A 57,671-nucleotide genomic window follows, 5' to 3' on the forward strand; every position below is an offset into this window, starting at 1 on the left:
AGTATATTGTATACCGTTTAAGGCGAATCATAGTAGAGCAAAAAATACACGCTTGTAAAGTGTTTGGATTAAGTATGTGCGACTGTGTAACATGATCAGCCCTTGCCAGAGACTAGTGACAGTCGGTTATACTCAGCTGATGATGGCTAATTGACAGCCTTTTACGCCTTAAGTGAGCAAATTTTCTTTATTCGAGCGGAGAGTAAATATGAGCGGACAAATTGGCGGAACTAGTGCTTTAGCAGCACTGGCGCAGTTAAGTGATATGACCACGGGTGTTGGCCCGATAACGCAGCAAGAGTTTCAGCAACGGTTGGCAAAGGCCGTGCAATTAATGCAGCAGCAAAAACTGGACGCGATATTACTCACGGCAGGTACCAGCTTATATTATTTTACTGGTTTACGTTGGTACGCTAGTGAGCGTTTAGTGGCGGCGTTATTGCTGGCTAATGGCAGTTTGCAGTACATAATTCCTGAATTTGAGCGCGGTACAATAGCGCCGCAGTTGGTAATGGCCGGTGAACTGCATGGTTGGCAAGAACACGAAAGCCCGTATCAGCTTTGTATCAAGCTATTGCAAGGTAAAACCGCATTGGCGCTAGACGAAAGTGCCACGTTCTTTATTGCTGATGGTTTACTAAAAGCTGAACCGGCGTTGCAGTTGAGCAATGCGTCTAGTGTAACCTCGGCTTGTCGGCGCATTAAATCGACCGCTGAGCTGGCGCTAATGCAGCGCGCAATGGATATGACGCTTGCCGTGCATAAAGCGGTAGCCAGTATACTTTATGCGGGTATTAGCACTAAAGAGGTTGAAGCTTTTATTGATCAGGCACACCGCAAAGTAGGCGCAGTTGATGGCAATTATTTTTGTATCGTCTTGTTTGGTAGTGATACCTCGTATCCGCATGGTGTAGCAAACCCGAAAAATCTAGAGCATGGCGATATGGTGCTTATTGATACCGGCTGTAAACTCAATGGCTATTTGTCGGATATCACCCGCAGTTATGTATTTGGCCAGCCGACGGCAAAACAGCAAGCGGTGTGGCAGCACGAAAAAGCCGCCCAAGCCGCCGCCTTTGCTGCTGCACAGCTGGGTGTGGCTTGTCAGGAAGTTGACCGCGCGGCAAGGAAGTATTTACAGCAACAAGGTTACGGTCCCGAATACCAGTTGCCGGGTTTGCCGCATCGTACTGGCCACGGTATCGGCTTAGACATTCATGAATGGCCCTATTTAGTTGAAGGTAACGAGCAACCGTTGGCTGTTGGTATGTGTTTTAGTAATGAGCCAATGTTAGTGCTACCCGGTGAATTTGGTGTGCGTTTAGAAGACCATTTCTATATGACTGAGCAAGGCCCGCGTTGGTTTACTGAGCCGGCATTAGCTATTGATCAGCCATTTAGATAAAGGTTAACTGGGTTTGGCGTCTGTTAGTGTCTTTTAACATCAAGTTAATATAATGTTGGCCGATAACAAGGCAAAGCATAATAGGAGACGGTAATGGACGCTTTTATGCCCTTTGTACAACGTGTACCTGGTACGCCGGTTGAACCTGAGCCAAAACTGGTCGTACCGGTATTTAAAGAAGCTCGGCTAAGCCCTATTAAGCCCAATGAGCAAAAATACCTTATTTTACGCCGTAAAGCGCGAGCAGGTAATAAAGGTACTGAGCCCTATCCTGACGCACCCTATACCACCCCAGAAGACGAGCAACACGTAGACAGTGAAGGCCGATTAGATATTTTTGTCTGAATTTTTCTCTGGTTCAAGGCATAATAGCGGTCTTGTTTATTCTCGGTAGCTTGCGTGTTGATACTATTTTTACTAAATAATCTAAGGCCTTTAGCCTCTATGCTAAGTTGCTATGCGTAAGCAGGTCAGTTTAGCCTTTGCTCCTGATGGCACCTTAGCAAAGCATATTGCCGGTTTTAATGCCCGCGACGCTCAGCTTGAAATGGCTTTAGCAGTGGCCGACGTTATCGAAACGCCTGGCGCTTTAGTGGTTGAAGCGGGCACCGGCACCGGAAAAACCTACGCCTATTTAGTGCCAGCATTGTTAAGTAATAAAAAAGTAATACTGTCTACAGGTACCAAAAACCTACAAGAGCAATTGTATTTTCGTGACTTGCCAAAGGTAGCTAAAGCCTTAGCTAGTCCGCTGCAGCTGGCTTTGCTAAAAGGTCGTAGTAATTACCTGTGTTTATTTCGTTTAGAGCAGCATTACCATCATGTGCCTATGCCTGATGAGCAGCTGATCCAAGACTTATCGCTAATTAAAAAGTGGTCCGCCGAAACCCAAACCGGTGATATTGGCGAGCTAAGTTATATTGCTGAAGATTCTAAAGCACTGCCTTACGTTACCAGCACTACCGATAACTGCCTAGGCAAAGATTGCCCGGTGTACGAAGACTGTCACTTATTAAAAGCGCGAAAAAAAGCTCAAGCCGCTGACGTAGTTGTGGTAAACCATCATCTGTTTTTTGCCGATTTAGCCCTTAAAGATACCGGCTTTGGCGAGTTATTACCGCAGATGGACGTGGTTATTTTTGATGAGGCCCATCAGCTGCCCGATATTGCCAGTGATTATTTTGGTGACAATGTTTCCAGTCGTTTATTACTCGATATTTGCCGTGATATTGATTTAGCCTGTAAAAGTGAGTTACGTGATCACCCGCAACTTGCTAAAACAGCGGATAAATTAGCTCTGCTGATTAAAGACTGGCGCTTACAATTTTCGAGTGAGCCTAGCCGTGGCAATTGGCGCGAAGCCTATCAGCAAGCCAGTATGCAAACCGCGGTTAACCGGGTTAGCGAAGCTATAGATATGCTGTATTTGGTAGTTAAAAGTAGCTTAGGTCGCAGCGAACTGGTCGATAACGCCTTTGAACGGCTGGCGCTGGCTAAAATACGATTAATCAAGTTACTTGATATGCAGCAAAGTGGCGTAAGTTTATGGTTTGAAACCACGCGCTTACAAGTAAGTTTACATTTAACGCCGTTGAGTATTGCTGATAAATTTCGTGACATTGTGGCCGCCGAGCAGCGCAGTTGGATCTTTACCTCAGCTACCTTGTCGGTAAACAATGGCTTTGGCCACTACACGGCACAGATGGGTTTAAATACGGCACAAACCTTACTGCTAGAAAGTCCGTTTAACTACGCTGAACAAGCCTTATTGTGCGTGCCGCGCTATTTAAGTGAGCCGCACGAACAGACTATGACAGGGCAGCTACTGCAAATTGCGGTACGCTTAATTGAAGCTAATAATGGTCGCTGTTTCTTTTTATTTACTAGCCATCGTATGTTGCAGTTGGTGGCAAAACAATTACCAGACTTGGTACGTCAACCGGTGTTGGTGCAAGGCAGCACCGGTAAACGTTTATTGCTTGAGCAGTTTGTTACACTTGATAACGCAGTTTTATTGGGTACCGGCAGCTTTTGGGAAGGCGTAGATGTGCGTGGTGATACCCTAAGCTGCGTTATTATTGATAAACTGCCGTTTGCGTCACCGGATGAGCCGCTGTTGCAAGCGCGTAGTGAAGATTGTGCTATGCGTGGCGAAGACCCGTTCGCACAAGTGCAGCTGCCACAAGCGGTTATTACACTAAAACAGGGCGTAGGCCGCCTAATTCGTGATGTAACCGATCGTGGCGTAATGGTTATTTGTGATAATCGTTTAGTTACTAAGCCCTATGGCGAAGTGTTTTTAACCAGTTTGCCGCCAATGCGCCGCACTCGCTCGCTCGATGAAGCGGTCGCTTTTTTACTACAAAATAAACGGGACAATTAAGTGATGCACACAGGGTTAAAGTTACTGGCTTTAGACACGTCAACGGAAGCTTGCTCGGTAGCACTGCAACTTGGCAGCGAGATATTAACCCTTGATGAAGTCTGCCCACAGCAGCATAGCAAGCGCGTATTACCTATGGTGCAGCAATTGTTAAGTGAAGCTGGTGTTAGTTTGCAGCAGCTTGATGGTATTGTGTTCGGCCGTGGCCCTGGCAGTTTTACTGGCGTGCGTATTGGCGTGGGTGTAACTCAGGGGCTAGCCTTTGGTGCTAATTTACCGGTATATGGTGTGTCAACGTTAGCGGCCATGGCACAGGCAGCGTATAGATTACATAATGCCACGCAGGTTATTGCTGCTATTGATGCGCGGATGGCCGAAGTGTATATCGCCAGCTTTGCGTTAAAAGACGGTGTAATGGTGGCAACCAGTGATGAGTTAGCGCTAAAGCCGCAGCTAGCACGTGCGTTTAATGTAACGGGTAATGTGATGGCCGTCGGCACCGGTTGGCAAACTTATACTGAACAGTTACTAGCGTTACACGCGGCGACAATGAGCGATATTTTATATCCGTCAGCGCAAGATATGCTAATTCTAGCGCAGAACGCTTATAAAGCAGGGCAATTTGTTGATGCCGAACAGGCCGAGCCGGTGTATGTGCGAGATGAAGTTACTTGGCAAAAATTACCGGGTAGATAAAATACTTGGCTAATAAAGCATTCCGGTTATACTAACCACAGGTATGTTAGGTGATGATGCTATGACCCTAAATGTAAATCAGAGTTTGAATGCGACTAGCGTTGCCAGCGTTTTTGTTGGTAATGAGCCTCGTCGTGCGCCGCAGCGCAGCGAACAAACCACTGAATTACCTCAAGGTCGTGGCGTACGTGCCAGTTCAGACGTAGTTAACAAACTTGATGATGAACGACGTCAGCGTTTTAATTTTAATGACAATACCAGCCGCCGCGGTCAACAGGCGGTAGCCGCTTATCAAAGTTTGGCTAATGAACAGCGCCGTAGCGAAGTTCAATCTATGCTCGGCGTCAATCTTTACGCCTAAATAAATCCAATCGCTGTTTCTTAACGTAACCCTAACAATCATATATTGCTTTGGGGGCTGTTATGGCATCTACTTGTTTAATTACTGGCGCCAGTTCTGGTATCGGCCGTGCATTAGCATTGCATTATGCAGCTAATGGCTGGACGGTATATGCAGTTGCGCGTTCAAAAGATAAGCTAGCAGAGCTGGCTAAAACCGCTAATATTCGCCCGTTAGTGTTAGATCTTACCGATCATATCGCGATGAGTGGCGTAGCCCAGCAGTTAATTAATGCCGGTGTAGTATTGGATTTAGTGCTGCTAAATGCTGGAACCTGCGAATATGTTGACGCGAACAATTTAGACTTAGCGGCGTTTGAGCGCACTTTTGCTATTAATTTTCATGCGGTAGTGGCGGCAACAAAGTATTTTATGCCATTACTTAGTGCATCGTTAACGCCACAATTGGCCATTGTTAGTTCTATGGCGCACTTTTTTCCGTTTACTCAATCTCAAGCCTATGGTGCTAGTAAAGCAGCCGTAAGTTATTTTGCCGACAGTTTACGTGTTGATATTGCCGATAGTGGTATTAGCGTGTGTTTAATTGAACCCGGCTTTGTTGATACACCTTTAACGCAGAAAAATACCTTTGCAATGCCGTTTTTGGTGACACCTGAGCAAGCAGCTATACGAATTTATAATGGTTTAATTAGCGGTAAAAACCGTATTCGTTTTCCACGGCGTTTAAGTATTAGTTTAAAGCTGTTAGCTATGCTGCCCTATAATATGCGCATCAATATGGCAAAACGGCTGAAACAACAATGAGCCATGCATATGGTTTTAGCTGGCGCGCCTTTATTGGTTTTCAGGCTAGTTGGTTCGCTTTAATCTATTGGCAATATTTGGCGTTGTTGCCGGTTGCGTTATATGCCGCTTATGCCATTTGGCGTTTACCAACCAAAGGCCAGCTTGCCGTTATCGCGGTATTTGTTTTGGGTGTAGTCGTTGATAGCCTATTAGTTGCTAGCAATATAATACAGTTTGTTGGCAGTAATGGTTTGCCGCTGTGGTTTGTGCTGATTTGGCTGGTATTTGCTATTGCTGCGGTTGAATTTATGGCGGCAATGCTAAAGCCCATATGGCTAGCGGTGTTATTGGCGGGTGTTGGTGGCCCGTTGTCGTACTTTAGCGGTGCTAAATTAAGCCAGCATTTACTGCTGTTTCCACAAAATGAAATTTCATGGCTGGTGCTAATAGCCGTCTGGTCAGTTATTGGCGTTGTGCTTGGACAAACAAGGAGCTTATATGTACCGGTTAACTAGCGTTGGTTTATTATTTTTGCTGGGTATGTTGTCATTTTCAGCAGTGGCACTACCAGAGTTAAACACTGTGGGGCAGGGCTCGTATCGATATTTATTTTGGCAGCTATACGATGCCAGATTAGCAACACCAAACGGTGAATTTAGTGATTATAAAACCAGCAGCCCTTTATTGTTAGAGCTTGAGTACAAACGAAAAATAGCTAAAGACGATATTATCACAGCTACACTAGAGCAGTGGCAAAAACTAAATAATGTTGCTAAAAGCCAACAAGATAACTGGGTAGTGCAGCTTGGTAAATTGTGGCGCGACGTAGATAAAGGTGACAAGCTTTCTGCATTAATGCAACAAGATGGCAGTGTAGTGTTTTATTTCAATGGTGAAGAAACCGGCAAAGTAACTGACACTGAATTTGGCCCTGCATTTTTTGATATTTGGCTTAGCCCACAGAGCAGTGCGCCCAAACTACGCCGTCAATTAATAACGGCGCAGTAAGGTAGTACGGGTTTATTTAGTTTGCTGAATATACTGAATTAGCTTTTTGGCAATATCAGTATTGTCTTGAAAGCCGGTAAACTCGTCGCGCCATTTGCCGTAGGCTAATACCGCAACATCAGTAGCGGTATGGCCAGAGGTAGTCCAACCGGTGTAGGAATATTTAGCTACTAACTGGTTAGATAGTTTACGCAGCTCAGTTTCGTCTTGTTGTCTGGTGCTAAGTAACGTGGCTTGTTCGGTGTCAGTTAGCTCAATTGAGGTTAACTGTGTCCATAACTCCAGCGCGGCCTTATCTGAATCAGCGTGTTTTAATTGGCTGGCAATGCTGCGGCCAGTGGCTTTAACTTTTTTCACTACATCAGGTAGCCATAAATATTTACCTGCGGCGCCCAATGTCATACCGCCAGTTTCATGATCGGCAGTAATAACTAACAACGTATCAGGATGTGCATCCACATAAGCTTTGGCTACCGCAATGGCTTTAGCAAAATCGTCCATTTCTGCCATCGCGCAGGCAATATCATTGTCATGGCCACACCAATCAATTTGGCTGCCTTCTACCATTAGCACAAAACCTTTTTTCGCCGGTGTTAATAGCGCAAGTGCTTTTTCAGTTAAGGTAGCTAGCTGGCGAGGTTGCTCGGTATTTAATGCTGCCGGCAACGCCGTTTCTGCTAACAATGCCATTGCAGGCATCTTGGTTAAGCTATCCAGTTTTTGCCAGCTATCAGTGTATTGAAACCCCAACTGTTTAAGCTCGGTGATCAAATTTCTATCTTCCCGCACAAAGTAATCAGTACCGCCGCCTAACATAACGTCGGCTACCGGCAGGTCGTTTATACGATAATCGACATACATATCGGCAATTTCATTGTAATTGCGACGGCTTTTGTTATGGGCCAAAAATGCGGCTGGCGTAGCATGGTTTATTTGCGAGCTGGCGACAATGCCATTAGCTTTACCTTGGCGTTTCGCTAACTGCATCATAGTGCCAATTGGAATATGTTGGCGGTTAACCGATATCGCTCCATTGTAACTTTTTTCACCAGTAGCAAGCGCGGTAGCACCTGCAGCAGAGTCGGTTACATAGGTGTCATCATCAGGGTAGGTGCTGGCCATACCTCGCCATAGCTCGTCAAAAATGGTGTTTTCTACCGCTTTGGTGCTGGTGTCGTCATTATAATAGCGATAAGCCGATAGGTAAGTTGGCCCCATGCCATCACCTATCATATAAATAATATTCTTCGGTGCAGCTAGAGTGGCCGTAGGCACAAGTAGCAAACACAACGACAATAAATGTGGGCGCATAGAAATTACCTTATTAGAGCTTGATGTTCTTAATTGCTAGTGTACTTTATAGCGTAACTATGACAAAGCGATGTCGATAAAGCGCTACTTTAGTAAGCTTAATGCTCTATTTGGCATTTATTGCCGAGTAATAGTAAATTAGCGTGCAATGGAACTGAATTAAAACTAAATACTCGAATACAGAATTAATCTGCTTAGCGGCTGAGGGCAGCCGCTAATTGGCAGTATTAGTTATTAGTAAGGCTAGAAGTATGTCAATAATTATTAGAAAAAAGACAATGGTATTATCGTTATTATTTAGCTGCTTAACCAGTTTCCCCAGTTTAGCTTCAGTAAATGATAACGTTGAAGCGTTGACACTGTTTGCTAACTCTGAAGTACGCAGTAGTGAAAATAGACAGCGCAATCTATACCGACATCCTGCTGAAACGCTAGATTTTTTTGGCGTGCAACCACAGATGTCGGTGCTTGAAGTGTGGCCGGGCCACGGTTGGTATACTGAAATACTGGCGCCTTATCTTAAAGATAATGGCAAATTAACCCTAGCGCAGTTTCGCCACAATGATGGTAAATTTAAAAACGAACGCAGTATTTTTTGGGCGCGGGTTAGCCAACATTTGGCGCAACGTATTGCCAATGAAGCAAGCTTTTTTGGTGAACCAACCTTAATAGAATTAGATCCGCCGACATTTTATCCGCCGCAGCATGAACAGTTTGATATGGTGTTAACCTTTCGCAACGCACATATTTGGAATGACGATGGTAATTTGTCAACAACATTGGAAACCTTGTTTCAAGCGCTAAAACCAGGTGGTGTGCTGGGTATGGTGGAACATCGCGCAGCACGCTTATCGGACATTTCTAGCTCGGCAGTAGATGGCTATTTAGATGAGGCTTATGTAATTAAAGTGGCTGAATCTGCAGGTTTTACTTTGGTTGCCACTAGCGAGTTAAATGCAAACCTTAAGGACACGAAAAATTATCCTAAAGGTGTTTATGCCTTGCCACCAACCCTTGCTATGGGGCAGGATAATAAAGCAGCCTATCTGGCTATTGGCGAGAGTGATCGTATGACGCTTAAATTTGTTAAACCTACACGCTAATGCTGCTAATTGTGCAAAATTAATAATTGTGGGATGATTACCGGCTAGAGTAAATGCTCCAATATGCCACCGGGCTATCACCGGGCTATGAAAGTGCAGCTGCAGATTGCATGCCGAGTGTTTCATATATATACAATAATAACCTTAGATAAGAGGAGAAGACGGTGGATAGAGTGTGGTTAAAACGTTACCCGTCAGGTGTACCCGCAGAGATTAATGCCGATTATTTCCCGTCATTATTAGATATTTTCAGCCAAAGCATTGCGCAATATCCGAATAAAACTGCCTTTATTAATATGGGTAAAGGTATTAGTTATCAGGAGCTTGATAAGAAAAGCACCGCGTTTGCAGCCTATTTGCAAACTGAGCTAGGCCTAAAAAAAGGTGACGCCGTTGCCATAATGATGCCTAACCTGCTGCAATATCCTATTGTACTTATGGGGATACTGCGTGCCGGTTGTACCGTAGTTAACGTTAATCCGTTATACACAGCGCGCGAATTGGAGCATCAGCTTAGCGACTCTAAAGCTAAAACCATTATTATTGTCGAAAACTTTGCCCATACCTTAGCGGCTGTTGAAAATAAGCTGCACCTAGAACACGTTATTCTTACTAAGATGGGTGATTGCTTAGGTACGCTTAAAGGTACTGCTGTCAATTTAGTCGTTAAGTACATTAAAAAATTAGTACCTGCATATAAATTAGATAAGTTTGTGCGCTTTAATGACACCTTAGCAAAAGGTGCCACGCTCAGTTACAGCCAGCCCGTTATGCAGGGTAGCGATATTGCCTTTTTGCAATATACCGGCGGTACTACTGGTGTGTCTAAAGGCGCAATGCTAACCCATCGCAATATGGTGGGTAACTTAGAACAAGTTAGTGGTTGCTTAGACACCTTTTTAGAGAAAGGTCACGAGCACGTCGTAACCGCGTTGCCGCTGTACCATATCTTTGCTTTAACGGCTAACTTCTTCACATTCTTCAAATATGGTGGTACTAACCTTTTAATCACTAACCCACGTGATATGCCTGGTTTTGTTAAAGAGCTCAGCAAGTTTCCGTTTACAGCTATTACCGGGGTTAATACCTTATTTAATGGTTTATTAAATACCCCTGGTTTTAAAGATCTTAACTTCTCTACCCTTAGGTTGTCGTTAGGCGGTGGCATGGCAGTGCAACGCCCAGTAGCCGAGCGTTGGCAAAAAACTACCGGTACGCGTTTAGTTGAAGGTTATGGCTTAACAGAGTGTTGCCCTTTAGTTACGGTAAGCCCATACGATTTAGACTCATTTAACGGCAGTATTGGTTTGCCAGCACCATCAACGGATATTCGTTTAGTTGACGAAGCTGGTAATGATGTACCTGCAGGTGAAGCTGGTGAAATGTTAGTCAAGGGACCGCAAGTCATGCTTGGCTACCTAAACCGACCTGAAGAGACTGACAAAGTATTAAAAGACGGCTGGCTTTATACTGGCGATATTGCCCGTATGGACGAACAAGGCTTCTTCTATATTGTTGATCGTAAGAAAGATATGATTTTGGTATCGGGTTTTAACGTTTACCCGAACGAAATTGAAGAAGTGGTTGCAATGAATGAAAAGGTACTTGAAGTTGCCGCGGTTGGCGTACCTAACGAAGCAACTGGTGAAGCGGTTAAATTATTCATTGTGAAAAAGGATCAATCTTTAACCGAAAAAGAAATTATCCAACATTGTCGTGAACAATTAACGGGCTATAAAGTGCCGAAACTGGTAGAATTTCGCACCGAATTGCCTAAAACCAATGTCGGCAAAATTTTACGTCGCGAACTTCGCGGCTAACCGCTTGTACAACAAAAGCCGGCTTAGAAGCCGGCTTTTGTTTGTAAGATAGACAAGAAACAATACAGGTAACAGATGACAGGTTTAATTACTGACAACATCGCGTTGGCAACATATTGTCAGCAAGTCGCTAATAGCAAAGTATTAGCCATGGACACCGAGTTTATTCGTCAAAGTACACTCGCACCCAAATTAGGCCTTATTCAGTTATTTGATGGTCATACCTTGGCATTGGTTGACCCGCTAACCATTTCAGATTGGCAACCGCTGAAGCGGTTAATGTCAGATCAGGGCATCGTTAAGCTATTGCATTCATGTAGCGAAGATATCGAAGCGCTGGCTACTATTGGCGTGTACGACATTGCCCCGTTATTTGATACCCAGTTGGCTGCCGAACTTATTGGCTGGGGCACCAGCATGGGCTATGCGCGCTTGGTTGAGCAACTAAGCGGAGAAGTACTAGACAAAAGTGAATCGCGTACCGACTGGTTAGCACGGCCTTTAGCCGAAACCCAGTTAATTTATGCCGCCAACGATGTACACTTTTTATTTCCGTTGTACGAAAAGTTATTAAGTCATATGTCAGAGTTGCAGCATCAGTTATTGCTGCAAGAAGGCCAGCAGCTGATGCATCGGCGTGAACAACTGCTGCCGCTGGAATACAAATATTTAGAAATAAAAAATAGCTGGCTGTTAACACCAAGAGAGCTGTCGGTGTTACGCGAATTAGCCGGATGGCGTTACCGTTATGCCCAGCAGCGAGATTTAGCACTAGGCTTAATTTTAAAAGATATTCATTTAATCGAGTTAGCTAAACGCCGGCCGGCAACGGCAGAAAGCTTGCTTAACATTCCAGGTATGCCGCCACGTGATGTAAGACGCCACGCCAAGCTATTAGTTGATCTTATTGGCCAAGCTAAAGAGCAACCCATTATTACCTGCCCACAGCGCTTTTATCACGAAGCGCAGTTTCCTGGCTACAAAGAAACCGTTAACGAGCTAACTAAAGCGGTAAAGGTATCGGCCGACGAGCTGGGCATACCCAGTGGCTTTATGTCCGTAAAACGCCAGTTAAACGAATACCTAAACTGGTGCTGGCGCGTATCCGACACCGAACGTCAGCAGCTTCCTATGCCTGAATACCTTAAAGGCTGGCGCGCTGAGTATTTACTGCCATTCCTTCCACGGCCCGAACATATTATTAAGTAAGTTATATCAGCAAAAAAAGTAACAGCGCGTTAACCTGTCTAATTTTTAGATAGGTTAACGCGATTTTATCCTTAAATTATTTTTGATCCCATTACAAAATGCCCGCGTAACAATTCAGCAACTAATAACTGAAGGGTTACTAATAATGAAAATAATGACACACTTTGCTATACCGGCTGTTTTGTCTGTTTCACTTAGCGGCTGCTTTTTAGATAGCGACTCAAAGGATGAAACCTCGGCCACTCCCACGCCAACACCACCGGCTGTAGTAAACGCTAGCCTACAGGTGGTACATACTGCCCTTGATGCACCCAACGTAAATGTTAAAGCCAACGGTAATACCGTGATTGAAAACCTGATGTTTGCTCAAGCGTCGGATGTGCTGTCATTAGCTCCAGCAAAATACAGTGTTGCTGTTGATGCTATTTTACCGGGTGAGGGTAATACCGCTACGGTAATTGGCCCGTTAGACTTAGCTTTAGCAGAAGCTACACGTTACACCGTATTTGCTGTTGGTAGCGTAGCTGAGCAAACGTTAGAGCCATTAGTGGTAACTGGCTCGGTAAATGACGTAGCTGCAGGTAAAATTCGTTTACAGGTAGTGCATGCGGCAGCTACAGCACCCGAGGTCGATATTCATGTTACTGCACCTAATGCTGAGCTGGGTTCACCACTTGCTACTTTAATGTACAAAGACTCTACCGACTACGTTGAAGTAGACCCAGGGCAGTATCAGGTGCGTATTACACTACCAGGCACTAAGACTGTGGTATTTGATAGTGGTACTTTAGCGCTAACTACCGCCGGCACCGATCTGGTGGTTGCGGCTATCGATACCCGTTTCTCAGGTGCGTCACCAGTATCGTTATTGGCAATAGGCCAAGATGGCAGCGAAACAGATATTCTTGATGTTGGCGCCACCGCTTCAGTGCGCGTAGTACATAACGTATCTGACGCACCAGCGGTAGATGTAATTGTCAATGACACTATTACGCTAGTTGATGCGTTGCAGTTTCCTGATTTTACCGGTTACGTGGGTGTAGCGCCGGATACTTACAACGTAAAAGTTGCGGCCGATGCCGACAACAGTGTTGTTGTTATTGATGCTGATTTAACCCTAGAGCCGGGTGCGTTTTATAGCGTATTGGCTGTAGGTGCATTAGGTGAGAATAGCATTGAGCCTTTAGTGCTTGCCGACATGCCACGTCGTATTGCCACCGCAGCTCAGGTGCGTATTGTGCACGGTTCTACTTTGGCAGGTAATGTTGATATTTATGTTACAGCGACAGCAGATATCACTGCTGCGACACCTGCTTTTGCTGCCGTCCCCTTTAAAGCTGAAACAGGCTATGTTTCATTAGCCGCTGGCGACTATGTAGTAACAGTAACGCCAGCTGGCAGTAAAACTGCTGCTATAGGCCCGGTGGTGTTATCGCTTCAAGCTAATAGTATTTACACCGCAATTGCGCGTGATGGCGTAGGCTTAACCGCTGATGTTGGGTTAATTTTAATGGATGACTTTGTGCAGCCATAAGCAAGAACAACCTTATTTAGGGTGGGACAGATTTAACGAAATGAAAAAGGCTGCAGTGAAGCAGCCTTTTTGGTTATTTAATAACTAGCAGTAGTGTTGTTACAAACCCAGTTGCTGAGGCATGGCTGGGGCTTGGCTATGATCGGCTGGTGGGTTAGCTTTTAATTGCTCTAACGTATAGCTAATTGCGCGCTCTAATTGCACATCAATACCTTTATTTACAGCAATTGGGTCAAGCTCGACTTCAATGTCTGGCGCTACGCCTTCGTTTTCTACCCGCCATTCACCATCGGCAGTATAAAAGCGGAAAAACGGTACTACGTGAAAGCCGCCATCAATCATATTTGGGTTTGCAGAAATACCAATTAAGCCACCCCAAGTGCGGGTGCCAATGGTTTTGCCTAACTTTAAGTATTTAAATGCCCAAGGTAAGAAGTCGCCACCTGAACCGGCATCTTGGTCAATTAGCATAGTTTTCGGGCCATGAATAGCGCCACCTGGAGTGGTAAAGCCTAAGCCATCACGGTCTTTCCAACCTGATAAAAATGGCCGACTTAAAATGTCAGTAATATAGTTAGCTGCTTGGCCACCACCATTTTTACGCTCATCAATAATTAATGCCGGTTTATCTACCTGCGCAAAAAACATCCGGTTAAAAAAGTAAAAGCCACCATCAGCCGTGTTAGGTAAATACACATACGCCAGCTTACCGTTGGATTTCTTGTCAACTAACTGTCTATTTTGCTCTACCCAATGCCAAAGCCGTAATTGGCTTTCATTCGCCACCGGCTCAACCGTAATATTGCGGCTGTTTTTACCGTTGCTATTGTCGGCAAGGGTTAGTACTAGCTGCTTTTTGATAGTGTTCTCTAAGCGTTGGTAAATATTTTCACTGGCAAACAGCGGCTTACCGTTAATGGCGAGCAGGTACTCACCATCTTTAGCGGCAGCACCAGGTACCGCCAGTGGCGCTTTTAAAAACGGTGACCAGCGATCGCCCTGATACACGGTGCTTATTTGATAGCGATTATCATGGATGGTGAAGTCGGCACCGAGTAAACCCACGTTATTGCTTGGCTCTTGATGTATATCGCCGCCGCCAATGCGGTTATGGCCAACTTGCAGCTCGGCAATCATGGCTACTAGTACATCGTTTAAATCTTCACGGCGTTGCACGTGCTTTAACATAGGCTGATATTTTTCGTACATAGCCTGCCAATTAATGCCATGCATTTTGGCATCATAAAAATAGTTTTGCTGCATACGCCATGCATCATCAAAAATTTGTTGCCATTCTTGAACTGGATCAACAAAGCTTTTGACGTCCGCTAAACTTATATCTTTGGCTTTGGGCTTTTCAACGGCATCGGCAATTTTTAGGCTATTAGTATCTGAGATTAACAAGAGTTTTTTACCATCAGCACTCAAGCTAAAAGCGGATAATTTGTCTTGAATTTCGCTGCTGGTTTTTTCTTTAAAGTCAAAACGATACAAGCTGGCATTATTATCATCTCTGGCTTGAGGTAATTCGTTGCTGCTGCCCGGTTGGCTGCGCTGTAAATAAAATAACGCACCATCATTAGCAACCGCTAAGCTGTCGTAGTTACGCTCAGCAATAGGTAAGGCAACAATGCGATGGTTTAAACCGGCTACATCCAGTTTAACTGGCGTTACTTTTTTGCTGGGTTTAGCTTTATCGTCAGCGTCAGTATTGGTGTCGGCTTTAGGTTCATCGCCGCTGTTAACCAATAACGGTGACTTACCATTAGCGGCCAGTATGGCGACATAAATTGCTTTACGAATAGGGCGCTCTTGGGTAGATAAATCTAAGCCAACTTGAGACGGCCCGGTATTAACCGATGCGGTAAAGTATAAGTAATTGTCACTAAATGCGGGGTCATCCGCATGGCTTAAGCCATCAGTTAGCTGGACGTTTTTATTATTAGTAAAATCGAACAGTTTAATTTGGCTAAAGTAGTTTTCATTTGACACGGTGTAAGCCAAATAGCGGCTATCAGCGGAAAAGCTAACCTTAAATTCCGCACGGCGTAATGAGGTATCTAATTTTTGATTACTCTTTTTCTTGATGTCATAGGCATATAAATTTAAATGGTTATCTTGATAGACAATACGATTACCGTCGGGCGACCAACTGAGTAAGGTTAAATAGCCATCGTTATTTAAGGCATAGGTTGTTGCTTCACTCATGCCGTCTTGGTTTTGAATTAGCAGTTGATGCGTATTACCTTTATCTGACAGATAAGCCACTTGGCTGCCGTCTGGGCTCCACAAGCCAGAGAACTCACGAACGCCAGAGGTTTGCGTTAAATTACGGGTTGAACCATCTTCAACCGGTACGGTAAAAATATCGCCGCGTGCACTAACAATAACGCGTTGTCCCGTACTGGATAATTGCGCCGACGTTAAGTTTTGGCTAGCGTCTTTCCATTGCGCACGACGCTGTGCGGACTGCGTTTTAATATCGATATTAATTTGCTGGCTTTGGCCATTGTTTAAGTTTAATTGATATAAATAACCACCAGCGGCGTAAACAATAGCGTCACCATAGCCTGCTGCGGTTTCAATATCCCACTCTTGTAGCTGGGTTAACTGGCTAACTTTATTTGCTGTGTAGCTAAATAAATTAACCGCCTTATTATCACGGTCGGATAAAAAATATACGCTGTCATTAAGCCAAAACGGGTTAAATTCATTGGCATTGGGGTGTGGTATTTTTTCTAGGTTTTGTTTGGCTAAATCAATAATCCAGATTGGCGGTGTACTGCCGCCACGGTGTAAACGCCAACCGCTGGTGCCACTATAAGCCATGTTATTTGGCCGGTAGGCTAGCTTAGTGCCATCTTTAGACCATTTACCTTCAAAAGCGACAGCTGGCATAACTTTTTCTTCGTAGCCGCCGGTTATGGCAACTTCAAATAATTGATTACTACGGCTATTGGCCACTTCGCGGTTTGAGGCAAACAGTACTTTTTTGCCATCAGGGCTCCAGCCATTTACCGTATCAGCAGCCGGATGCCACGTTAAACGTTGCGCTGTGCCGCCTGAGGTCGGCATAACATAAACATCGGTATTGTTATCGTAACTTGCTGAAAATGCGATCCAGTTGCCATCGGGTGAAAAATGCGGAGCTAATTCATTGGCTGGATGACTAGTTAACTGCCGTGGGTTTTGCCCGTTGCGGTCGGCTAGCCAAATATCACCACCATAAACAAAGGTTAATTTATCAGCTGAAATATCGGGCTGGCGCAATAAGCGGCTACTTTCAGCGGCACAAACACCGGCAGAAGCCAAAATTGCCACCAAGCATAAATACCGTGATTTAAACATGTTAAGTCCTTATTTTATCGTTATTTTTTTGGAATATAAGTAGATGAAATTAACCGGCAATATAATTAATGGTATTGAGCATAGCAAAAAACCACCTCAATTGAGGTGGTTTTTTTAAGGCTTGAGAGTCAGACACAATTGCTAACTCTGGATCTGACCTTCAAGGCATTAACAAAATGGTTATTGAGATAACGTAAGTCAAGCCCGCATCCAAAGGTTTTGTTTATTTGTGTTTGAAGTTCGCACTTATCGTTAAGGAGGCCATGTTAGTGTTGATATTTATTTTTTTTGAGCACATTGGTTTATGTAAGCTGATTTTTTTGTAAATAACGTTTACTTTGTGTTGAATGTGTTGAATGTGTTGATTTGTTTTGCAATTATAGTGTTGATAATGTTTTATTGGAGTTTTTGCATGAGTTCAGGTATTCGTTCACTTTTTTTTGTTGGGAGCTTGGGGGCAGCGATTATTGCACCACAAGCTATATCAGCTGAGGATATTGATTTTAGTCAGGCAAAATTGTTGCTTGAGATCACTGCAGTTACTATTGTCAGTAAAGAGGTAAAAGATCATTCAGCTCGCTTTAGCATTCAAGCGGTCTGTGATGAGAGCAAAAAAAATTGTGATCCGTCTGAAGAACAAGAGGAGGTTGAGGAGCGAAGGGTTGAAGAGCGATGGTGGGAAGATGACCGTGGCGACGAGTGGTATGAAAGAGCTGAATACTATAAGTACGAGGATAGTGAAATCTGGGACTTGGTATCTAAGACGCAAGCAAAAAAAGGAACTACAGGTTTTGTTTCTCGGCCAGAAGGTTAGTAAACAGATAGTCTGAGTTGACGTACAAATAAACAAAGCCCGCTTAATGCGGGCTTTGTTTATTTGTGTTTGAGAGATTTAACGCTTATCTTCCGGAAAAGTAATATTGAGTTCTAATACCGACAATTCGTTGTCTCGTTGCTCTAACGATACGGCAATTTGTTCTGGCGAAATATCTACGTATTTACGAATAACTTCTAATATATCTCGCTCTAACTGCGGCAGGTAATCTGGGCTGTTACGTTTTCTGCGCTCATGCGCGACTATAATCTGTAACCGCTCTTTTGCTGTACTAGCGCTATTTTTTTTGCTTGAACGAAAATAATCCAGTAATGACATCCGTTATCCTCCAAATATCCGCTTTAACAGGCCTTTTTTCTCCACTGTTAAAAAGCGGAACGGCACAGTTTCGCCCAACAGGCGATTAATTGTATCCATGTAGGCTTGGCCAGCGTCACTCTCTTTATCTAGGATAACTGGTTGGCCAGAGTTAGAGGCGCTAAGCACGGCTTGTGATTCTGGTATTACACCAATAAGCTCAATAGACAGAATATCTTTAACGTCTTCTACGCTTAGCATTTCGCCTTTCTCTACTCGCTCAGGGTTATAGCGAGTAAGAAGTAAATACTCTTTAATATTGTCTAAGCCTTGTTCAGCGCGGCGAGACTTGCTAGATAACATACCTAAAATACGATCTGAGTCGCGTACGGATGATACTTCAGGGTTAGTAACTACAATTGCTTCGTCGGCAAAATACAGTGCCATCATGGCGCCAGACTCAATACCGGCAGGAGAATCACAGAGAATAAAATCGAAATCTTTAGCTAACTCGTTTAGTACTCGCTCAACACCTTCTTTGGTTAAGGCGTCTTTATCGCGCGTTTGTGATGCCGGCAAAATAAACAGGTTATCGATGCGCTTATCTTTTATTAATGTTTGTTTTAAATTCGCTTCACCGTTAATTACGTTGATAAAATCGTATACTACGCGGCGCTCACAGCCCATGATTAAGTCTAAATTACGCAGGCCAACGTCAAAATCGATAATAACAGTTTTATGGCCTTTTAATGCTAAACCGGTACCAATAGCTGCGCTAGACGTAGTTTTTCCCACACCACCTTTGCCTGAGGTGACAACAATAATTTTTGCCATCAAAAATTCCTTATACTAATTCTGCTAATACTAAATGGTCGTCTTGCAGCTTAATACACGCTGCCTTACCCCAAAATTCGCCCTGCAAGCTTTCACTTAACCAGTAGTTACCGGCAATAGACACTAATTCGGCCTGCAAGTTGTAACAATAAATGCGTTTGCTGTTGTCACCACTAGCACCGGCAATAGCTTTACCACGTAAGGTGCCATAAATATGAATATTGCCATCAGCAATAACCTCGGCGCCTGCGCCTACGGTGCCTTTGACAATTAAATCTGTACCTTTAGCATATACCTGTTGGCCTGAACGTACCGTGTGTTCAATTACTTTACTGTCCGTTGCTGCACTGGCCACGTTTGCGGTTACTTCAGCAGCTTTACTGCTAGACACTGCGCTAGTCGTGCTTTTGTTGTCTTTGCCCAGTTGCAATGCAGCAAGGCCAGCTTGCTGCGCTTGCTGTTTTAGTTCTGCATTGGCCCCACACACACCCACTAACACTAACTTTAACTCGACAAACAGCTGTTTAATTGCTGCAAAGTCGGGGGTTTGTTGGCATTGGCTTAAGTTTAAAATAATCGGTGCTTGATAAAAAAATGTGGGTGCTTGTGCTAGTTTTTGAGCTAACTGCGTCTGTAATGCGTTGACGCTAAGATCTGGGCAGGAGAGTACCGATAAGGGAAATAAGCTACCTTTTAATTCCAAAGTCTGTTCTGACATAACTGATTCTTTGCGCACTTATGATAATTTGCTGCAACTGTAGCTTGGGTCGCGCCAAGCCGTGTATTTATTTGCATTGCTACCCGTTGGTAGGTACGCAATAACAAGGCTTCATGTTATAGTTTAGGCTTTCGTTAAGCAAGTTTGCGGCGTGGTTTTATTCGATGTTATGTGCAGTATATAAAAGTGTAAAAAAAGATCAGACCTATCTGTATGTAAAGCAGCGCGATAACTTTTCTGCGGTGCCTGAGGTGCTATTGAAAACCTTTGGCGTGCCAGTGCTGGTAACCTTACTTAATTTAGCCAAGCGGGAACATTTAGCGCTGGCTGATATCGATAAGGTTAAGCAGCAGTTGGAGCAACACGGTTTTTACTTGCAAATACCACCTCCTGCCGAAAACTTGTTAGCACAACATAAAGCGCAGCAATATTAATTTTTCTCATCTTATAGGCCTTATTATGTTTAGAACCCTAATTTCTCTTGCTACAGCAGCGGTGTTTAGCGCCGGCGTGTTAACCGTTAATGCGCAAGAACAAAGTACAAACGAGACTAAGCCCAGTTTTGCCGATTACACCGCAACACTAAAACAGGAAGCATTAAGTAAAGGCTACGCTGCAGAGTTGGTAGAGCCGGTATTCGCTTCGTTAACCTATCATGAACGCATTGTTAGTGCCGACAAAGCGCAGCCAGAAGTGGTGGAAACCCTAAGTACCTATTTACCTAAACGTGTTAGCGAAATACGTATAAAAATGGCACGCGAACGTTATCAGCAATATTTACCTGAGCTAGAAAAAATTGGTGAAAAATACGGCGTTCAACCGCGGTTTATTATTGCGCTGTGGGGGCTGGAAAGTAGCTTTGGCCGTTTTATGGGCACCTATTCAGTACCCTCGGCGTTGGTCACACTGGCGTATGAAGGTCGGCGTGAAAGCTTCTTTAAACAAGAGTTTTATCAAGCCTTAGATATTTTGGCCCAAGGCCATATTAGCTTAGACGAAATGAAAGGCTCTTGGGCTGGCGCTATGGGCCAAAGCCAGTTTATGCCCAGCTCGTTTATGGCCTATGCACAAGATGGTGATGGCGATGGTAAAAAAGATATTTGGACTAACCAGTTGGATGTTTTTTCCTCTATTGCTAACTATTTAAAACAACAAGGCTGGGACAATAGTAAAACCTGGGGCCGCGAAGTATTGCTCCCCGCTAATTTTGATAATACTCAGGCTATTGCGCGCGGCAGTTTACAGCGTGGCGAATGGTTAGAACGCTGGAATAAGTCAGAACGCAGTTTGGCTGATTGGCATAAGTTAGGTGTACAACGTTTAAATAAAACGCCACTGCCACCGCGTGATATTAATGCGGCGCTAGTATTGCCTGATGGTGAAACGGGTCGGGCATTTTTAGCTTATGACAATTACAAAGCGTTAATGCATTGGAACCGTTCTTACTACTTTGTTACCAGCGTTGGCTATTTAGCTGATCTTATAGTTACCTCGGAGTAATAATGCCATATCAGCACGTTAGCTTAAATGGTGAGCCTATTGCATTGCCTGTGGGTAAGGTGGTGTGCATTGGGCAAAATTATCATGACCATATTGCCGAGATGCAAAGTAAAACCGCAGCGCAGGCCCTGTTTTTTATTAAACCTTCAACCGCGTTATGCGCGTTGGCACCGGGTTTTAGTATTCCACAGCAACAAGGCGAGGTGCATAACGAACTCGAGCTTGCGGTACTTATTGCTAAGCCGTTAAAAAATGCCGATGCTGCCACGGTTAATGATGCCATTTGGGGTTACAGCTTAGCGCTAGATCTTACTTTGCGAGAGCTACAAAGCCAATTGAAACAACTGGGTCGACCATGGGAAATCGCTAAAGGTTTTGATGGGGCATGCCCTATAGCAGGTTTTGTTGAAAAGCAGCAGGTAGTAGCCGCACAGCAGTTAGAATTTAGCCTAACGGTAAACCACACACTGCGCCAACAGGGTAATAGCGCTAATATGATCCGCAGTATTACGCAAATAATTAGCGAAATGAGTGCACATTTTACGTTATTACCGGGTGATATAGTGCTTACCGGTACGCCGGCTGGCGTTGGGCCACTGCATTTGGGTGATCAGCTGCAATTGCAGCTTGCTAATTTTTTTAGCGTTAACAGTAGGGTATATTAAGCATGACGTTGGCTGAACGGTTTTGGCAAAATAAAACGCTGGATGAAATGAACCAGCAAGAGTGGGAAGCACTGTGTGATGGCTGTGGTAAATGTTGTCTAAATAAGTTTATTGATGATGACGACGAAGACGAAGCTGGGCCGACTGCTGTTTTGCATAATAACGAACAGGTACATTATACCAATATTGCTTGTCGTTATTTAAATAGCCATAAGTGTGAGTGCACCGAGTATAACCAGCGCACGCTATTAGTGCCTGATTGCATTGCGCTAACTAAAGAAAATTTAAAAGACATTTTCTTTATGCCAACCAGCTGTGCTTACCGGCGGTTACATGAGGGCCGGGGGTTACCGCATTGGCACCCATTATTAAATGATGGTAAAAAAAGCTTGATGCATAAAAAGCAAATGTCGGTACGCAATAAAAGTATTTCAGAACTGCAGGTTAACCTTGAGGATTTTGAAGATTATATTGTGCGCTGGCCATTGAACGATTTAGATTAGTTGATACCCACAATTTGGGGAGTTTTAGCTTGCCAGTTATAGAGTATATTCAAAAACTAATGCAGCACTTTAGCCCAACTACGGTGCAGCTGATTATTAGTAGTTTGGTCATCGCGCTGTATTTTATGATCAGTCGGCGTTTGGCACCCTTGCTATTTCAGGTTATTTCGCGCAGCCGCCTTAAAGCTGAAATGCACAAACGTGCATTGGTGGTGTCGCATATTTTACTGGCGTTGCTGCTGGCCGTAGTACTGAGCGTGGTGTGGGGCGTTGATATTCGCGGTTTGCTGGTACTGGCATCGTCAATGATCGCCGTAATCGGTGTCGCGTTATTTGCCGCATGGAGCCTACTGAGTAATATTACGGCGTTTTTTATCTTGCTGGGGCAAAAAGCCTTTGCCGAAGGTATGGAAATACGTGTTATTGATGGTGGTAATCATCTTGAAGGCAAAATTGTTGAAATAAATTTATTTAGCACCGTACTACGTACTAAAGATAATGAACAGATTGTATACCCCAATAACTTATTGATCTCGCGACCAGTAGTCATTTATCCGAAAAAGAGCCGCAAGGTAGTACAAAATACCGTTGCAGAAAAAGCCCAGCGCTGGCGGCGTAAGCTATTGATTGGCAACAAAAGTGAGTAGTATTACCGTGACAGCAAGACAATGCACTGCTACATTCGACCAAACGCCATGCTAACTAGAATGTAATCTTGCCCTAATGCGCTTAAAACAGATCAAGCTATCCGGCTTTAAGTCGTTTGTTGATAGCACTACCGTACCTTTTCCCCAGCAAATGACCGCCGTGGTTGGGCCTAATGGTTGCGGCAAATCTAACGTTATAGACGCGGTGCGTTGGGTGCTGGGCGAAAGCTCAGCAAAAAACTTACGCGGTGATGCCATGACCGACGTTATTTTTAACGGCTCATCGCAACGAAAGCCTGTGTCGCAAGCCTCTGTTGAGCTAGTGTTTGAAAACACCGAAGGTCGTTTAGCCGGTGGTTTAGCCGATCGTAGCGAAATTTCGATTAAGCGTATTGTTACACGTGATGCACAATCTAATTATTTTCTTAATGGCAGTAAATGTCGGCGTCGCGATATTACTGATATTTTCTTAGGTACTGGCCTTGGTCCGCGTAGTTACGCCATTATTGAACAAGGCATGATTTCGCGCTTAATTGAATCTAAACCACAAGAACTCAGAGTATTTCTAGAAGAAGCTGCCGGTATTTCGAAATACAAAGAGCGACGTCGCGAAACTGAAAACCGCATTAAACATACCCGCGAAAATTTAGACCGCTTAGCTGATGTGCGCGAAGAGCTAGGTAAAAATATTGAAAAGCTTAAACGACAGGCCACGGCAGCGCAGCGCTACAAAGAGCTTAAAGCCCAAGAACGTAAGTTAAAAGCTGAGTTAACCACAATAAAATGGCTGCATTATACCAACCATTTTAACGCGCTAGAGCAGCAGCGTTTGCAACAGCAAACCGAATTAGACAAATATCAATCGCAAGAGCTTGGCGATCAACGGGTGTTGCTGGAGCTAAAGCAGCAAGCGCAAGATGGCCGGCAAGCATTAGAGCAAATACAAAGCCAGTTTTATCAGCTAGGCGCACTGATCAGCCGTTTAGAGCAGCAAATTTTGCATCAGCGCCAAACACAGCAAACCTTGTATGCACAGGCACAGCAGGCGAAGCATAGCTTGCAGCAGGCGAATGACTATATTGCTAGCGAGCAAGCGCAGCAGCATGAGCTAGAGCAGCAGTTACAGCAAGATGAACCTCAGCTAGAAATACTACTGGAGCAACTAGACGAGCTTAGCCAGCAGTTACAGTTGCTAGAAGAAGAACAGCAACAACAACAGCGCGCGTTTATGCACTGGCAACAGCAGCAGTTTAGTTTGCAGCAACAACAGCAACAGCAACAAATGCAATTGCAGAACCAGCAACAGCAACTAAACGACAACCTACAGCAGCAAAACCAATTGCAACAAGAGCTGACCGAATTAGCCTTGGCGCCGCTGCTACAGCGTCAACAGCAGTTAGCCCAACAATTACAGCAAAGCATTAGCCAAGTAGAAAAGGCTGAGCAAGCCTATAATGAGCTGCAGTTAACATTGCAACAGCAGCAGCGGCTTCACCGCGAACTCGACGTGCAGCAGTTGCACGCGAGCTCAGAGTTACAGCAGCTACAGCGAGAGCAACAACGTTTGCAGCAAATGCAGCAGCAAAAAGATGATCAACAGCAACAGTTATTACAACAGCTGCAGGTTAAAACTGGCTGGGCTAGCGCGGTGGCATTAGCGCTTGGCCAGTTGCAACACGCAATGGTAGCGCAAAGTATGCAACCAAGCAGCCTAGCTATGGTTAGTACCAATACTCAACCTGCAGCACCTAACAGCCTCGCGGCGAAAATTGAGCAAGGTGTTTATCCTGATAGCTTTAACCAAATTATTTGTGCGCAAACGCTTGAACATGCGCAACAACTGCAACCGCAGCTACAAATGGGGCAGTCGGTGATTTGTGCGCAAGGGGTTTGGCTGGGCAGTAACTGGTTAATACCCAGTAGCGCTGAGCAGCAAGATAGTTACCTGCTGCGAATAGAACGTTTAGCTCAACTACAAATAGCTATAGTGGCGGCACAACAACACCAGCAACACATAAATAACCAGCTTGAAGCACAAACCGAGCAGGTAATTGCCGCGACGCAGCAAGTGGAACAAGCGCAGCAGCGAGTTAATAGCGAGCAGCGCCAGCAACAACAGCTGCAAACTGATGTGCTGTTGGCCGAGCAGGCATTACAGCAAGCGCAAAAACTGAGTGAGAAATTGGCCACTGAGCATGCAAAATTACAACTTAATCAAGCACAGCAACAAGAGCGCATTGAGCAACTTTCAGTAGCGTTAGAGTTAACTGCCGAACAACTGATTGAACATGATAGCGCGCAGCAACAACTGCAGCAACAAGGTGGTTCACAGCAGCAACAGCTACTACAATTACGTGCTCAGTTTGAGCAAAAGCGTCAGCAACAGCAGCAATTACTCATGCAGCAAAAAGTGGCCGAACAGCAACTCAGTACATTACAACAAAACCTACTGCGTATGCGTTCGCAGCAACAGCAATTACAAGAGCAAGTAAGCGAACTTGAGCAAAAGTTACAAGGCGATGACGAGCCGGAGCTGATATTACAAGAGCAACTACAACAAAGCCTGATTGAGCGCGAAGATGCCGAGCAAAAAATGGTGAGGCAGCAGGATGAACTCGCCAATGTAGAAGCGCAAATTCGGCAGCTTGAACAAGGGCAGCAAGGCATTATGCAGCTGCTAAATAAAAAACGCGCTGAATTAGAAGATTTGCGACTGGATGCAGAAGGCTATCGAGTGCGAGCCAATAATATGATGGAGCTACTACGCGAGCAACAGGTTAATATGAAAGATGTATTAGCAGAATTGTCAGCTGACGCTGAAGAAACACTGTGGCAGCAGCAGTTAGATAAAACCGTTGATGCTGTAGGCAGGTTGGGGCCAATAAACTTAGCCGCTATTGACGAATACGAACAGCAAGCAGAGCGCAAACATTATCTGGATGCGCAAAATGATGATTTAACCGCAGCAATGGACACCTTAGAAACCGCCATTCGCAAAATTGATAAAGAAACGCGACAAAAATTTAAAGACACCTTCGAGCAGGTTAACGAAGGATTAAAAACCCTGTTTCCTAAGGTGTTCGGTGGCGGCAGTGCGTATTTAGCGTTAACCGAAGAAGACATGCTAGAAACAGGTGTTACTATCATGGCGCGACCACCCGGGAAAAAAAACAGCACAATACATTTATTATCGGGTGGTGAAAAAGCCCTAACCGCTTTATCATTGGTGTTTTCAATTTTTCGACTTAATCCAGCGCCGTTTTGTATGCTAGATGAAGTAGATGCGCCACTTGACGATGCTAACGTAGGTCGGTTTTGTAATTTGGTGCGAGAAATGTCGGAAACAGTACAATTTATTTATATTAGCCACAATAAAATTGCCATGGAAATGGCGGCACAGTTAATGGGCGTGACGATGCAAGAACCCGGTGTATCACGAGTAGTTGCTGTAGATGTGGATGATGCTGTAAAAATGGCAGCAGCCTCTTAATTAAAGGTAACCTTATGGCTTTCGAATTACGATTAGTATTTATTATTATTGGCGCCCTAATATTGGGAGCGCTGTTGTTGCATGGGTTGTGGACCGTGCGAAAAAATGCTGGGCAGCCTAGACATAGGTACTACGACGAATCAGTTAAAGAAAACACTGACAAGGCTGAGGGTTTTGATGAGTTGGGTGTGGGTGCTGTGCGTGTCGTTAAAAAAGCGGACAATGCAGCTGCGAGTAACGTAAAACCTGAGATACATCAACGCGAAAGCTTGCCCCGCACTCCGCTAATGCAAAGCGAAGAAGTGCAAGCTGAGTTACCTTTTGATGAGCCGCAAGAGCCAAGATTACATTTTGCTGCTTTAGACGAGGTTGACGCTGCAGAGATGTCATTTGAGGCAGAGCCAATAACCGCGGCGGAAGAGCCGATAACCAGCCCGGAAGAACCAGCAGAAGTACTTATTTTGTATGTGTTGCTACCGGAAAACAAAGAAATGAAAGGCCCAGATTTATTATCACTGCTATTAACACTGGGCTTTAAATACGGTGATATGGATATATTCCACCGTCACCAAGACAGTGCCGGCTCAGGTGCGGTGTTATTTAGTTTGGCCAATATGTTTAACCCGGGCACGTTTGATTTAGAAAATATAAATAAATTAGCAACCCGTGGCGTGAGCTTATTTATGATGTTACCCGGCCCTGGCGAGCCACTACAAAACTTTAATTTAATGCACAATGCGGCTAAAAAACTAGCAGAAGAGTTTGGCGGCCAAGTGCTTGATGGCCAACGCAGTGTATTAACGGTGCAAACTGTGCGGCATTATGTGGATAAAATACGTGAGTTTCAGCGCCAACAATTGATCCATGGTTAAATGCTAAAATAGTATTAGCGAAAACGGCAGGCAGTAGTCCTGCCGTTTTTGTTATGGCAAAATTACAGCAATATTTTTTCGGGCAATTATTTTATGACTCAGTCTATTGTGCTGCAGTTGCAGCAACTGCGACAGCAGTTAGAAGAATACAGTTATCAATATTACGTATTAGATAATCCAAGCATGCCAGATGCAGAATACGACCGATTATATCGCCAGCTACAACAGCTGGAAGCGGCGCACCCTGAACTAATAACGGCTGATTCACCCACCCAACGCGTCGGCGCTGCACCAATAAGTAAATTTGGCCAAGTTGCGCACAGTATTTCAATGTTATCGCTAGATAACGCTTTTGATGCTGGCGAGTTTCATGCTTTTAGCAAGCGCATTGCCGAGCGACTGGATGCGAGTGCCGAGTTTAGTTTTTGTTGTGAACCCAAATTGGATGGTTTAGCGGTAAGCATTCGTTATGAAAATGGCTTATTGGTGCAAGCGGCAACTCGAGGTGATGGTTATACCGGTGAAGATATTACCAGCAATGTAAAAACCATTCGTGCCGTGCCATTAAAGCTAAAAGGCGACAAGGTACCTGCGGTATTAGAAGTACGAGGCGAAGTGTTTATGCCATTGGCTGGCTTTACCGCGATGAATGATAAAGCCCGCTCTGAGGGTGAAAAGATATTTGCCAACCCACGTAATGCGGCGGCGGGTAGTTTGCGACAACTTGATCCGAAAATTAGTGCCCAGCGGCCATTAATGTTTTATGCCTATGCCGTGGGTGCGGTTGACGATGTAAGCGGCTTATTAGATAACCACAGTCATCATCAGCGTTTAATGCAGCTAAAGGATTGGGGTTTGCCGGTGTGCCCAGAGATCCGTTTAGTGAGTGGTGGCGAAGCGGCCTTGGAATGTTATCAAGACATTCTTACTCGACGCGCGGCGCTTGCGTATGAAATTGACGGTGTAGTAATAAAGGTTGATAACCTTACTCAGCAGCAAGCATTAGGTTTTGTCGCCAGAGCACCACGCTGGGCTATTGCCTTTAAGTTTCCAGCACAAGAAATGCTTACCTCGCTGTTAGATGTTGAATTTCAAGTTGGTCGCACTGGCGCTATTACGCCAGTTGCGCGTTTAGAGCCAGTAGTAGTCGGCGGCGTTACCGTAAGTAATGCTACCTTGCATAACCAAGATGAAATCGAACGCCTAGGTATTAAAATTGGCGACAGTGTAATAGTGCGCCGCGCCGGCGATGTGATTCCGCAAATTGTTTCGGTGGTGTTAGAGCAACGGCCTAGTACTGCCGTTGATATTCTGTTTCCAACACAGTGCCCAGTTTGCGACTCTGCGGTTGAGCGTGTCACTGGCGAAGCCATAGCGCGTTGCAGTGGTGGCTTATTTTGTGCAGCGCAGCTAAAAGAATCTATTAAGCATTTTGTCTCTCGTAAAGCGATGGATATTGACGGCTTAGGCGATAAATTGGTTGAGCAATTAGTTGATCAGCAATTGGTTAAAACGCCAGCGGATATTTACCAGCTAGATATGGCGGCATTGGTTGGCTTAGAGCGCATGGCAGAGAAATCAGCATTAAAGCTATTAGCTGCGATTGCGCAGTCTAAAACTACCAGCTTGCCACGGTTTATTTATGCGTTAGGTATTCGCGAAGTAGGCGAGGCTACCGCCCTTAGTTTGGCCAATCATTTTGCCAGTTTAGAGCAGGTGCAGCAAGCCAGCTTAGAGCAGCTATTAACGGTGCCTGATGTCGGAACTGTTGTTGCTGAGCACCTAACCAGCTTTTTTAACGAAGCGCATAACCAAACGGTTATTGCTCAACTAATTGCTGCAGGTATTCACTGGCCAGCCATTGAGCAGCAAGCTGTTACTGAACAGCCGTTTGCTGGGCAAACGCTAGTACTTACTGGCACCCTCACCAGTATGGGTCGTGATGACGCCAAAGCGCGTTTACAGCGTTTAGGGGCGAAGGTTTCAGGTTCAGTATCAGCTAAAACCCATGCAGTTATCGCAGGCGATAATGCCGGCTCTAAATTAGCTAAAGCCACTGAGCTTAACGTGCCGGTATGGACTGAGCAGCAAATGTTAGATGTGTTTACGCAGTACGGAGTAACCTAGATGCCAGATTTTCTTTATCAGTTATTACTCGATTGGGGCAGTGTATTTCGCCCTTATGTGCGCGATATTGCGCTGGCAATGGTAGCAACCTGCTTGGTGGTATTTGGTGATGACATTAACCGCTTTGTGCGCCGTCAAATTGCTACACTGCATTTTATTTGGCGCACCGGTATTTTTGTCTTGTTATGCGCCTTTGGTTATGGCGCATTAACCATTTTTTTAACGCCGGTAGTGGCGGGCCAACTTGGCAAGCTTAGTAACCTGTGGCTACCTTGGGTTAGCTTAGGTATTTTTACCGTGCTAGGTATTTTGGCACAGCGTAAGCGCCAAGTATGAGTAAAGTACCCCTGTGGCCAGTGTTAGATGACTACGGGCTGCAAAAGATACCGCTGCGTTTTTATGGCTTACTATTGCTGTTACTGCGTCCCTATATTTGCTGGGTACTAACGCTAACCTTGCCGCAAGAGCATCGCTCTATGTTGGCGTTTATCTATCCGTTACAAAGTGACTTTATCCTTGCATGCTTAGTTGCTGCACCTGTATTACTTCTTGTCGCGGCGCAAAGCCAACGTAAGCCTAAAGGTTATGCGCCGTGGCGCCATGTGTGGCGTTATGGGCGTTTTATTATGTTAGTTGTAGCAATAGCTGATTTCGCTTTTACGCTATCACATCTACCGTCGCAGTTTATGCTAGACACACCTTGGCGCGTGGTATCGCCATTATTATTATTGGTTGGCGCTATTTGGCTGGTGTATTCGCGAACCCTAAAAATGGTGTTTTCTGAATGGCCGCTACCGCCTGAATCAAAGCCCGCCGCAGACTAAGCGAGTTTAGACAAATGCTTTTGCTTTAATTGCTCGTAACGTACTAACTGCTCTGGTTTTAGCTTACTGCTGTCAATTAATAACTGACAATGTTGTAGTAGTTGTTGTTTTTGCTGTGGGTTGCACAGCGCCCGTGGCGAGGTTACCAAGGTTTGCCATAGGTTGAGCGCAATGCCAACATTTTTTGGCATCACTTGCCAGGCTAAAATAAAGGCAGAAAATGCTTCTTGCCAATTACCATGTTGGTATAACTGCACCGCGTTATTGTTTAATTCGCGAGGGCCAAGTGGCATAGCGGCACGTTCTTGCTGCTCTTGCGACAAGTAAGCGGCAAATACCGGTTCCGGTTGTTGTTGGCGGCAATGCTGGCTAATACGGCTAAATAAGGTTTTTGAGGCGTCACTTAAGCCCACCTCATGCAACGCTTTAGCTTTGTCTAGTGCATCTTCTAAGGATTGTATTTCAGTGTTATCACTTAGCTCAGTTAATAACTGGCGGGCTTTTGCCCGATGATCTTGTAAATACAATAACCGAGCGTGTAATACTTGCTGCGCTTCGGTTAGTTGTTGTTGGCCAAATTGGCGCTGTACGGTATTAAGTGACAAAGTGGCTTGACGATTTAATCGGCTTTGTTGCTCGCTGTCATCAACGCTTAAGGCAAAATCGATGCTGGCACGTGCTAAGTTTAAATACAGATCCGGCTGCTCGTACAGTGAGTGACGGGCAAATTTCACCATGTCGCGTGCCGCACGATATTGCATTTCATAATCATGGTTTAGTCGAGACAGCTGCAGCAGCTTTTGTTGGCGTAGTAAATTGCGTGGCGCTATATTAGCCGCCGCAAGAATATGTTGTTGTGCTTGCTGATATTGCTGTTGTTTAAACTCAAGCTCAGATAGGCAGTCTAGGGCAAATAGCCGCGTTTCAGTGCGCACCAGCATGTGTTCTAATTCGGCAAAAGCTTGTGCTTCATTATTATTGTGTAATAAGCAGCGTACCTTGCCTATCTTGGCCCAGCTAAAGGGTTGTAGGTGCAGCATAGCGGTAAAAAAGGTCAGCGCTTCGGTATAGGCTTGCTGTTGCAGCAAGATGTCGCCTTTCATTTTTAGTAATAACGGAAACAGCTTATGTAATTCAGGTTGAGCCAGTTGCTGGTTTAATAAATCTAACGCTTTATCGTATTGTTGATGCTCTAGCTGGCTGTATACAGGGCGTAACTGCTGTTTGCGTTTTAGTACACGTTCAATACGTTGTTGTAAATCACGAATAACATAAGGCTTGGCTAAAAACTCATCTGGCTGCAGTTCTAATACGCTATGTACCAACGCGGGATCGGTTTCTGCGCTAATAAAAATAAGGCCGCAGCTTAATTTATGTAGACCCGTTATTTTTAACTCTTCAAATAGCTGATAGCCATCTTTACCTTGGGGTAAGTTATAAGCACAAATAATCAGATCGTAACTATTTTGTTTACACAAATTAAGCGCTGTGTTCGCGCGGTCGGCATAGCTTAAGTTCTGATAACCTAATTGCTCTAACGCATAGCGTAAATAACTTTGGCTAAGGCTTTGGTCGTCAATAATTAAAATGCGCTCATCGCGTTTAACAGCAGGTTGCATAGTTAGCAGCAAGTCCAAACAGGCAAGATGGGCATCACTATAGCAAATTTTTAACAAAAGATAATGAAGTAGAGGTAAAAGTAGAGCGTTGCTGTTCTAGCTGAAGCTAAAAATGTATGGAGTAAAAGTGTTTTGCAGAAAATGGTGGATTGTACTGGGTTCGAACCAGTGACCCCCGCCTTGTAAGGGCGGTGCTCTCCCAGCTGAGCTAACAATCCATGGGAAATGCGTATTACAAAAATTGGTGGATTGTACTGGGTTCGAACCAGTGACCCCCGCCTTGTAAGGGCGATGCTCTCCCAGCTGAGCTAACAATCCATGCCGTTTGATGGCGCTCATTATAGGGAGCATGGTTTTGCTGTCAACATTATTTTATTAAATATGGTTCGCTTGCTGCAAAAGTAAACATAATGCCAATATTTAACTGAAAACATAAGCTAACACCTCACCTAAAGCAGTGCATCCAACGCGGGGCATTGTTACAATACTCGGTATTATTGCACTGTGATGGATAAACTATGTCTCTTGTTACTCGTTTTGCCCCAAGTCCTACTGGTTATTTGCACGTTGGTGGTGCTCGTACCGCACTATTTAGCTGGTTATATGCAAAGAAAATGGGCGGAAAATTTATTTTGCGTATTGAAGATACCGACTTAGAGCGTTCTACTCAGGAATCGGTCGACGCTATTTTAGAGGGCATGAGCTGGTTAGGTTTAGAGCATGATGAAGGCCCGTATTACCAAACTAAACGCTTTGATTTATACAAAGAGGTAGTGGCTGAATTATTAGCCGCAGGCCACGCTTATAAGTGTTTTTGTACCATAGAAGAAGTGGATGCGATGCGCGAAGCGCAAACAGCCGCAGGTGAAAAACCGCGTTATAACGGAATGTGGCGCAACCGCACTGATCACCCAACGGATAAGCCTTATGTGATCCGTTTTAAAAACCCACAAACTGGTGTGGTAGTGATTGATGATTTAATTAAAGGCCGAATTGAAATTGCCAATGCGGAACTTGATGATTTAATTATTGCCAGAAGTGATGGCACACCAACCTATAACTTAACAGTAGTGGTTGATGACTGGAAAATGGGCATCACCCACGTTATTCGTGGCGATGATCACGTAAATAATACGCCACGCCAGATGAATATATTAGCGGCGCTGGGTGCCGATATTCCTAAGTATGCTCATGTGCCGATGATTTTAGGCGATGACGGTAAGCGTTTATCTAAGCGCCATGGCGCGGTAGGTGTAATGCAATATCGTGATAACGGCTTTTTACCCGAGGCGTTATTAAATTATTTAGTGCGGTTGGGTTGGTCGCATGGCGATCAAGAGATTTTTAGTAAAGCAGAGTTAATTCAACTGTTTGATTTAAATAGCTGCAACCGTGCGCCATCAGCGTTTAATACTGACAAGCTTATTTGGTTAAATCAGCATTATATGAAAACCTTACCCGCTGAGCAGGTTGCCAAGCAGTTAGAGTGGCACATTAAAGAGCAAAAGCTTGATATTAGTAATGGCCCAGCGTTAACCGCACTAGTGGCGGCGCAAGCCGAACGGGTAAAAACGTTAAAAGAAATGGTGGAAGTAAGCCGTTATTTTTATGAAGACTTTAGTGAGTTAGATGCGGATGCGGCGAAAAAACATTTACGCCCAGTAGCATTAGAACCGTTGCAAGCCGTTGCTGCGGCGTTATCTGATCTTAGCACTTGGACTGAAGCATCAATTCATCAGGCTATTAACGCTACTGCAGAAAAGCTGGGTGTCGGTATGGGTAAAATTGGTATGCCGTTGCGAGTAGCTGTAACCGGCGGCGGTAACTCGCCAGCGCTAGATATTACACTGGCACTTATTGGTAAAACACGCAGTTTAAACCGACTGGCGCAAGCAATCAGTTTTGTTGAGCAGCGCGCGGCGGAGTAATTTATTACTACATTTGCGCATAATTTACGCTCAATGGCAGAATTACTCAGCTCGTTTAACTGGGCTGAGTAATTCTAGTTGGTACAATAATGGCTTTAATGTTTACTAAAAATAGTATGCTCAGGTGCTCAACTGGTTGAGTAGCGTGATTGGAGTGATATAACGACATAATGCCTGTTTTCTTACGAGCTGCCAGTTTGGCGCTACTTTTGTGTTTGTTTGGTGCGCAAGCGGCAGAGGGTGATGACTTACCCAGTGGCGAAGAGCCGCTGCAGCCAATAGGCTTTTTTGGCACGGTTACCGGCGATATTGAGCTGGGCTTTTTGTTTACGTCAGGTAATACGGACTCTTTTGCTATCCGTGCAAATAGCGAGTTAGTGCATGATTTAGAGTACTTTCGTAATCGCTATCAGATGCAAAGCTTGTTACAAAAAAATAATGTCGCAAGAAATGCTAATGGCGATACACAAAACGTAACCACGGCCAGTCGATATAGTTTTACTGGGCAGAGTAACTACAAGTTAGTAAAAGGCCGAGAATCGATATTTGGCCGCGCCACCTATGCACATGATAAATTTGGTGCGTTTCGTGAACAAGCATCCCTCGCTGTAGGTTATGGTAATCGGGTGTATGAACAACGCACGAGCTATTTTGATCTTGAAACTGGACCGGGTTTTTCCTATAGCAATACCGCCGCGAGCGTAACTCATAGCGGTGTAATTTGGTTTGTTGCTGCGAACTTAGATTATGCTTTGTTTGATACGAGCAGCTTTCGCCAAACGCTGGAAGGGGCACTATCATTAGACGGTGAAAATACTATTTTTCTGAGCCGCAGCAGTATCACCACTAAAATCATTGACAAACTGTCTATGCGTTTTAGTTTTATTGTCAAATACAACTCAGAGCCAGAAGGTGATTTACGTAAAGCCGATACCGAAACCTCGGCTTCTTTGGTGTATACCTTCTAAATTAAAGGTCTGCTTTATACGTCATTAAAGTAACGCAGCTATGGCATTACTCATACTGGTGGGCTTCGTTTTTGGTGCATAACGGGCAATGACTTGTCCCTGCTTATTTATTAAGAACTTGGTGAAGTTCCATTTAATTGCGCGGGTATTTAACACACCACGAGCTTGATCTTTTAAGTAACTAAACAAAGGCGCTGCCTCTGGACCATTAACTAAAATCTTGCTCATAACCGGAAAGCTGACACCAAAATTTATTTCACAAAATTGCTGAATATCACTATCTGCAGCAGGTTCTTGACCACCAAATTGATTACACGGAAAAGCCAAAATAACTAAACCCTTGTCGTGGTATGTTTGGTGTAGCGCCTCTAGTTCTTTATACTGAGGGGTAAAACCGCACTGGCTTGCAGTGTTAACGATTAAAAGTACCTTACCCTGATATTGGCTTAGGCTAACCTTATTACCTTGCGCATCGTTAACACTATGCTCATACACATTATTTATAGCCTCGTTCATAACTTTTCCATCCTTAAATGCTTTCAATCCGGCGCATATCTTTGTAAGCTCAACAGCCCAGTATGTCACAGTTTAAGTCAGTTATATGTCGAATCAAAATAGTAAAAAAGTCGCGTTTATTGGTCTTGGTGTTATGGGTTACCCAATGGCAGGTTACCTACAGCAAAAGGGCTACCAGGTAACGGTATATAACCGCACTACAGCGAAGGCAGAGCAATGGGCTACGCAGTATAAGGGTAACTTTGCCGATACGCCGGCCAAGGCCGCACAGGGCGCTGAGTTAGTGTTTATGTGCGTAGGCAATGACGACGATGTGCGCTCCATTGTGTACGGCGAGCAGGGTGTGCTTAGCGGTATGCATGCTGGTGCGGTACTCGTTGACCATACTACAGCATCGGCAGACTTAGCGCGTGAGCTAGCCGCCAATGCCCAGCAGCAAAGCGTAGGGTTTTTAGATGCTCCAGTGTCAGGTGGACAAGCGGGTGCTGAAAACGGCGTATTAACCGTGATGGTAGGCGGTGAGCCTGCCGCTTTTGCTAAAGCGGAGGCCGCAATTAGCTGTTATTCGCGCTGCGTTAAGTTGTTAGGGCCTGCTGGTTCTGGTCAGCTAGCGAAAATGGTTAACCAAATATGTATTGCTGGTGTAGTACAGGGTTTGGCCGAAGCGTTAAACTTTGCGCAAAATGCCGGCTTAGATGGTGCTGCGGTAGTTGAAGTTATTTCACAAGGTGCAGCATCATCTTGGCAGATGCAAAACCGCTCGTTGACAATGCTAGACGGTAAGTATGACTTTGGCTTTGCGGTAGACTGGATGCGTAAAGACTTAGGTATAGCACTTGCCGAAGCGCGTAATAATGGCAGCCATTTACCAGTAACGGCATTGGTTGATCAGTTTTACAGTGAAGTGCAACAAATGGGCGGCAAACGTTGGGATACCTCAAGTTTACTGGCGCGATTAAAGCGCTAAACGCGGATCGGGCATAAAGTCTAGTTCAGTATTACTGGCTAAACAGCGACTAAAGTTAGCATGCTTGGGGTTAAGCAAAATATTGTTTTCTCTTGGTGCTAATACGCTAGGCACTGCTAAGGCTAAACTAGCGGTTTGGTTTAGCCAGCTATCACCAATACGCGCTGTTTCCGCGGTGGCAGGTTGCTCACGCCAGCTAGCAGGTAATGTGCTAGTGCTTATTTGCATCAGTTCGTTGCGTTCAATTGTTAATTGAAATAGCCGGTAATGGTTTAATGCCACACGATTATTTAAATGCACTAAAAGCTCTAAAATAGCTAAGGCTTCACTGCCAGCGGTATAAATACAAAGCTGGCCTTTGCTATTCCAACGCCCACCAAATAAACGTGCACCTTCACCGTCAAAAGCTTGTGCAGCCCATTTACTATGTACTAAACGATATAGCTTTATGCTATTGCTCATTCAGCGGCGTTCCCGTTTCGCTACACCGTTAATAAACCGCATTAGGCAAACACACCGTGTTCTAAGCGGCCAATTAAATCGAGTATGGCTTGAGTTTCTGCCGATGTAGCCAGCATATCTAATGGGGCTTTATCGCCAAGGCCGTAAACTGGCTCGATTAACCAACGACTGGCGGCAGGAATGTTATCATTAAATAAAGCGGTAGCCGCCACTAGTACCGTAGCAAAACGATATAACCGATCGCTTTCATCTTGAGAAAATTTACCGCTTTTAGCGCGTCGGGATAAGGTTGCCGGTGCTAGCTGACATACTGACGCTAATTGCTTTTTATCTAGACCAGATAAACTAGCGAGCGTGTCAAAAACCCGATAACTAAAGCCATCATGAAGCGCTTGATATAATTTAGGCCCGCGCTCGGCAATACCTAGCTGCTGCCAAATATTATTAGCTTGATAAAGCTGAGGGGTAAATTCTTTGACTAATGCAATCATGCTACACCTTTTTTATCAAATGGTACTTTGTAAGTGTATCAGATGATAGGTGCTTGGTCAAAAATTCAACGAGGTAAAGAGGGTAGCGCGCAATAATAGCGCGCCACTAAAGATTAAAGCGTAATTTAGTTAAACGCCATTTCAGGTATGTCACCAGAAACAATTAGTTTACCACCCGTTTTTTGCTGAATTTCTTCAACAGAAATTCCCGGTGCGCGTTCTAGTAAATGAAATGCACCATCGCGTACTTCTAATACTGCCAAATCGGTAACAATTTTCTTTACACAGCCAACGCCAGTTAATGGCAGACTGCAATTGTCTAGTAACTTACTATTACCGTATTTGTCGGCGTGTGTCATAGTAACTACAATATTTTGCGCGCCGGCCACTAAATCCATAGCGCCGCCCATGCCTTTAACGAGCTTACCTGGGATCATCCAGCTAGCAATATTGCCGTTTTGATCTACTTCAAACGCACCTAGCACAGTTAAATCAACATGGCCGCCGCGGATCATGGCAAAGCTTTCTGCTGAATTAAAAATAGCCGCGCCCTTGATAGCGGTAACGGTTTCTTTGCCTGCGTTAATCATGTCGGCGTCTAGTTCAGCTTCAGTAGGGTATGGGCCCATACCTAACAGGCCGTTCTCTGATTGCAACATAACTTCGATGCCTGCTGGCACATAGTTGGCAACTAAAGTAGGAATACCTATGCCTAAGTTAACGTAGTAACCGTCTTGAAGCTCTTGTGCCACACGCATGGCAACCTGTTCACGAGTTAAAGCCATTGTTGCCTCCTTAATCTTGGCGCACGGTGCGACGTTCAATACGTTTTTCAAAGTTACCTTTGATCACGCGCTGTACATAAATACCTGGTGTATGAATTTGTGATGGTTCTAGCTCACCCGGTTCAACAATTTCTTCTACTTCAGCCACGGTAATTTTACCGGCGGTTGCTGCCATTGGGTTAAAGTTCATCGACGTGTGGCGGAACATCAGGTTGCCATAACGGTCGGCTTTCCACGCGCGAACTATGGCAAAATCGCCAGTGATAGATTCTTCTAACACATAGTTACGGCCTTTAATTTCACGGGTTTCTTTACCCTCAGCAACAGGAGTGCCGTAGCCGGTAGCAGTAAAAAATGCCGGAATACCTGCACCACCAGCGCGCATTTTCTCGGCTAGCGTACCTTGTGGTGTTAGCTCAACTTCTAATTCGCCATTTAATAACTGCTTTTCAAACAGGGCATTTTCGCCAACGTATGAAGCAATCATTTTTTTAATTTGTCGATCTTCTAATAAAATACCTAAGCCAAAGCCGTCAACACCACAGTTGTTTGACACTACGGTTAAGTCTTTGGTGGCCATTTTTTTAATTTGATCAATTAAGCCCTCTGGAATACCGCATAAACCAAAGCCACCAGCGATAACGGTCATGCCGTCTTGCAAGCCTGCCATGGCGTCTTCGTAGCTATGTACTACTTTATTAAACCCTGCCATTTTTTGTCCTCTGAGCGCTATGTTTAGTTGTTAGTTTGCGTGCATTTGGCGCCAAGTGCCAATCCTACTTTAGAACTAGGCTGCTTGCCCAGCTTGTCAGTAATAAACCAACCCGCTTTGGCTAGCGCCTGTAAATCTACGCCGTGGTTAATACCAAGGCCATTGAGTAAATACACCACATCTTCACTGGCCACATTGCCTGAGGCGCCAGCGGCGTAAGGGCAGCCGCCTAAACCGGCGACGGCGCAGTCAATTACACTAATGCCACGCTGTAAGGCGACATAAATATTGGTTAAGGCTTGGCCGTAAGTATCATGAAAATGTACCGCCAGTTTATCTACTGGCACAACAGCTAATACCGCATCTAACATAGCGTTGACTTTATCTGGGGTACCCACACCTATGGTATCGCCTAGCGAAATTTCGTAGCAGCCCATATCTAATAACGCCTTGGCAACACGGGCCACTTCGGCTGGGGCAACGTCACCTTGATAGGGGCAACCCACCACGCAGGAGACATAGCCGCGCACTTTAATGCCGTCGGTTTTGGCTGTGGCCATAACAGGAGCAAATCGGGCTAAGCTTTCGCTAATAGAGCAGTTAATATTTTTTTGGCTAAAGGCTTCAGATGCTGCGCCAAAAATAGCCACTTCACTGGCGTTGGCAGCTTTAGCTGCAGCGTAGCCTTGCAAGTTAGGTGTAAGTGCGGCGTAAGTAACGTTCGCGTTGCGGGTTATGCCAGCAAAAACCTCACTAGAGTCGGCCATTTGTGGCACCCACTTAGCAGAGACAAAAGCACCGCTTTCAATATAGCTGTGGCCGGCAGCACTTAACATATTAATCAGTGTAACTTTATCTTGAGTGCTAACTGTCGCTTCATTTTGTAAGCCATCGCGCGGGCCAACTTCAACTAAACGTACATTTTTTGGTAGGCTCATGCGTCCTCCGCCGTAAAATCAACCAGTTCAGCACCGTCTTTTACCAGATCACCGGCAGCATAAAATACATCATTAACTACACCGTTTTTCGGCGCTTTAATGCTGTATTCCATTTTCATCGCTTCCATTATTACTAAGGTATCACCGGCTGCTACTGTAGCGCCTTTTTGTGCGACAACCGCCACTATGGTGCCGTTCATAGGCGCAGTTAAGCTGCCTGCATGCTCAGCGCCATCGTGTTCAATAGTAACTTCGGTTTGATAAATAAAATCGTAACGCTGATTTTTTAGAAATACACTGATTGTATCTTGATAACGACTAACACGGACCTTAATAAGCTGCTCGCTCATGACGACACTTAGCTCATCGCCGTGTAATTGTGCGCCGCAACTTAGCTCTTGCCCTGCAACCTTAACTAGGTAGTTATTTGCGGTTTGCGCAATGCTTAGCTGATGTTTGGTTTCACCTTGCTGTAAGCTAAGTTGAATAGTCGGTAATTCATTTAGCTGCCAACCCTTATTGCATTGCCATGGGTTAGTGCTATTTGTATTGTGTTGTTGCAGCAAAATAAATAACCCAGCGAAAACTAAAGCTTGATCATCTTGTTTGTTCACTGGTGCAAATAGGCTGTCATGGTGTTGATTAATAAAATTAGTATCGAGCTGAGCCGCTTTAAACGCAGGGTGTGCAGTTAGACGAGTTAAAAAGCCTAGGTTTGTGGTAACACCCGCAATGCGGTAATCGTCTAGGGCGCGTAACATGCGGTTAATAGCGCGGTCACGGTTTTCATCCCAAACAATAAGCTTGGCTATCATGGGGTCGTAAAACGGTGAAACTTCATCGTTTTCAACTACACCCGTGTCTATCCGCACATGGCGGTTAGCCTCTGGCTGGCGTAAATAACTCAGTTTACCGGTAGCCGGCATAAAGTCGTTATCAGGGTCTTCGGCATACACGCGCACTTCAATGGCATGGCCGTTAATTTGCACTTGGCTTTGTGTTAGCGGCAAAGCTTCGCCAGCGGCGACCAATAATTGCCACTGCACTAAGTCTTGTCCGGTAATCATTTCGGTAACGGGGTGTTCAACCTGCAGTCGGGTATTCATTTCCATAAAATAGAATGAACCGTCTTCGTCAAACAAAAACTCAACCGTACCCGCGCCGCGGTAATTAATGGCTTTGGCGGCTTTAACTGCGGCTTCGCCCATGGCTTTGCGCTGTTCAGCGCTAAAATTAGGCGCTGGCGCTTCTTCAATGACCTTCTGATGGCGGCGTTGAATAGAGCAGTCGCGCTCGGCTAAATACACGGCATTGCCATGATTGTCGGCAAATACCTGAATTTCAATGTGGCGTGGTTTAGTAAGGTAGCGCTCAATTAGCATTTTGTCGTTGCCAAAACCGGCTTTGGCTTCACGTCGCGCGCTGGCCAGAGCGTCGCTAAATTCTTCTTTTTTCCATACCACCCGCATGCCTTTACCGCCGCCGCCATAGGCTGCTTTTAACAGTTGCGGATAACCAATTTTGGCTGATTCGTCTGCTAATAGCTGATCAGATTGATCATCGCCATGATAGCCAGGCACCAATGGTACTCCGGCTTGCTGCATAATAATTTTAGCGGCACTTTTAGAGCCCATAGCGGTAATAGCATCTACCGGCGGGCCAATAAAGATGATACCTGCTGCATCACAAGCTTTAGCAAATTCTTCGTTTTCAGACAAAAAACCATAGCCAGGGTGTATTGCTTCAGCACCGGCTTTTTTAGCAATGGCAATAATTTTGTCTGCGCGTAAGTAAGAGTCTTTACTCGGTGCCGGGCCTAGCAAATAAGCTTCGTCTGCCATGCGCACATGACGAGCATTGGCGTCGGCTTCTGAATATACGGCAACACAGCTGATCCCCAACTTGTGGGCAGTATCGATCACGCGACAAGCAATTTCGCCGCGGTTGGCGATGAGAATTTTGCGAAACATTATAGTTATTCCTTGCCAAGCCAAGCCGGTGGGCGTTTAGATAAAAACGCGGTTAGCCCTTCTTGGCCTTCTTTTGATACACGAATTTCAGCAATAGCTTGCGTAGTATGGGCAATAACGTTGTTGCTGATCTTACGATTATAAATATTGTGAATTAGCGCTTTGGCTGCGCCGATTGCGGCAGGGCTATTTTGTAGCATGCCAGTAATAAACTGGTCTGCGTTGGCCTGCAGTTCACCGTCTTTAGCCACTTGGTGCACTAAACCTATGTCTAACGCAGTGGCCGCTGAGAAGCGCTCTGCTGTGATAAAATAACGACGGCTTTGGCGCTCGCCAATAGCACGCATAACGTAAGGGCTAATAACCGCAGGAATTAAGCCAATGCGCACTTCACTTAAACAAAAGCTGGCTTTCTCTTCTGCTATAGCGATATCGCAGCAGGCAACTAAACCAACTGCGCCACCAAAGGCAGCACCATTAATTAAGGCAATAGTTGGCTTTGGAAATTTGTCTAATCGGTGCATTAAGGTGGCTAATTCTTCTGCATCAGCCTGGTTTTGACCAAAGTTTTTCTCTGCCATAGAGCGCATCCAGTTGATGTCGGCTCCGGCAGAGAAATTTTTACCATTAGCGGCAAGTATCAACATACGCACATCGTCATTATTGGCCAAGTCTTTTAAGACTTGGATCAATTCGGCGATCATATGATCGTCAAACGCATTGTGCACGTCGGGGCGATTTAGCGTGAGTGTGGCGACACCGCGGTTATCAATGCTAACTTCTGTATAAATATGGCTCATTGTCACTCCGAGAGTATTTGACTTTATGTTGCGAAAAGTACTGTTTACTAAAGAGGGCCATTACTCCGTACATTTTTTTCATAACACGTCGTAAATACATCCCTGTAGACTCCTTTCACGCCGTCCAGGCGTTCAAGGGTTATGAAAAAAAGTACTGCGCACTGTCCCGCTCAGATGTATCGGCAAATGCGGATGTCCTTTTTTCTGTGACCGTTGTAGCCCTGGACGGGCGAAAACGAGCCCCCAGGGATGGGTTTACGGCGTGCCACAGAAAAAACGGACGCAGCAGTTGCCAGCCACTACGCTTACACAAACGTTATTACATCCGAAACACACCAAACTTTGTCTCTTCAATTGGCGCATTTAATGCTGCTGCCAAGGCTAAACCTACCGTCATTCGAGTTTGGGCTGGGTCAATAATGCCATCATCCCATAACCGACCGCTGGCGTAGTAAGGGTGGCCTTGTTTTTCATATTGTTCAATAATGGGTGTTTTCAATGCGGCTTCAGCGTCTGCCGACAAGGTTTCGCCTTTACGGGCTAAGCCGTCTTTGGTTACTTGCGCCATAACGCCCGCAGCTTGTTCGCCACCCATTACCGAAATACGAGCATTAGGCCACATCCACATCATCGTTGGGTCAAATGCACGGCCACACATGCCGTAGTTGCCTGCACCATAACTGCCGCCAATTAATACGGTAAATTTAGGTACCTTAGCACAGCTTACTGCCATCACCATTTTAGCACCGTGTTTGGCAATACCTTCGGCTTCGTACTTTTTACCGACCATAAAGCCGGTAATGTTTTGTAAAAACAGTAGCGGTATTTTACGCTGCGAACACAGCTCAATAAAATGCGCACCTTTTTGTGCTGACTCGGAAAACAAGATCCCATTATTAGCTACAATGCCTACAGGATAGCCGAAGATACGCGCAAAGCCGCACACTAAGGTTGCGCCATAGTATTGTTTAAACTCGTCAAAGTCGGAGTTATCAACAATGCGCGCTATCACTTCTTTTACATCAAAAGGCTTGCGTAAATCAGTGCCAACAATGCCGTATAACTCTTTGGCATCGTACAGCGGCTCTTGCGCTGCTTTTATGTCCATCGCTTCAGGTGCCGGACGGTTTAACCGTGACACCGCATTACGGGCAATTTGCAGCGCGTGCTCGTCACTTAGTGCGTAGTGATCGGCCACGCCAGAAATTTTACAGTGCACATCAGCACCGCCTAGCTCTTCAGCGGTTACTTCTTCACCGGTCGCTGCTTTTACTAATGGTGGGCCGGCTAAGAAAATCGTACCTTGCTCTTTAACAATTATGCTTTCATCGGCCATGGCCGGCACATAGGCACCGCCAGCAGTACACAACCCCATCACTACGGCAATTTGGGGAATGCCTTTGGCTGACATATTGGCTTGGTTAAAGAAAATGCGACCAAAGTGCAGTTTATCTGGGAAAACATCATCTTGGCGCGGCAGGTTAGCGCCACCAGAGTCGACTAAATAAATGCAGGGTAGGTGGCAACGCTCCGCAATTTCTTGGGCACGTAAATGCTTTTTAACCGTAAGCGGGTAGTAGGTGCCGCCTTTAACCGTCGCATCGTTAGCGACAATCATGCATTCAACGCCGCTCACCCGACCAATACCCGCAACAATACCGGCGCTTGGTACGTAATCGTCGTAGCATTCCCAACCCGCAAACTGAGCCACTTCTAAAAATGGTGAACCCGGATCAAGTAGCTTTTGAATACGATCACGAACAAATAATTTACCTCGTGAGGTATGGCGGGCAATTAATGCTTCACCGCCGCCAAGTTTAATTTGTTGTACTTTGTTGTTGAGATCATTAACCACTACCTGCATGGCAGCAGCGTTTTTTAGAAACTCCTCAGAGCGAGGATTAATTTTTGACGTGATTCTGGTCACTTAGGTTACCTTTTGTGCCACAAGTGAAAGCCACCAGCTTCGCGGCTACAACAGGTTTAACTCGCTTAAACCTGTTGGCGCAATGCCTCTTAATTAGTTAGATTCGGTAAATAACTCACGGCCAATCAACATACGGCGAATTTCTGACGTGCCTGCGCCAATTTCATAGAGCTTGGCGTCACGCAGCAAACGACCAGTAGGGTATTCGTTGATATAACCATTACCGCCTAGCAACTGAATAGCATCAAGCGCCATCTTAGTGGCTAACTCTGCAGCATATAAAATTACGGCCGCGGCATCTTTACGCGTAGTTTCACCACGGTCACAGGCCTTGGCCACGGTATAAATATAGGCTTTTGCTGCGTTCATCTGAGTATACATATCAGCAAGTTTGCCCTGCACCAGCTGAAATTCACCAATGGCTTGGCCAAATTGCTTACGATCGTGAACGTAAGGAATAACCACATCCATACAGGCGGTCATAATACCTAGCGGGCCAGCCGATAACACGACGCGTTCGTAATCTAGGCCGCTCATTAATACTTTAACGCCTGCGCCTACTTGGCCTAGCACGTTTTCTTCTGGTACTTCGCAATCTTCAAATACTAGCTCACAAGTATTTGAACCGCGCATGCCTAATTTATCAAGCTTTTGTGCCGTGCTAAAACCTTTATAGCCGCGCTCAACAATAAACGCGGTAATGCCTTTTGAGCCAGCGTTAACGTCGGTTTTCGCGTAAATAACATAAGTATGTGCATCGGGGCCGTTGGTGATCCACATTTTATTGCCGTTTAAGATGTACTTATCACCTTTTTTCTCCGCACGCAGTTTCATACTTACTACGTCAGAACCGGCATTAGGCTCGCTCATGGCTAGTGCACCAATATGTTCGCCTGAACATAATTTTGGCAGGTACTTCATTTTTTGTGCTTCAGTGCCGTTACGGAAAATTTGGTTTACACACAGGTTAGAATGCGCACCGTAAGATAGGGCCACAGAAGCTGAGGCGCGACTAATTTCTTCCATTGCTACTACATGTTCTAGATAGCCTAGGCCGGAACCGCCATATTTTTCATCTACGGTAATGCCTAATAAACCTAGGTCGCCAAATTTGCGCCATAAATCATTAGGAAATTCATTTACTTCGTCAATATGGGCAGCGCGTGGTGCAATTTCGTCACGGGCAAACGCGTTTACCTGTTCGCGGATCATATCGACCGTTTCGCCCAAATCAAAATTAAGCCCTTTATAACTGCTAATCATATCTACCCCGTATGCTATATAGTAAAACTGTTTAAATAGTTTTATGTTGTTTGGCGTCGGCTAAGGTGTCGCGGCAACGTTTTTCAACGGTTACCAACTCCATTAGCACAATTTTGATATCGTCCATTTGCTGATGCAGCTCTACTTTCTTCTGCTCGATCAGCTTTAACATGGTACTTAACTGCGTCACGCTGGTTTTATCAGCGTCATATAATTCAAATAATTGACCGGTTTCGGCCAAACTAAAACCAAGGCGTTTACCACGTAAAATGAGCTTTAAACGCACTCGATCGCGTTTAGTGTAAATGCGGGTTTGGCCTTTACGTAATGGCAATATTAGCCCCTGATCTTCGTAAAAGCGGATACTACGCGTGGTAATATCAAACTCTTTGGCCAGCTCACTAATACTGTATGTTTTTTCTTCTTTTTCTGTCATAACCGCCTTTCCCAAAATCGCAGTCAATATAAGTGAAGTTTACGTAAAGGTAAAGCTGATGGCGTGCTGCTGCATCGATGATGCCGTTATTTAGCGGGAATTTGTAAAGCAAAAATGCCATTTTATGCGGGGTAATCTGTACAGTTAAATGAACCAAAGCCATGACACACTACCATAGTGTTAGTTAGTTGACGTTGGCGTAAACGTAAATTTGGTGTAGGCTCTGAAACAACTTTTTTTCGCTGACAGAATTTTTTTGGAGATAACATGGCTTCCGACAATGTTGTAATAGTAGCTGCAAAACGCACCGCAATGGGTGGCTTTATGGGCGGCCTATCTGATGTTCATGCTACCGTTTTAGGCGCCACAGCCATTAAAGCCGCATTAGAGCAGGCAGGTATTACCGGCGATAAAGTTAGCGAAGTTATTATGGGTAATGTGTTGCCTGCAGGTTTAGGCCAAGCGCCAGCACGCCAAGCCACTTTAAAAGCTGGTTTACCGTTAACCGCAGGTGCAACTACGATTAATAAAGTGTGCGGTTCAGGTTTAAAAGCGGTAATGCTAGCGAGCGATTTATTAAAAGCAGGTAGTGCGGATGTTGTGGTTGCTGGCGGCATGGAATCTATGTCTAACGCGCCATACTTATTACCCAAAGCACGTGCTGGTTATCGTATGGGCCATGGCGAAATAAAAGATCATATGATGTTAGATGGTCTAGAAAACGCCTACGACGGTAAAGCGATGGGCTGTTTTGCCCAAGACACCGCTGACGAAAAAGGTATTACTCGTGAGCAAATGGATGCGTTTGCTGTGCAATCATTAACGCGTGCGCAGCAGGCTATAGGTAGCGGCGCATTTAGAGGTGAAATTGCCCCAGTAACTTTTGCTACCCGCAAGGGCGATGTTACTTTTGATGTAGACGAGCAGCCAGCCAATGCCAAGGTAGATAAAATACCGACATTGCGCCCAGCCTTTGCTAAAGAAGGCACTATTACCGCAGCCAACTCTAGTTCTATTTCAGACGGCGGTGCAGCCCTTATTTTAATGCGTGAAAGCGATGCTAAAACTCAAGGCTTAACGCCATTAGTGCGGGTGGTGGCGCATGCCACTAACGCGATGGAGCCAGCATTATTTACCGTAGCTCCGGTTGGCGCGATGCAAAAAGTATTGCAAAAAGCGGGCTGGGACAAAGCACAGGTAGACCTGTGGGAAATTAATGAAGCCTTCGCCATGGTAACTATGTTAGCTATTAACGAGCTAGGCTTAGATGCGGCAAAAGTAAACGTAAACGGCGGTGCTTGTGCACTAGGCCACCCTATTGGCGCGTCAGGCGCGCGTATTCTGGTTACTCTTATTCATGCGCTGCGTAACCGCGGCTTAAGCAAAGGCGTGGCATCACTCTGTATTGGTGGTGGCGAGGCTGTAGCGCTGGCAGTAGAAGTAGTTTAACCCATATTAAATAAGGCTATTGCGGCGCCAATAACAGGCCTTAAGGCTAGCCGCTTAGCTAAACCATCGGGAGAAGCAAGATGACACAACAGGTTAAACATTTTATTGACGGCGAGTTCGTTAGCTCAACGAGCGACAAATTAATTCCCGTAACGGATCCGGCAACACAAGAAGTCATTGCACATGTACCCTGTGCTACACCTGACGAAATGCATCGTGCGGTTGAGTCGGCTAAAGCGGCATTTTTAACATGGAAAGAAGTGCCGGTATCAGATCGTGCGCGTTTAATGATGCGTTATGCGCATTTGTTAAAAGAACACCAAGCTGAAATTGCCGACATTATTTGTAAAGAATTAGGTAAAACGGTTGAAGACGCCAAAGGCGACGTATGGCGTGGTATTGAAGTTGTTGAGCAAGCAGCCAACATTCCATCACTAATGATGGGCGAAACAGTAGAAAACGTAGCGCGTAGTATTGATACTTATAGCTATATTCAACCGTTAGGTGTGTGTGCTGGTATTACGCCGTTTAACTTCCCCGCGATGATCCCATTGTGGATGTTCCCATTAGCTATTGCTTGCGGTAATACCTTTGTTTTAAAACCGTCGGAGCAAGATCCAATGACGGTAAATAAACTGGCTGAGTTATTTGCTCAAGCTGGCGCGCCAAAAGGCGTGTTACAAGTGGTACATGGTGCGAAAGAGCAAGTTGATGCTATTTTGCATCACCCTGATATTAAAGCTATTTCGTTTGTTGGTTCAGTAAATGTTGGCCAATATATTTATAAAACCGGTACTGATAATTTAAAACGTGTACAAGCCTTTGCTGGCGCAAAAAACCATATGGTTATTATGCCTGACGCGAATAAGCAGCAGGTTGTTAACGCCTTAGTGGGTGCATCAGTCGGCGCTGCAGGTCAGCGCTGTATGGCCATTTCAGTTGCCGTATTTGTTGGTGATGCGGCTAAGTGGATCCCTGACGTTGCTGCAGCTATTGGTAAGGTACGCCCAGGTGTTTATACCGACCCAGACGCCGCTTATGGCCCGCAAATTAGCCCACAAGCGCGTGCTCGCGTGTTGTCGTTAATTGCGCAAGGTAAAAAAGAAGGTGCAACCTGCGTATTAGATGGTTCAGACTGCAAAGTCGAAGGTTACCCGAACGGTAACTGGGTTGGGCCAACGGTGTTTACTAACGTGACAACGGATATGGAAATTTATAAACAAGAAATTTTCGGTCCAGTGTTAACCACTATGCAGGTTGACTCATTAGACGCGGCATTAAAAGTAGTAAACGATAGCCCCTACGGTAACGGTACCTCAATTTATACTGCTAGCGGTGCTGCCGCGCGTAAATACCAGCACGAAGTAGAAGTTGGCCAAATAGGTATTAATATTCCTATTCCAGTACCTTTGCCATTTTTCTCGTTCACTGGTTGGAAAGGCTCGTTCTATGGCGATCAGCATGCTTATGGTAAGCAAGCGGTACGTTTCTATACTGAGACGAAAACCATTACCGCGCGTTGGTTTAATGATGATATTCCGGTTTCTGGCCCGAATATGTCAATTAATCTGCGTTAAGGTATAACCAAAGCCTGCATACTTTCGCTGCTGCACCAGATAAACCGGCCTTAAGGCTGGTTTTTGGTCTGATACGGCCAGTGCTGGTCGGTTTAGTAAATATGTAACGGCTTTGCTATATATTCACGTTTTAAATCAGGGTTTAGTAATGAATTTCAATTTAACAGAAGACCAACAAGCCTTTGTTGATGTGGCCAAACAATTTGCCGAACAAGAATTGGCGCCGCACGCAGCGCAGTGGGATCGTGATCATCACTTTCCAAAAGATGTGATCCAAAAAGCCGGAGAGCTAGGTTTTTGCTCACTGTATACGCCAGAAGATGACGGCGGTATGGGCTTGTCGCGCTTAGACTCCTCGATCATTTTTGAACAATTGTCTATGGGCTGTACTGCTACTACCGCCATGTTAACCATACATAATATGGCAACGTGGATGGTGGCTAACTGGGGCACAAGTACAGCTAAAGCTGACTGGATGGCCGATTTAGTTACCGGACAAAAATTAGCATCGTACTGTTTAACTGAGCCGGGCTCAGGTTCAGATGCTGCCGGTTTGCGTACCTCAGCGAAAAAAGATGGTAACGACTACATTATTAATGGCTCCAAGATGTTTATCTCTGGTGCCGGTGAAACCGAAATGCTAGTGGTAATGGCCCGTACTGGTGAAGCTGGGCCCAAAGGCATATCAGCGTTTATTGTACCTGCTGATGCTAAAGGGGTTATTTACGGCAAAGCTGAAGAAAAAATGGGCTGGAACGCGCAGCCAACGCGCTTAATTACTTTTGAAGACGTGCGTATTCCTGCGCATTACTTATTGGGTAATGAAGGCGAAGGTTTTAGTTTTGCTATGAAAGGCCTAGACGGCGGTCGTATTAATATCGCCACTTGCTCTATTGGTACTGCGCAGCAAGCACTGAATACTGCACGTAATTACATGCTGGAGCGTCAGCAATTTGGTAAGCCGTTAGCGGCATTTCAAGCTTTACAGTTTAAGCTTGCCGACATGGCAACCGAACTAGTCGCTGCGCGCCAGTTAGTGCGTTTAGCTGCATTTAAGCTGGATCAAAAAGACAGCGAAGCCACCGCTTATTGTGCTATGGCCAAACGTTTTGCCACCGATGTAGGCTTTCAGGTATGCGACCAAGCATTACAGTTGCACGGCGGTTACGGTTATATCAAGGAATACCCATTAGAGCGGCATTTCCGAGATGTGCGTGTGCATCAGATATTGGAAGGCACTAACGAAATTATGCGGTTAATTATTGGCCGTCGTTTATTGGATGCCGCAGCCGGCGATATTCTGTAAAACAGCTTAAATCAGGAGGCTAGAATGGCTCAGTTAAAATTAGAAAAACGCGGTCATACCGCGCTTATCACCATGGCTAACCCACCAGCTAACACCTGGACGCACGAAACCTTGTCGCAATTACGCGATGCGGTAAAAAGTTTAAACGAAGATAAAAATATTTATGCGCTAGTTATTACTGGCGAAGGCGAAAAGTTTTTCTCAGCGGGTGCTGATTTAAAATTATTTGCCGATGGCGATAAAGGCGTAGCCAGCGATATGTCGCGTATTTTTGGCGAAGCGTTTGAAACGCTAAGTGCGTTTAGCGGTGTTTCTATTGCCGCTATTAATGGTTATGCCATGGGTGGCGGTTTAGAAGTAGCGCTGGCTTGCGATATTCGTATTGCTGAACAACAAGCACAAATGGCATTGCCTGAAGCCAAAGTAGGCCTATTACCTTGTGCTGGTGGTACACAAAACTTGGCGTGGTTAGTCGGTGAAGGCTGGGCCAAACGAATGATTTTATGTGGTGAGCGTATTACCGCAGACAAAGCCCTGCAAATTGGTTTAGTAGAAGAAGTGGTCGGCACAGGCTTAGCGCTAGAAACGGCGTTACTGCTGGCTGATAAAGTGGCCGAGCAAAGCCCGTCTTCAGTAAGTGCTTGTAAAAAGCTGATCCAGCAAGGCCGTACAGGTACTATTAATAGCGCATTGCCGTTAGAGCGCGAGTTGTTTGTTGGTTTATTTGATACCAAAGATCAGGTTGAAGGTGTGCAAGCGTTTTTAGAAAAGCGTAAAGCAAACTGGGTAAATGGCTAATGAGTACTAACACAGAGGTAGTGCTGTATCAGGAACTGATAGCACACAACGGCAAGAAAATTGGTGTAGCAACATTAAACTCAGAAAAGTCACTTAACGCGCTGAGTTTACCTATGGTTGAGTCGTTATTGCCACAGCTTAACGCGTGGCAGCACGACAACAGCATCAGTATGGTTATGCTGCAAGGCGCGGGTGATAAAGCCTTTTGTGCTGGTGGCGATATTCGCGATCTGTATAAAGCAATGCTTGATCAACCTGGTACTTATGCACCTTATGTTGAAGAGTTTTTCACCAAAGAATACGCCTTAGATTACTTAATACATACCTTTGGCAAGCCCGTATTAGTATGGGGAAATGGCATTGTTATGGGCGGCGGTTTAGGCTTAATGGCTGCGGCGTCACACAAAGTGGTTACCATAACGAGCCGTATTGCTATGCCAGAAATGGCCATTGGGTTATACCCTGATGTTGGCGCAAGCTGGTTTTTAAATCGTATGCCGCCGGGCTGTGGTTTATTTTTAGGCTTAACTGGTGCGTCGATTAACGCCGCCGATGCCAAGTTTATTGGCTTAGCTGATAACTTTATATTGCATGAGCGTAAAGCGGGCTTAGTAGAAAAACTGCTGGCCATTAATTGGGGCGACACCGTGGTGCTTAACCACCAAAAACTCGGTGATGTGCTGCGTAACGAAGAAGAACAATTTCGCGCGCAAATGCCACTGAGTCAAATTCGGCCGCACCAACAAGATATAGAAAAACTAGCCCAATTAGGCTCGTTACCCGACGTAATTACCGCTATTAATGCAATGTCAGGTGATGACAAATGGTTAGAGAAAGCCAAAGCATCGTTGGCTTACGGTAGCCCTATTACCGCACACATTGTTTATGCCCTGTTGCAACTGGGACAAAGTAAAATTTTGGCCGACAGCTTTAAGCTTGAACTAGGCTTAAGCGTACAATGTGGCAAGCTGGGTGAGTTTACCGAAGGTGTGCGGGCATTATTAATGGATAAAGATCTTAAACCAAACTGGCAATATAAAACCGTAGCCGACGTGCCACAGGCCGTGATCGACGAGTTGTTCCGTTCACCTTGGAGCACCGCTGAGCACCCACTACGTGAACTTGGCCAACTAGACAATTAATTAGGACACGACAATGGCAAAAGTGGCATTTATTGGCTTAGGTAACATGGGTGGCCCTATGGCCATCAATTTAGTTAAATCTGGGCATCAGGTAACCGCCTTTGATTTATCTGTAGCCGCATTAGCCCAAGTTAAGGCTGAAGGCGCATTGGTGGCGTCAAGCGCTAGCGATGCGGTACAAGGCGCAGACTTTGTTATCTCTATGCTACCTGCTGGTAAGCATGTGTTAGCGTTGTATTTAGGCGAGCAGGGCATTGCTAAAGACATTAGCAAAACGGCTTTAGTTATAGATTGTTCTACTATCGACGCCGACAGTGCGCGTAAAGTAGGCGCAGGTTTGGCGGCACAGCAAATAGCCTTTATTGACGCGCCCGTATCGGGCGGAGTAGGCGGTGCTAAAGCCGGTACCTTAACCTTTATTGCTGGCGGTAGCGTTGCCGATTACGAGCGAGCTAAAACTGTACTAAGCAATATGGGTAAAAACTTGTTTCACGCCGGTGACATTGGCGCGGGGCAGGTAGCAAAAATTTGTAATAATATGCTGTTAAGTATTTTAATGGTCGGTACATCAGAAGCACTGCAAATGGGTGTCGATAATGGCTTAGATCCAAAAGTGCTGTCAGATATTATGCTAAAAAGCTCCGGCCGTAACTGGACTTTAGAGCTGTATAACCCCTGCCCAAATGTAATGGAAAACGTACCATCATCAAATGGTTATCAGGGTGGTTTTATGGTTGATTTAATGACCAAAGACTTAGGCCTTGCGTTAGAAGCTGCATTGCAAAGCAGCAGCAGCACGCCAATGGGCGCGTTAGCACGTAGCTTGTACGTAGCGCATCAGCGCGCCGGTAATGGCAAACTAGATTTCTCAAGCATTTTTAATATGTTTGCGAAAAAAGCTTAGTCAGTTGATATAACCCGCAAGCGCTGCGAATGTTTTCTCTGGAACACGCCGTAAATACGTCCCTGTAGGCTCGTGTTTTTCGTCCCTGAAAAACACGGTTCCAGAAGAAAAATTCTGCGCGCTTGCTGATATAGCAGTATTAAGCGAGTACGGATGTACTTTTTTCCGCGACCGTTGTAGGCCATGGATGGCCGGAACCGAGCCCCAGGGATGGTTTATGGCGTGTCGCGGAAAAAACGTGCGCAGTAATCGCGACTACGGAGAAAGACAAATGAACCTGCAAAACAAAACCATCGTTATCACGGGCGGTGCTCAAGGCCTAGGCTTAGAAATGGCGCGTATGTGCGCCGAGCAAGGTGCTAAGTTAGCGCTAATTGATATGAATGCTGAGCAACTGGCTGCGGCCAAAGCCGAGCTGTCGGCAACCACTACCGTGCACGTTTATAGTGCAAACGTAGCAGATGAAGCGCAGGTTGAAGCCACGTTTGAGCAAATTGATCGCGACTTTGACGGTATTGACGGCTTAATTAATAACGCGGGTATTTTACGTGACGGCTTATTGCTGAAGTTTAAAGATGGCGAAATTCAAAGCAAATTGTCACTGGCACAGTTTCAATCGGTTATCGACGTAAACCTTACTGGCGTGTTTCTGTGTGGCCGTGAAGCGGCAATCGTTATGGTTAAGCGTGGTCGTAAAGGCGTTATTATAAATATGTCTAGCGTTGCTCGTGGCGGCAATATGGGTCAAACCAACTATGCCGCGGCAAAAGCCGGTGTAGTGGCAATGACAGTTACTTGGGCACGTGAACTTGGCCGTTATGGCATTCGGGTGGGTGCTATTGCCCCGGGTGTTATTCGTACTGCAATGACCGATGCCATGAAACCTGAAATGCGTGAACGTTTAGAGAAAATGAAACCGGTCGGTCGTTTAGGTGAAGCTAGCGAAATAGCCCATACAGCGAAATACATTTTTGAAAATGATTTCTTTACTGGCAGAGTAGTAGAAATTGACGGCGGCATTAGCATGTAACTACAGTTATTGCTTATGGTTACTGCTTAAAAAGTGTTACTAATGAAAGGCGCAATTAGCGCCTTTTTCATGTGCGAAATATAAGGAAAACAAGAATGAAAATGCTTTTTTTATTAACTACTTTACTACTAGCACCAACATCTGTGTTTGCGGATGACAAGGCTGACTTAACCGCTTTACTAACTGAGTTTCTTGATGGCGCAACCCGTAATGATGCCGCTATTCATAATAAATTTTGGGCTGATGAGCTAATTTATACCAGCTCTAGTGGCAGCCGTTATGGTAAAGCTGAACTAATGCAGGGTGTTACCAGTTCGGGTTTAATAAAACCTGCAGATATTGATGCCGTTTATGGCAGTGAAGATGTGCGCATTATGCAGTATGGCGACATAGCGGTTGTGGCTTTTGTACTAGTAGGGCGTTCAGGTGAGCAAACCAAGCGTTACTTAAACAGTGGCACTTTTGTAAAACGTAATGGCCAATGGCAAGCAGTAAACTGGCAGGCAACGATTAAAGCCATATAACTGTGTTGCTTACTGCTATATTTAAACCTGCAAGATAAGAAGTAAAATAATATAACGACCAGCAAGTTAAAAATGAGGAGAGAATACAATGTCAGATGTATGGCTTAATACGTTAATAACGAACACTCCGCAAGAAGGCTTTGAGCTAGCAATTACACTAAGTCGTCGCGGTGTAAAATATACGCAGCCAAATCCAGAAACACTAAAAGCATTGCGGCCAGAATATGCAAATTCGGCAGATGGTTTAACGGCGGCATCACATGTTATTGCCGTGAATTTTCAAACGGTTGCTGCAGCAAATAATTATTGGCGTAAAGGTTAATCGTTTAATAGTAGGCCAATATTAATATTGCTACACAGTTAAATAAACGGCCCATTTCTGGGCCAATTTTAACTGTGTAGCAATGTGTTATTTAGCAATAAGGCCGTATTGCGTATCTAATACCTGGATTATTTCTGCTTTAGGATTAGCTGATAACGTAATTTTACGACCAATCACCTTTTCTGCTATACCCAAATAAGTGCGTGAAATATCCATCATCACATTGGTTGGTAATGCATTATCATGAGCTAAGGCTGCGCGTTCGGGCATGCGGTCTTTATTAAGTAAAATATCCGCATCAGGGAAGTGGTTAAGTAGCCATTGGCGAAAGCCTTCTTTTGACTGCTCAACAATATTACCACTGCGCCAGCTAGCACCGTCCCAAATACGCGAGCTATCGGGTGTGCCTACTTCGTCCATATAAATTAATTTTTCAGTACCGTCAGCCGCACTCACGTAGCCAAATTCAAACTTGGTATCAACAAATATTTGGTCTAGCGCTGCTAGCGCATCACTAATGACGACAAAACCTTGTTTTAATAGCGTTTCGTACAAATTGATATCATCTGGCTTAGTAAAACCAAAAGCGTGGCTGTGGCGTTCAATATCTGCACGTGAAATATTTACATCATCAGCTTCAGGCACCCCAGCAAGGCCAGTTAAAACCCCTTTAGTTGAGGGCGTAATTAAGATTTCAGGTAGCTTTTGGTCTTTTTTCAAGCCTTCAGGCAGCGTGATGCCGCAAAACTCGCGTTCGCCTTTGCTGTAAGCGCGCCACATTGACCCAGTAATATACTGGCGGGCAATAGCTTCAATTTTTACCGGCCGAGCTTTTTGTACTATCCAAACCAACGGATGTGGAATATCAAGAATATGGCTGTCGGCTAAACCCTGTTGCTTAAACAAAGAAAACCAGTGGTTAGAAATAGCATTTAATGCAGCGCCTTTGCCTGGTACGCCATCTAAGCCGTTTTCGCCATGCCAAATGCAATCAAAGGCTGAAATACGGTCGCTAATTACCATAATAGCTAAAGGTGTATCTGCAGCGACCGGATATTCTTTTTCACGAATAAGCCGAGCACTATCATCAGCGGTTAACCAATAAACACTGCGCACTTTGCCGGAGTGCACCGGTAAATCTGTACGAATTGGCAGATCGTCATTGACCGCCAGAACCTGAGTAGCAAGAGTCATCTTCACTTCTTTTGGAAACTGAGAAAAGGCGCGCTGAGTTTATCAGATTATATTGTTGAACTGAATCGGTCTGGTGCAAGCAAATAGCGGATCAATGCCAGATTAAACGTTATTAACGTTAAGTCGTCTTTTACTCGATTACGCTTGGTGGTAGTTTAAGCCGTACTTTTTAGCAGAACAAAACGGAGACACGATGAGCAACTTTATTACCGATCATAGCAGCGATTTTGCTGATACGGCAAAACAGAAAATTATTGAATTTAACGCCCAGCATTGGGATGCGTCTACCCGTTTACCGCTAGGGTTAAAACGTTTAAATGCTAGTGGCGAACTCGTTGCAGCGCTGGCTGGGCGTACCTTTGGTAATTGGTTCTATTTGGAAACATTGTGGCTGGCTGAGTCGGAGCGCGGGCAGGGCACAGGCTCGGCAATTTTAGCTGCTGCAGAGGCTATTGCTAAGGAACGCGGTTGTCGCTTTGTGATGCTTGATACCTTAGATTTTCAAGCTCGACCGTTTTATGAGCGTTTGGGTTATGAAGTGCAATTAACCCAACAAGATTATCCGTTTGCCGGTGGTGCTAAATATTTTATGATGAAAGTGCTCTGAGCTATCTGTCACTACTGCCGCAACGTAATTAATTTTATTAGTCTGTAATTGAGTGTAACTAACTGTTGTTAATGGTAAGTAGATATAGAGTTATTGCTGTGAAGTCCTTACCCTGATCCGGTTTAAATTACCTTTGGATGGACTTGATGAAAGCAGTGTATTTATCTTCAATTTTGGTGTTGTCGGCCGTGCTAGCGGGGTGTGGTGGCAGTAGTAATAACGATGATGCAACAACGGATAGTTATATCCAGTTTTATAACGGTTCAGCTATAGCTGGTAGCACCCAACTTAAAGCGGGTGAAACTAACGTGGGTTCAACAGCTTATGGCGATGTAAGCTCGGTGGTGGGTATTGAATCAGGTGAGTATGAGTTAGCGTTTACGGATAGCGCAACATCAACGGAGTTATTGAAAAAAACCGTTAGCCTAGCTAAAGATAATAAAGCGCTATTTATTCTCACTAACGAAGGTGAGCAATATAATCACCTAAACGTGAGTTTTAAATATGATGAACAATTAGATAAAAAATTTAATTTACATTTAGTTAATTTATCTAGCCAGCAACCTGAACTCGATGTCTATATTGCTGCCGAGGGGAAGCCATTTACCGATGCCGAGTTACTGGATTCACTTAGCCGCAATGAAGTAACTAGCGCGGCGAAAACCCGTGATATCGGTAAATACAATTTGTATTTAACAAAGCCTGGGCAAACCACACCGATATTTACTACTCAAGCCGTCAATTTTGCTTATGAAAACACC

Annotated in this window: 55 protein-coding genes and 2 tRNA genes (1 of these 57 running past the window's edge); 37 read left to right on the forward strand and 20 right to left on the reverse strand. The window is 45.0% G+C overall.

What is annotated here, in order from left to right:
- The first annotated feature begins 208 nt into the window (after positions 1 to 208).
- The 8 genes from MN199_RS04200 (at position 209) to MN199_RS04235 (ending at position 6,638) form a co-directional block, all read left to right on the forward strand.
- Positions 209 to 1,405 carry a M24 family metallopeptidase gene (locus tag MN199_RS04200; protein WP_335738506.1) on the forward strand — a complete coding sequence of 399 codons (1,197 nt, stop codon included), beginning with the start codon at positions 209 to 211 and terminating at the stop codon, positions 1,403 to 1,405.
- Between the two features lie 93 nt (positions 1,406 to 1,498).
- Positions 1,499 to 1,750 carry a hypothetical protein gene (locus MN199_RS04205; protein ID WP_335738507.1) on the forward strand — a complete coding sequence of 84 codons (252 nt, stop codon included), beginning with the start codon at positions 1,499 to 1,501 and terminating at the stop codon, positions 1,748 to 1,750.
- A 112-nt stretch (positions 1,751 to 1,862) separates the two neighbouring features.
- Positions 1,863 to 3,788 carry an ATP-dependent DNA helicase gene (locus tag MN199_RS04210; protein WP_335738508.1) on the forward strand — a complete coding sequence of 642 codons (1,926 nt, stop codon included), beginning with the start codon at positions 1,863 to 1,865 and terminating at the stop codon, positions 3,786 to 3,788.
- A 3-nt stretch (positions 3,789 to 3,791) separates the two neighbouring features.
- Positions 3,792 to 4,484, forward strand: coding sequence for a tRNA (adenosine(37)-N6)-threonylcarbamoyltransferase complex dimerization subunit type 1 TsaB (tsaB, locus tag MN199_RS04215; RefSeq protein ID WP_335738509.1), 693 nt, complete (start codon positions 3,792 to 3,794; stop codon positions 4,482 to 4,484).
- A 61-nt stretch (positions 4,485 to 4,545) separates the two neighbouring features.
- A complete protein-coding gene (locus MN199_RS04220; protein ID WP_335738510.1) occupies positions 4,546 to 4,845 on the forward strand; it encodes a hypothetical protein in 300 nt (99 codons plus the stop codon).
- A gap of 62 nt (positions 4,846 to 4,907) precedes the next feature.
- Positions 4,908 to 5,648 (forward strand): SDR family NAD(P)-dependent oxidoreductase, encoded by a 741-nt coding sequence (locus tag MN199_RS04225; RefSeq protein ID WP_335738511.1) that lies wholly within the window; start codon positions 4,908 to 4,910, stop codon positions 5,646 to 5,648.
- Positions 5,645 to 6,145 (forward strand): DUF2878 domain-containing protein, encoded by a 501-nt coding sequence (locus tag MN199_RS04230; protein WP_335738512.1) that lies wholly within the window; start codon positions 5,645 to 5,647, stop codon positions 6,143 to 6,145. Before MN199_RS04225 ends, MN199_RS04230 begins: the two co-directional genes overlap by 4 nt.
- Positions 6,129 to 6,638, forward strand: coding sequence for a chalcone isomerase family protein (locus MN199_RS04235; RefSeq protein ID WP_335738513.1), 510 nt, complete (start codon positions 6,129 to 6,131; stop codon positions 6,636 to 6,638). The genes MN199_RS04230 and MN199_RS04235 overlap by 17 nt, the downstream gene beginning before the upstream one ends.
- A 12-nt stretch (positions 6,639 to 6,650) precedes the next feature.
- On the opposite strand, the gene MN199_RS04240 is transcribed toward MN199_RS04235, so the two are convergent.
- Entirely contained in the window at positions 6,651 to 7,949 is a 1,299-nt protein-coding gene (locus tag MN199_RS04240) for an alkaline phosphatase (protein ID WP_132582697.1), read from the reverse strand.
- A gap of 251 nt (positions 7,950 to 8,200) precedes the next feature.
- Here MN199_RS04240 and MN199_RS04245 point away from each other — a divergent pair, with 251 nt between their 5' ends.
- The 4 genes from MN199_RS04245 (at position 8,201) to MN199_RS04260 (ending at position 13,615) form a co-directional block, all read left to right on the forward strand.
- Positions 8,201 to 9,052, forward strand: coding sequence for a class I SAM-dependent methyltransferase (locus MN199_RS04245; protein WP_335738514.1), 852 nt, complete (start codon positions 8,201 to 8,203; stop codon positions 9,050 to 9,052).
- A gap of 164 nt (positions 9,053 to 9,216) precedes the next feature.
- A complete protein-coding gene (gene fadD / locus MN199_RS04250) occupies positions 9,217 to 10,872 on the forward strand; it encodes a long-chain-fatty-acid--CoA ligase FadD (protein WP_335738515.1) in 1,656 nt (551 codons plus the stop codon).
- 75 nt (positions 10,873 to 10,947) lie between these two features.
- Positions 10,948 to 12,081 carry a ribonuclease D gene (gene rnd / locus MN199_RS04255; protein WP_335738516.1) on the forward strand — a complete coding sequence of 378 codons (1,134 nt, stop codon included), beginning with the start codon at positions 10,948 to 10,950 and terminating at the stop codon, positions 12,079 to 12,081.
- Between the two features lie 145 nt (positions 12,082 to 12,226).
- Positions 12,227 to 13,615 carry a DUF4397 domain-containing protein gene (locus tag MN199_RS04260; RefSeq protein ID WP_335738517.1) on the forward strand — a complete coding sequence of 463 codons (1,389 nt, stop codon included), beginning with the start codon at positions 12,227 to 12,229 and terminating at the stop codon, positions 13,613 to 13,615.
- Positions 13,616 to 13,714: 99 nt separating this feature from the next.
- On the opposite strand, the gene MN199_RS04265 is transcribed toward MN199_RS04260, so the two are convergent.
- Entirely contained in the window at positions 13,715 to 16,963 is a 3,249-nt protein-coding gene (locus MN199_RS04265) for a S41 family peptidase (protein ID WP_335738518.1), read from the reverse strand.
- 412 nt (positions 16,964 to 17,375) lie between these two features.
- Between MN199_RS04265 and MN199_RS04270 the strand changes: the two genes are divergently transcribed.
- The gene (locus MN199_RS04270) at positions 17,376 to 17,777 is read left to right on the forward strand and encodes a hypothetical protein (protein ID WP_335738519.1); all 402 of its coding nucleotides are present in this window, start codon (positions 17,376 to 17,378) and stop codon (positions 17,775 to 17,777) included.
- Between the two features lie 78 nt (positions 17,778 to 17,855).
- Here the strand turns inward: MN199_RS04270 and minE are convergent, their stop codons facing one another.
- The 3 genes from minE to minC are packed head-to-tail and all read right to left on the reverse strand — an operon-like array spanning position 17,856 to position 19,647.
- Positions 17,856 to 18,116 (reverse strand): cell division topological specificity factor MinE, encoded by a 261-nt coding sequence (minE, locus tag MN199_RS04275; RefSeq protein WP_132582705.1) that lies wholly within the window; start codon positions 18,114 to 18,116, stop codon positions 17,856 to 17,858.
- A 3-nt stretch (positions 18,117 to 18,119) separates the two neighbouring features.
- A complete protein-coding gene (minD, locus tag MN199_RS04280; RefSeq protein WP_335738520.1) occupies positions 18,120 to 18,929 on the reverse strand; it encodes a septum site-determining protein MinD in 810 nt (269 codons plus the stop codon).
- Positions 18,930 to 18,939: 10 nt separating this feature from the next.
- Positions 18,940 to 19,647, reverse strand: a complete 708-nt coding sequence (gene minC, locus MN199_RS04285) for a septum site-determining protein MinC (RefSeq protein WP_335738521.1) — start codon at positions 19,645 to 19,647, stop codon at positions 18,940 to 18,942.
- A 164-nt stretch (positions 19,648 to 19,811) separates the two neighbouring features.
- Here minC and MN199_RS04290 point away from each other — a divergent pair, with 164 nt between their 5' ends.
- The 10 genes from MN199_RS04290 to MN199_RS04335 all read left to right on the forward strand — a co-directional run bounded on the left by MN199_RS04290 (position 19,812) and on the right by MN199_RS04335 (position 30,275).
- Entirely contained in the window at positions 19,812 to 20,081 is a 270-nt protein-coding gene (locus MN199_RS04290; RefSeq protein ID WP_132582711.1) for a YcgL domain-containing protein, read from the forward strand.
- A gap of 25 nt (positions 20,082 to 20,106) precedes the next feature.
- The gene (locus tag MN199_RS04295) at positions 20,107 to 21,147 is read left to right on the forward strand and encodes a lytic murein transglycosylase (RefSeq protein ID WP_335738522.1); all 1,041 of its coding nucleotides are present in this window, start codon (positions 20,107 to 20,109) and stop codon (positions 21,145 to 21,147) included.
- Between the two features lie 2 nt (positions 21,148 to 21,149).
- Entirely contained in the window at positions 21,150 to 21,812 is a 663-nt protein-coding gene (locus tag MN199_RS04300; protein WP_335738523.1) for a fumarylacetoacetate hydrolase family protein, read from the forward strand.
- A 2-nt stretch (positions 21,813 to 21,814) separates the two neighbouring features.
- On the forward strand, positions 21,815 to 22,315 hold the full coding sequence (locus MN199_RS04305; protein WP_132582717.1) for a YcgN family cysteine cluster protein: 501 nt from the start codon (positions 21,815 to 21,817) through the stop codon (positions 22,313 to 22,315).
- A gap of 29 nt (positions 22,316 to 22,344) precedes the next feature.
- Positions 22,345 to 22,962, forward strand: a complete 618-nt coding sequence (locus MN199_RS04310) for a mechanosensitive ion channel domain-containing protein (RefSeq protein WP_207903149.1) — start codon at positions 22,345 to 22,347, stop codon at positions 22,960 to 22,962.
- A 76-nt stretch (positions 22,963 to 23,038) separates the two neighbouring features.
- Complete coding sequence (smc, locus tag MN199_RS04315) at positions 23,039 to 26,452, forward strand: chromosome segregation protein SMC (protein WP_335738524.1); 3,414 nt, start codon at positions 23,039 to 23,041, stop codon at positions 26,450 to 26,452.
- Positions 26,453 to 26,466: 14 nt separating this feature from the next.
- Complete coding sequence (gene zipA / locus MN199_RS04320) at positions 26,467 to 27,324, forward strand: cell division protein ZipA (RefSeq protein ID WP_335738525.1); 858 nt, start codon at positions 26,467 to 26,469, stop codon at positions 27,322 to 27,324.
- A 93-nt stretch (positions 27,325 to 27,417) separates the two neighbouring features.
- Complete coding sequence (gene ligA, locus MN199_RS04325; protein WP_335738526.1) at positions 27,418 to 29,451, forward strand: NAD-dependent DNA ligase LigA; 2,034 nt, start codon at positions 27,418 to 27,420, stop codon at positions 29,449 to 29,451.
- Positions 29,452 to 29,787, forward strand: coding sequence for a DUF3392 domain-containing protein (locus MN199_RS04330; RefSeq protein WP_132582725.1), 336 nt, complete (start codon positions 29,452 to 29,454; stop codon positions 29,785 to 29,787).
- The gene (locus MN199_RS04335) at positions 29,784 to 30,275 is read left to right on the forward strand and encodes a DUF2919 family protein (protein WP_335738527.1); all 492 of its coding nucleotides are present in this window, start codon (positions 29,784 to 29,786) and stop codon (positions 30,273 to 30,275) included. The genes MN199_RS04330 and MN199_RS04335 overlap by 4 nt, the downstream gene beginning before the upstream one ends.
- On the opposite strand, the gene MN199_RS04340 is transcribed toward MN199_RS04335, so the two are convergent.
- The 3 genes from MN199_RS04340 to MN199_RS04350 form a co-directional block, all read right to left on the reverse strand.
- A complete protein-coding gene (locus tag MN199_RS04340) occupies positions 30,272 to 31,894 on the reverse strand; it encodes a response regulator (RefSeq protein WP_335738528.1) in 1,623 nt (540 codons plus the stop codon). The genes MN199_RS04335 and MN199_RS04340 overlap by 4 nt on opposite strands.
- Before the next feature lie 142 nt (positions 31,895 to 32,036).
- Positions 32,037 to 32,112, reverse strand: a tRNA-Val gene (locus MN199_RS04345).
- 24 nt (positions 32,113 to 32,136) lie between these two features.
- Positions 32,137 to 32,212: transfer RNA gene (locus MN199_RS04350), tRNA-Val, on the reverse strand.
- A gap of 200 nt (positions 32,213 to 32,412) precedes the next feature.
- On the opposite strand from MN199_RS04350, the gene gltX reads away from it, so the two are divergent.
- Both gltX and MN199_RS04360 read left to right on the forward strand, forming a co-directional pair.
- Positions 32,413 to 33,822, forward strand: a complete 1,410-nt coding sequence (gene gltX / locus MN199_RS04355; RefSeq protein WP_335738529.1) for a glutamate--tRNA ligase — start codon at positions 32,413 to 32,415, stop codon at positions 33,820 to 33,822.
- A gap of 170 nt (positions 33,823 to 33,992) precedes the next feature.
- Positions 33,993 to 34,790 (forward strand): DUF481 domain-containing protein, encoded by a 798-nt coding sequence (locus MN199_RS04360; RefSeq protein WP_132582733.1) that lies wholly within the window; start codon positions 33,993 to 33,995, stop codon positions 34,788 to 34,790.
- Between the two features lie 24 nt (positions 34,791 to 34,814).
- Here MN199_RS04360 and MN199_RS04365 read toward each other — a convergent pair whose 3' ends face one another.
- Entirely contained in the window at positions 34,815 to 35,294 is a 480-nt protein-coding gene (locus MN199_RS04365; protein ID WP_472511579.1) for a glutathione peroxidase, read from the reverse strand.
- Positions 35,295 to 35,391: 97 nt separating this feature from the next.
- Here MN199_RS04365 and MN199_RS04370 point away from each other — a divergent pair, with 97 nt between their 5' ends.
- Complete coding sequence (locus tag MN199_RS04370; protein WP_132582737.1) at positions 35,392 to 36,273, forward strand: NAD(P)-dependent oxidoreductase; 882 nt, start codon at positions 35,392 to 35,394, stop codon at positions 36,271 to 36,273.
- On the opposite strand, the gene MN199_RS04375 is transcribed toward MN199_RS04370, so the two are convergent.
- The 10 genes from MN199_RS04375 to MN199_RS04420 all read right to left on the reverse strand — a co-directional run bounded on the left by MN199_RS04375 (position 36,262) and on the right by MN199_RS04420 (position 46,057).
- Entirely contained in the window at positions 36,262 to 36,735 is a 474-nt protein-coding gene (locus MN199_RS04375) for an RES family NAD+ phosphorylase (protein WP_335738530.1), read from the reverse strand. The two genes, MN199_RS04370 and MN199_RS04375, sit on opposite strands and share 12 nt — an antisense overlap.
- 41 nt (positions 36,736 to 36,776) lie before the next feature.
- On the reverse strand, positions 36,777 to 37,226 hold the full coding sequence (parS, locus tag MN199_RS04380; RefSeq protein ID WP_132582740.1) for a type II RES/Xre toxin-antitoxin system antitoxin: 450 nt from the start codon (positions 37,224 to 37,226) through the stop codon (positions 36,777 to 36,779).
- 125 nt (positions 37,227 to 37,351) lie between these two features.
- On the reverse strand, positions 37,352 to 38,011 hold the full coding sequence (locus MN199_RS04385) for a CoA transferase subunit B (protein WP_132582742.1): 660 nt from the start codon (positions 38,009 to 38,011) through the stop codon (positions 37,352 to 37,354).
- A gap of 10 nt (positions 38,012 to 38,021) precedes the next feature.
- A complete protein-coding gene (locus MN199_RS04390; protein ID WP_132582744.1) occupies positions 38,022 to 38,723 on the reverse strand; it encodes a CoA transferase subunit A in 702 nt (233 codons plus the stop codon).
- 23 nt (positions 38,724 to 38,746) lie between these two features.
- Entirely contained in the window at positions 38,747 to 39,661 is a 915-nt protein-coding gene (locus MN199_RS04395; protein ID WP_335738531.1) for a hydroxymethylglutaryl-CoA lyase, read from the reverse strand.
- Complete coding sequence (locus MN199_RS04400) at positions 39,658 to 41,631, reverse strand: acetyl/propionyl/methylcrotonyl-CoA carboxylase subunit alpha (RefSeq protein WP_335738532.1); 1,974 nt, start codon at positions 41,629 to 41,631, stop codon at positions 39,658 to 39,660. The genes MN199_RS04395 and MN199_RS04400 overlap by 4 nt, the downstream gene beginning before the upstream one ends.
- A 5-nt stretch (positions 41,632 to 41,636) precedes the next feature.
- Positions 41,637 to 42,431, reverse strand: a complete 795-nt coding sequence (locus MN199_RS04405; protein ID WP_335738533.1) for an enoyl-CoA hydratase/isomerase family protein — start codon at positions 42,429 to 42,431, stop codon at positions 41,637 to 41,639.
- Positions 42,432 to 42,750: 319 nt separating this feature from the next.
- A complete protein-coding gene (locus MN199_RS04410) occupies positions 42,751 to 44,358 on the reverse strand; it encodes a carboxyl transferase domain-containing protein (RefSeq protein WP_335738534.1) in 1,608 nt (535 codons plus the stop codon).
- Positions 44,359 to 44,451: 93 nt separating this feature from the next.
- Entirely contained in the window at positions 44,452 to 45,621 is a 1,170-nt protein-coding gene (locus MN199_RS04415; protein ID WP_335738535.1) for an isovaleryl-CoA dehydrogenase, read from the reverse strand.
- A gap of 31 nt (positions 45,622 to 45,652) precedes the next feature.
- On the reverse strand, positions 45,653 to 46,057 hold the full coding sequence (locus MN199_RS04420) for a MerR family transcriptional regulator (protein WP_132582756.1): 405 nt from the start codon (positions 46,055 to 46,057) through the stop codon (positions 45,653 to 45,655).
- 267 nt (positions 46,058 to 46,324) lie between these two features.
- Between MN199_RS04420 and MN199_RS04425 the strand changes: the two genes are divergently transcribed.
- The 9 genes from MN199_RS04425 (at position 46,325) to MN199_RS04465 (ending at position 55,109) form a co-directional block, all read left to right on the forward strand.
- Entirely contained in the window at positions 46,325 to 47,506 is a 1,182-nt protein-coding gene (locus MN199_RS04425) for a thiolase family protein (RefSeq protein WP_335738536.1), read from the forward strand.
- 80 nt (positions 47,507 to 47,586) lie between these two features.
- Positions 47,587 to 49,083: a CoA-acylating methylmalonate-semialdehyde dehydrogenase gene (locus MN199_RS04430; RefSeq protein ID WP_335738537.1), complete on the forward strand. Its 1,497-nt coding sequence runs from the start codon at positions 47,587 to 47,589 to the stop codon at positions 49,081 to 49,083.
- A 148-nt stretch (positions 49,084 to 49,231) separates the two neighbouring features.
- On the forward strand, positions 49,232 to 50,389 hold the full coding sequence (locus MN199_RS04435; protein ID WP_335738538.1) for an acyl-CoA dehydrogenase family protein: 1,158 nt from the start codon (positions 49,232 to 49,234) through the stop codon (positions 50,387 to 50,389).
- A 24-nt stretch (positions 50,390 to 50,413) separates the two neighbouring features.
- The gene (locus MN199_RS04440) at positions 50,414 to 51,187 is read left to right on the forward strand and encodes an enoyl-CoA hydratase (RefSeq protein WP_335738539.1); all 774 of its coding nucleotides are present in this window, start codon (positions 50,414 to 50,416) and stop codon (positions 51,185 to 51,187) included.
- Positions 51,187 to 52,329, forward strand: a complete 1,143-nt coding sequence (locus MN199_RS04445) for an enoyl-CoA hydratase/isomerase family protein (protein WP_335738540.1) — start codon at positions 51,187 to 51,189, stop codon at positions 52,327 to 52,329. Before MN199_RS04440 ends, MN199_RS04445 begins: the two co-directional genes overlap by 1 nt.
- A 13-nt stretch (positions 52,330 to 52,342) precedes the next feature.
- Positions 52,343 to 53,233, forward strand: coding sequence for a 3-hydroxyisobutyrate dehydrogenase (gene mmsB / locus MN199_RS04450; RefSeq protein ID WP_335738541.1), 891 nt, complete (start codon positions 52,343 to 52,345; stop codon positions 53,231 to 53,233).
- 271 nt (positions 53,234 to 53,504) lie between these two features.
- Entirely contained in the window at positions 53,505 to 54,263 is a 759-nt protein-coding gene (locus MN199_RS04455; RefSeq protein WP_335738542.1) for an SDR family oxidoreductase, read from the forward strand.
- A 95-nt stretch (positions 54,264 to 54,358) separates the two neighbouring features.
- Complete coding sequence (locus tag MN199_RS04460) at positions 54,359 to 54,787, forward strand: nuclear transport factor 2 family protein (RefSeq protein ID WP_132582772.1); 429 nt, start codon at positions 54,359 to 54,361, stop codon at positions 54,785 to 54,787.
- Positions 54,788 to 54,875: 88 nt separating this feature from the next.
- On the forward strand, positions 54,876 to 55,109 hold the full coding sequence (locus MN199_RS04465) for a hexameric tyrosine-coordinated heme protein (protein WP_335738543.1): 234 nt from the start codon (positions 54,876 to 54,878) through the stop codon (positions 55,107 to 55,109).
- Between the two features lie 87 nt (positions 55,110 to 55,196).
- On the opposite strand, the gene MN199_RS04470 is transcribed toward MN199_RS04465, so the two are convergent.
- Positions 55,197 to 56,303, reverse strand: coding sequence for a phosphoribosylaminoimidazolesuccinocarboxamide synthase (locus tag MN199_RS04470; RefSeq protein ID WP_335738544.1), 1,107 nt, complete (start codon positions 56,301 to 56,303; stop codon positions 55,197 to 55,199).
- Positions 56,304 to 56,496: 193 nt separating this feature from the next.
- Here MN199_RS04470 and MN199_RS04475 point away from each other — a divergent pair, with 193 nt between their 5' ends.
- Positions 56,497 to 56,910, forward strand: coding sequence for a GNAT family N-acetyltransferase (locus tag MN199_RS04475; RefSeq protein ID WP_132582778.1), 414 nt, complete (start codon positions 56,497 to 56,499; stop codon positions 56,908 to 56,910).
- Between the two features lie 146 nt (positions 56,911 to 57,056).
- Positions 57,057 to 57,671, forward strand: partial view of a DUF4397 domain-containing protein gene (locus MN199_RS04480; protein ID WP_335738545.1) — the 5' end (the start) only. The gene runs 696 nt beyond the window's last position; only the first 615 of its 1,311 coding nucleotides appear in the window; the start codon lies at positions 57,057 to 57,059; its stop codon lies beyond the right edge, outside the window.

The sequence above is a fragment of the Rheinheimera metallidurans genome, assembly GCF_036983985.1.
Classification (GTDB): domain Bacteria; phylum Pseudomonadota; class Gammaproteobacteria; order Enterobacterales; family Alteromonadaceae; genus Alishewanella; species Alishewanella metallidurans.

What these genes read in the sequence shown, in the direction of transcription:
- MN199_RS04200 (WP_335738506.1), top strand. Translation starts at nt 209, where the DNA reads ATGAGCGGACAAATTGGCGGAACTAGTGCTTTAGCAGCACTGGCGCAG.
- MN199_RS04205 (WP_335738507.1), top strand. Translation starts at nt 1,499, where the DNA reads ATGGACGCTTTTATGCCCTTTGTACAACGTGTACCTGGTACGCCGGTT.
- MN199_RS04210 (WP_335738508.1), top strand. Translation starts at nt 1,863, where the DNA reads ATGCGTAAGCAGGTCAGTTTAGCCTTTGCTCCTGATGGCACCTTAGCA.
- tsaB (WP_335738509.1), top strand. Translation starts at nt 3,792, where the DNA reads ATGCACACAGGGTTAAAGTTACTGGCTTTAGACACGTCAACGGAAGCT.
- MN199_RS04220 (WP_335738510.1), top strand. Translation starts at nt 4,546, where the DNA reads ATGACCCTAAATGTAAATCAGAGTTTGAATGCGACTAGCGTTGCCAGC.
- MN199_RS04225 (WP_335738511.1), top strand. Translation starts at nt 4,908, where the DNA reads ATGGCATCTACTTGTTTAATTACTGGCGCCAGTTCTGGTATCGGCCGT.
- MN199_RS04230 (WP_335738512.1), top strand. Translation starts at nt 5,645, where the DNA reads ATGAGCCATGCATATGGTTTTAGCTGGCGCGCCTTTATTGGTTTTCAG.
- MN199_RS04235 (WP_335738513.1), top strand. Translation starts at nt 6,129, where the DNA reads ATGTACCGGTTAACTAGCGTTGGTTTATTATTTTTGCTGGGTATGTTG.
- MN199_RS04240 (WP_132582697.1), bottom strand. Translation starts at nt 7,949, where the DNA reads ATGCGCCCACATTTATTGTCGTTGTGTTTGCTACTTGTGCCTACGGCC.
- MN199_RS04245 (WP_335738514.1), top strand. Translation starts at nt 8,201, where the DNA reads ATGTCAATAATTATTAGAAAAAAGACAATGGTATTATCGTTATTATTT.
- rnd (WP_335738516.1), top strand. Translation starts at nt 10,948, where the DNA reads ATGACAGGTTTAATTACTGACAACATCGCGTTGGCAACATATTGTCAG.
- MN199_RS04260 (WP_335738517.1), top strand. Translation starts at nt 12,227, where the DNA reads ATGAAAATAATGACACACTTTGCTATACCGGCTGTTTTGTCTGTTTCA.
- MN199_RS04265 (WP_335738518.1), bottom strand. Translation starts at nt 16,963, where the DNA reads ATGTTTAAATCACGGTATTTATGCTTGGTGGCAATTTTGGCTTCTGCC.
- MN199_RS04270 (WP_335738519.1), top strand. Translation starts at nt 17,376, where the DNA reads ATGAGTTCAGGTATTCGTTCACTTTTTTTTGTTGGGAGCTTGGGGGCA.
- minE (WP_132582705.1), bottom strand. Translation starts at nt 18,116, where the DNA reads ATGTCATTACTGGATTATTTTCGTTCAAGCAAAAAAAATAGCGCTAGT.
- minD (WP_335738520.1), bottom strand. Translation starts at nt 18,929, where the DNA reads ATGGCAAAAATTATTGTTGTCACCTCAGGCAAAGGTGGTGTGGGAAAA.
- minC (WP_335738521.1), bottom strand. Translation starts at nt 19,647, where the DNA reads ATGTCAGAACAGACTTTGGAATTAAAAGGTAGCTTATTTCCCTTATCG.
- MN199_RS04290 (WP_132582711.1), top strand. Translation starts at nt 19,812, where the DNA reads ATGTTATGTGCAGTATATAAAAGTGTAAAAAAAGATCAGACCTATCTG.
- MN199_RS04295 (WP_335738522.1), top strand. Translation starts at nt 20,107, where the DNA reads ATGTTTAGAACCCTAATTTCTCTTGCTACAGCAGCGGTGTTTAGCGCC.
- MN199_RS04300 (WP_335738523.1), top strand. Translation starts at nt 21,150, where the DNA reads ATGCCATATCAGCACGTTAGCTTAAATGGTGAGCCTATTGCATTGCCT.
- MN199_RS04305 (WP_132582717.1), top strand. Translation starts at nt 21,815, where the DNA reads ATGACGTTGGCTGAACGGTTTTGGCAAAATAAAACGCTGGATGAAATG.
- smc (WP_335738524.1), top strand. Translation starts at nt 23,039, where the DNA reads ATGCGCTTAAAACAGATCAAGCTATCCGGCTTTAAGTCGTTTGTTGAT.
- zipA (WP_335738525.1), top strand. Translation starts at nt 26,467, where the DNA reads ATGGCTTTCGAATTACGATTAGTATTTATTATTATTGGCGCCCTAATA.
- ligA (WP_335738526.1), top strand. Translation starts at nt 27,418, where the DNA reads ATGACTCAGTCTATTGTGCTGCAGTTGCAGCAACTGCGACAGCAGTTA.
- MN199_RS04330 (WP_132582725.1), top strand. Translation starts at nt 29,452, where the DNA reads ATGCCAGATTTTCTTTATCAGTTATTACTCGATTGGGGCAGTGTATTT.
- MN199_RS04335 (WP_335738527.1), top strand. Translation starts at nt 29,784, where the DNA reads ATGAGTAAAGTACCCCTGTGGCCAGTGTTAGATGACTACGGGCTGCAA.
- MN199_RS04340 (WP_335738528.1), bottom strand. Translation starts at nt 31,894, where the DNA reads ATGCAACCTGCTGTTAAACGCGATGAGCGCATTTTAATTATTGACGAC.
- gltX (WP_335738529.1), top strand. Translation starts at nt 32,413, where the DNA reads ATGTCTCTTGTTACTCGTTTTGCCCCAAGTCCTACTGGTTATTTGCAC.
- MN199_RS04360 (WP_132582733.1), top strand. Translation starts at nt 33,993, where the DNA reads ATGCCTGTTTTCTTACGAGCTGCCAGTTTGGCGCTACTTTTGTGTTTG.
- MN199_RS04370 (WP_132582737.1), top strand. Translation starts at nt 35,392, where the DNA reads ATGTCGAATCAAAATAGTAAAAAAGTCGCGTTTATTGGTCTTGGTGTT.
- MN199_RS04375 (WP_335738530.1), bottom strand. Translation starts at nt 36,735, where the DNA reads ATGAGCAATAGCATAAAGCTATATCGTTTAGTACATAGTAAATGGGCT.
- parS (WP_132582740.1), bottom strand. Translation starts at nt 37,226, where the DNA reads ATGATTGCATTAGTCAAAGAATTTACCCCTCAGCTTTATCAAGCTAAT.
- MN199_RS04385 (WP_132582742.1), bottom strand. Translation starts at nt 38,011, where the DNA reads ATGGCTTTAACTCGTGAACAGGTTGCCATGCGTGTGGCACAAGAGCTT.
- MN199_RS04390 (WP_132582744.1), bottom strand. Translation starts at nt 38,723, where the DNA reads ATGGCAGGGTTTAATAAAGTAGTACATAGCTACGAAGACGCCATGGCA.
- MN199_RS04395 (WP_335738531.1), bottom strand. Translation starts at nt 39,661, where the DNA reads ATGAGCCTACCAAAAAATGTACGTTTAGTTGAAGTTGGCCCGCGCGAT.
- MN199_RS04400 (WP_335738532.1), bottom strand. Translation starts at nt 41,631, where the DNA reads ATGTTTCGCAAAATTCTCATCGCCAACCGCGGCGAAATTGCTTGTCGC.
- MN199_RS04405 (WP_335738533.1), bottom strand. Translation starts at nt 42,431, where the DNA reads ATGAGCCATATTTATACAGAAGTTAGCATTGATAACCGCGGTGTCGCC.
- MN199_RS04415 (WP_335738535.1), bottom strand. Translation starts at nt 45,621, where the DNA reads ATGATTAGCAGTTATAAAGGGCTTAATTTTGATTTGGGCGAAACGGTC.
- MN199_RS04420 (WP_132582756.1), bottom strand. Translation starts at nt 46,057, where the DNA reads ATGACAGAAAAAGAAGAAAAAACATACAGTATTAGTGAGCTGGCCAAA.
- MN199_RS04425 (WP_335738536.1), top strand. Translation starts at nt 46,325, where the DNA reads ATGGCTTCCGACAATGTTGTAATAGTAGCTGCAAAACGCACCGCAATG.
- MN199_RS04430 (WP_335738537.1), top strand. Translation starts at nt 47,587, where the DNA reads ATGACACAACAGGTTAAACATTTTATTGACGGCGAGTTCGTTAGCTCA.
- MN199_RS04435 (WP_335738538.1), top strand. Translation starts at nt 49,232, where the DNA reads ATGAATTTCAATTTAACAGAAGACCAACAAGCCTTTGTTGATGTGGCC.
- MN199_RS04440 (WP_335738539.1), top strand. Translation starts at nt 50,414, where the DNA reads ATGGCTCAGTTAAAATTAGAAAAACGCGGTCATACCGCGCTTATCACC.
- MN199_RS04445 (WP_335738540.1), top strand. Translation starts at nt 51,187, where the DNA reads ATGAGTACTAACACAGAGGTAGTGCTGTATCAGGAACTGATAGCACAC.
- mmsB (WP_335738541.1), top strand. Translation starts at nt 52,343, where the DNA reads ATGGCAAAAGTGGCATTTATTGGCTTAGGTAACATGGGTGGCCCTATG.
- MN199_RS04455 (WP_335738542.1), top strand. Translation starts at nt 53,505, where the DNA reads ATGAACCTGCAAAACAAAACCATCGTTATCACGGGCGGTGCTCAAGGC.
- MN199_RS04460 (WP_132582772.1), top strand. Translation starts at nt 54,359, where the DNA reads ATGAAAATGCTTTTTTTATTAACTACTTTACTACTAGCACCAACATCT.
- MN199_RS04465 (WP_335738543.1), top strand. Translation starts at nt 54,876, where the DNA reads ATGTCAGATGTATGGCTTAATACGTTAATAACGAACACTCCGCAAGAA.
- MN199_RS04470 (WP_335738544.1), bottom strand. Translation starts at nt 56,303, where the DNA reads ATGACTCTTGCTACTCAGGTTCTGGCGGTCAATGACGATCTGCCAATT.
- MN199_RS04475 (WP_132582778.1), top strand. Translation starts at nt 56,497, where the DNA reads ATGAGCAACTTTATTACCGATCATAGCAGCGATTTTGCTGATACGGCA.